Here is a 51,761-nt window from a genome sequence, read left to right as displayed (position 1 = left end):
CACCACCATTATCAAATCGTCAGTCCCAGCTGACCCGCCATTTTCTCCCCCAGCCCCGGTAGCTCAGCTGGATAGAGCAGTCCCCTCCTAAGGGACAGGTCGTACGTTCAAATCGTATCCGGGGCGCCAAACTGTCGGCGCCGTAGTCTTCAGGTGTTCCTGTGTCGACTATTTGACGCACACCCTTTCTCCCCCCACGAAAATTGCCGAACCCACGCCGGTGCCCGGCAATTTCTTGCCGTTTTTCCCTAACCCCCCCCGTCTGAAGTATTTCAACTAATTGAATATAAAAGAATAAAATCTGTGGCACGGATGTTGCTGTGGTAGGGCAGGAATGGAATTGCGGAGATATGCCCCATGCCAGCCAACATCGACAACTTTCTAGGCGTTCACGAAGCGGCGCTGCGCCTGCGCTCGGCGCGGTCGGAACTGATCGCGTCCAATCTGGCCAATGCCGACACGCCCAACTACCAGGCCCGTGACATCGACTTCAAGGCGGTGCTGAGCGAATACCAGGGCACGGCGGGCGGTGCCGCCTTGCAGACCACCCACGCCCGTCACCTGAGCAGCAGCGGCGGCATTACCGATCCGGAATATCTGTACCGCACGCCGACCCAGCCGGCCGTGGACGGCAATACCGTCGACTCGCAGGTGGAGAAGGCCGCCTTCATGGAAAACGCCCTGCAATACCAGGCCACATTGCGCTTCATCGACGGCAGCATCAAGACGCTGCGCACGGCCATCCGAGGAGACTAATCATGTCCATGTTCAAGGTATTCGATATCGCCGGTTCGGCCATGAGCGCACAAAGCCTGCGTCTCAACGTCACCGCCAGCAACCTGGCCAATGCCAACAGCGTCAGCAGCAGCATCGACCAGACCTACCGCGCGCGCCAGCCGGTATTCGCCGCCATGCTGAACGAGGCGGGGCAGGCCGGTACGCAGGATGCGGTGGGCGTACAGGTGCGCGGTATCGTGGAGAGTCAGGCGCCGCTGCAGCAGCAGTATGCCCCCGACCACCCCATGGCCGACGAGAACGGCAACATCTTTCTGCCCAATGTGAATGTGGTGGAGGAGATGGCCAACATGATTTCGGCCTCGCGCTCGTATCAGACCAACGTGGAGGTGGTGAATACCGCCAAGCAGTTGATGATGCGCACGCTGACCATGGGTCAGTAAGTCTGAGGAATCGTGATCATGACCACCGTAAATAACAATGCGGCCTTGCTCGACAGTCTTGGCTTGCTGCGTCAGGAGCAGAGCGCCACCGCCAGGAATGAATTGGGGGCGGATGACTTCATGAAGTTGATGATTGCGCAGATGCAGAACCAGAATCCCATGGACCCCATGGATAACGGTGACTTCATTGCGCAACTGGCGCAGTTCAGCGCGACCTCCGGTATTCAGGATTTGAATACCTCGTTTGCTTCTCTATCGACCTCTCTGCAGTCCTATCAGGCCTTGCAGGCGTCCAGTCTGGTCGGGCGCAGCGTGCTGATTTCGTCCGACAACGGCCAGATCAATGCCGGTGGCAGTATCGACGGACTCATCAATCTGGACTCGACCACGCCGCAGCTCACGCTCGGTATCTATGACCAGAGTGGTGCGCTGGTGCGGCGCGTACAGATGGGAATGCAGTCGGCCGGTACCGTGCCGTTCAAGTGGGATGGCATTGGCGACAACGGTGCTGCTATGCCGGCAGGAGTATATGAGGTGCGTGCCGAGGCGCTGGTGGGCGGTAAGGCAACAGCGATGGAAACTTTGATTTATAACGACGTTGAAAGTGTAAGTCTTTCGGCGCGCGGCGGTGTTCTGCTCAACCTCGCAGGGGTGGGCACAGTGGATCTTTCCAAGGTTTATCAGATCAAGTAAGCGGCGACAGGAGACATATCATGGCATTCCAGACAGCACTGAGTGGTTTGAACGCAGCATCCGGCAACTTGAACGTGACCGGACACAATATCGCTAACGCTAGCACCACCGGCTTCAAGCGGTCGCGCGCCGACTTTGCCGACGTGTATGCGGTTAGCTTTGGCGGCGTGAGCAAGACAGCGACCGGCAGTGGCGTACGCCTGGCCAGTGTGACGCAGCAGTTTACCCAAGGCAACATTGATTTTACTGACAACAACCTGGATCTGGCCATCAGCGGCGAGGGTTTCTTCATCCTCAACGACAACGGCACCTTCCTGTACACACGTGCCGGTAATTTCTCAGTGGACCGTGACGGCTACGTGGTCAATGCCCATGGTCAGCGTGTGCAGCAATATGCAGTGGATCCCAATACTGGCATCGTCAGCAACTTCACACCCATGGACCTGCAGCTCAATCTAGGCGCCAACCCCGCCTCGGCCACTACGCGCATCGACATCAATGTTAATCTTGATGCCGGTGTGACGCCCATTGACTCGGTGGCCTATCCGGCCCTGGTCGCTGCGCCGGTACCGGACCCGAACACCTATAACTTCTCCACCACCACCACCATTTACGATTCGCTGGGCGTGACCCATGAGGCCACGCTGTACTTCCGCAAGGACGACACCATGCCGGCCAACCAGTGGGAAGCCACGCTGGCGCTCACCGACACCGACGGCACGATCAGTGTTGCTGACACCATACCCGTGCAGTTCAGCACCAACGGTACCTTGCTCACCACCGGCGATCAGAATTTTCTGGCGGGATTTGGCCCGTGGACGCCTTCCACTGGCGCCACGCCTTTTGCGGCCTTCGATATCAACTTCGCCGGCAGTACTCAATTTGGCGCTAACTCTGCTGTCAATGCGCTAAACCAGGATGGCTACACCACCGGCCGCCTGGCCGGCATTTCGGTCGATTCCACCGGCGTGTTGTTTGCCCGTTACACCAATGGTCAATCCGCCACTGTCGGCGCCATTGCCATGGCCCGCTTCAGCAACCCGAACGGTCTGCAGCAGGTGGGTGATACCAACTGGGCGGCCAGCTTTGAGTCCGGTGATGTGCTGCCGGGTCAGGCCGGTACCGGCACCTTCGGTCAGATCCAGTCCGGCGCGCTGGAGTCTTCCAATGTGGATATCTCCAAGCAGTTGGTGAACATGATCATCGCGCAGCGTGATTTCCAGGCCAACGCCAAGATGATCACCACCGAGGATCAGGTTACCCAGACCATCATCAATATTCGTTAATCAGGGGCCAGGGGCTAGGTAGCGAGTCTCGAACTCACAGCCCCGTACCCGAAGAGGTATAGATCATGGACCGTATGCTCTATCTGTCGATGACCGGCGCGAGCCAGATCATGCAGGCACAGGCGATCACCACCAACAATCTGGCGAACGTCTCGACCACCGGCTTCAAGGCCGATCTGGCACAGTTCCGCAGTATGCCGGTTTTCGGGGATGGCATGCCGTCGCGGGTCTATGCCATGACCGAGCGGCCCGGCACCGATCTGTCCGCCGGCGCGCACAACCATACCGGCCGCGAGCTGGACATGGCAGTGCGCGGCGAGGGGTGGATCGCGGTACAGGCGCCGGACGGCAGCGAGGCCTATACCCGTGCCGGCGATCTGCACATCTCCAGTGCCGGCCTGCTGGTAAATGGCGCCGGGCATTCGGTCATCGGCGACAACGGCGGCCCCATCGCCATTCCGCCTTACGAAAAGATCGAGATTGGTACCGACGGCACCATCACCATCCGCCCGCTGGGGCAGCAGGCCAACGTACTGGCCCAGGTGGAACGTATCAAGCTGGTGTTGCCCGAGCCCGGGCAGTTTACCAAGGGCGAGGACGGCCTGATGCGTGTGAAAGACGGCGGCGTGTTGCCCCCCAACGCCACAGTACAACTGGTGTCCGGCGCACTGGAGACCAGTAACGTCAGCGTGGTGGATTCGATGGTGCGCATCATCGAGTTGTCCCGCCAGTATGAAACCCAGATCAAGATGATGAATACGGCCAAGGAAAACGACGCTGCATCCGACCGTCTGATGCAGTTGGCATAGCTCTTGCTGTGCGTTAGGTAAACGTCAAAGATCGGTCGCAAATTGAATTGAGAGGTAAGGCATCATGAACCCGGCACTGTGGATTGCAAAAACCGGTCTGGAGGCGCAGCAGACGCGCATGGGCGTGGTCTCCAATAACCTCGCCAACGTTAGCACGACCGGCTTTAAGCGTGATCGTGCTGTTTTTGAAGACCTGCTGTATCAGACTGTACGCCAGCCCGGTGCCCAGTCCAGCCAGGACACCACGCTGCCTTCCGGTCTGATGCGCGGTACCGGTGTACGTACCGTGGCTACGGAAAAGCTGCACACGCAAGGCAACATTGTGCAGACCAACAACTCGCTTGATGTCGCTGTGCAGGGCCGCGGTATGTTCCAGATTCTGCGTCCGGATGGCACGCTGGCCTATACCCGTGACGGCACCTTTCAGATGGATGCCCAGGGACAGTTGGTGAACTCGGGTGGCTATCTGGTTCAGCCCGGCATCACCATCCCCAATAATGCCCAGACCATCAACATCGGCAGTGATGGAGTTGTGACGGTGCAGATTGCCGGTCAGCCGGCGCCGACGCAGGTTGGTAATATTCAGCTCGCTGATTTTATCAATCCCGCCGGCCTGCAGCCCATCGGTGAAAACCTGTTTGTAGAGACCGCGTCCAGTGGTGCGCCGCAGCTGGGCACGCCTGGCCTGAACGGACTGGGTACGGTGATCCAGGGATCTCTGGAAAGCTCCAACGTGAATGTGGTGGAGGAGATGGTGAACATGATCGAGACCCAGCGCGCCTACGAGATCAACTCCAAAGCGATATCCACTGCCGATCAGATGTTGCAGTACCTGAACAACAACGTGTAGTCACACTGAATACGTGGAGCACACCATGAAACGCCTGACTGCCATCATCGTCTCTTGCGCCATCCTCACTCTGCAAGGCTGCGCCACGCTGGAAGAGCCGAAACGCAATGTGAATTACGCTCCGACCATGCCGGCCGCACCCTTGCCAGCGCAGGAGAACAACGGCGCCATATTCCAAGCGGTGAATGGCATCGCCCTGTTCGAGGATGTTCGCGCCCACCGTGTCGGTGACATCCTCACCGTGCAACTCGTTGAAAAGACCGCTGCCAGCAAGCAGGCGGCAACCAGCACCAAGAAAGAGCAGGACATCAACCTAGGCGTAAATACTTTGTTGGGTGGGCCGGTGTCTTATAACGGCGTCGACCCGCTGAGCGCGTCGGTCAGCGCCAAACGCGATTTTTCCGGTGATGGCGCCAGCAGCCAGAGTAATACCCTGACCGGCAACATCACCGTCACCATTGCCCAGGTGTTGCCCAACGGCAACATGATCGTGCGTGGCGAGAAGGTGCTCACCATCAACCAGGGCGACGAATTCATCCGTATCTCCGGCATCGTGCGTCCGGTGGATGTAAGCCCGGACAATACCGTGCTGTCCACCAAGATTGCCGATGCCGAGATCATCTACGGTGGCCGCGGCACCCTGGCCGACTCGAACCGGAAAGGCTGGTTGGCCCGCTTCTTCGACGGCCCGCTGTGGCCGTTCTGAGGGAGAACATCATGAAACTCCAACGCGTAGTTCTCCTGGTCCTGACCCTGGCACTGCCGCTGGCCGCACAGGCCGAGCGCATCAAGGACCTGGCCGCGGTGGCGGGCGTGCGCAGCAATCAGCTCATCGGCTATGGCCTGGTGGTCGGCCTCGACGGTACCGGCGATCAGACCAGCCAGACACCGTTTACCGTGCAGAGCCTCAAGAGCATGCTGGCACAGTTGGGTATTACCCTGCCGGCCAACGTCAATCCCCAGTTGAAGAACGTGGCGGCGGCGATGGTCAGTGCCGAGCTGCCGGCGTTCGCCAAGCCGGGCCAAACCATAGACATTACCGTCTCGTCCATCGGCAATGCCAAGAGCCTGCGTGGCGGCACGCTGCTGATGACACCCCTCAAGGGCGCCGATGGTCAGGTCTATGCCATCGCCCAGGGCAACCTCATCGTCGGCGGTTTCGGCGCCCAGGCGCGTGATGGCTCCAAGATCACCGTGAATGTGCCCAGCGTAGGGCGTATCCCCAACGGCGCCTCGGTGGAACGGGCCGTGAACAATCCGTTTGCGTCGGGTAACAGTCTGTATCTCAATCTGCACAGCGCCGACTTCACCACCTCGACCCGTCTGGCCCAGGCCATCAACGACGTCATCGGCCCGGGTACTGCTGAGCCGGCCGACGCCACTTCGGTGCGTGTCAATGCACCGCGTGATCCGGCCCAGCGCGTGTCGTTCGTGTCGCTGCTGGAGAACATCGAACTGCAGCCGGGCGAGGCCGCTGCCAAGGTGGTGGTCAACTCGCGCACCGGCACGGTGGTCATCGGCCAGAACGTGCGTGTCAGTTCCGCTGCGGTGGCCCATGGCAGTCTGACGGTGACCATTACCGAAGGCGCTACGGTCAGTCAGCCAGCGCCCTTTGCCGGTGGCCAGACCGCCGTGGTTCCACGGTCGGATATCGCCATTGAAGAACAGAGCGACCGCATGTTTCTGTTCAACCCCGGCGTGACCCTGGACGAAATCGTCCGTGCCGTGAATCAGGTCGGCGCCGCCCCGGGTGATCTGGTCGCCATTCTGGAAGCGCTCAAGCAGGCGGGCGCGTTGCGCGCAGAACTGCTGGTGATCTAGGCCGCCGTCATGAGCGCAGAACTTGCATCCGGCGCCTTCTACACCGACTTTCAGGGCCTCACCGCCCTGAAGGCCGGGGCACGTGAGCAGTCGCCCGAGGCGCTCAAGGCCGTCGCCAAGCAGTTCGAGGCCCTGTTTCTGCAGATGATGCTGAAGAGCATGCGCGAGGCCAGCGAGGGTGACCCGCTGTTCGACGGCGAGCACACCGCGCTGTATCGCGACATGTACGACAAACAGTTGTCGCTGGATCTGAGCGAGAAGGGCATCGGCCTGGCCGAAGTACTGGTAAGGCAGTTGCAGGTGCAGGCGGGGCAGCCCAAGGCCGAAACAGAACTGGCCTTGCCCCAGCGGCTGGGGAGCACCTTTGCGCGCGTCGAGGCACAGATCAAGAGTGTCGCTCCGTTGGAGAACAAGCACGAGGTAGTGAGCGCCGAGGCGGTGACCGAATCACCGCAGGCGTTCATCCATCGGCTGTGGCCGCTGGCGGAAAAGGCGGCAGCGAAGATCGGTGCCTCGCCCGAGGCGCTGCTGGCGCAGGCCGCGCTGGAAACCGGCTGGGGCAAGGCGGTCATTCGCCATCCTGACGGCAGCAGCAGCCACAACCTGTTCAATATCAAGGCGGATCGGCGCTGGGACGGAGAGAGCGTGGCCAAGCAGACGCTGGAGTATCGCGACGGCGTCGCCGCCAAGGAAGTGGCCCGTTTCCGTGCCTACGACTCTTTCGAGGCCAGTTTTGACGACTATGTGAATTTCCTGCAATCCAACCCGCGCTACAGCGAGGCGCTGCGCCGGGCCGATGACCCCAGGCAGTTCGTGCGCTCGTTGCAGGACGCAGGCTATGCCACTGACCCGGCCTACGCCCGCAAGATTGGCAATATCCTCGACCGCGGCGTGGTCGCCGATGCGGCGGCCGCCCTAAAGAGTCCGGCGCAGGGGACGCTATCATGACCGGAGCATGGAACATGGCACATAACGACGCGAATCTATTCGATAATCTGACCGCGGGCCGGGAGGTGTGTCATGCCTGATATTCTCAGCACCGGCGTCTCCGGCCTGCTGGCCTTCCAGCGCGCGCTGGCCACCACCAGCCACAATATTTCCAACGTGAATACCGAGGGTTACAGCCGCCAGCGCACCAACCTGGCGACCCGTATCCCGGAGCCCACCGGCGCCGGCTTCATCGGCACCGGCGTGAAGGTAAGCAGTGTGGAGCGCCTGTACGACCAGTTCCTGTCGGAGCAGTTGCGTACCTACACCTCCAACCTGACCAAGCTGGACGCCTTCCACAAGCTGTCGTCCCAGGTGGACAACCTGCTGGCCGATGCCAATGCCGGTCTGGCCCCGTCGCTGCAGCAGTTCTTCAACGCCCTGCAGGGCGTGGCCGACAATCCTTCGTCCATTCCGGCGCGCGAAGTGTTGCTCAGCCAAGCCGAGTCACTGGCCCATCGTTTTCAGGCCATCGACCAGCGTATGGCGGCCCTGCGTGACGTGGTCAACACCTCCGTCAGCAACACCGTAAACGACATCAACACCCTGAGCCAGTCCATCGCCCAGATCAATCAGAGCATCGTACTGGCCCAGGCCCAGGCCGGCGGCCAGCAGCCCAACGACCTGCTGGACCAGCGCGACCTGCTGATCCGCCAGCTGGCGGAGCGGGTACCGGTGACCACCGTGATGCAGGACAACGGCGCCACGAACGTGTTCATCGGCAACGGCCAGGTGATGGTGCTGGGTCTGGACTACAACCAGCTCAGCGTCATTCCCAGCGACTATGACTCCTTTACCCTGCGTGTGGCACTGACGACCAGTGCCGGGCCGGGGCCGGATGTGACCGACTTTCTCAATGGCGGCACCATCGGCGGCCTGTTGTCCTTCCGTAAGGAAATGCTGGAGCCGGCGCAGAACGCCCTGGGGCGCATCGCCATCGGTCTGGCCGAAACCATCAACGCCCAGCATCGCCAGGGCCTGGATTTGAATAACGAGCTGGGGCTGGATTTCTTCGGCTTCGGTGGCGTGACGGCGCTGGCCACCGCGGCGGCCAGCAGCCGCAACACCGGCACGGCTGAGGTCACCTATAACATCACCAACGTCAGCGCGCTGACCGCCAGCGACTACCGCATCAGCACCGCCGATGGAATCACCTACGCCCTGACGCGGCTCAGCGATAACAGCGTTGTCGGCACCTACACGCCCGGCGCCTACCCCGACACCATCGATGTGCCGAGTGAGGGGTTCTCCTTTACCCTGGATGTCGCCGCCAACGCCGGCGACAGTTTCGAGCTGCGGCCGACCCGCTCCGCGGCGCGCGACATCACCCTGCTCATCGACGACACCAAGCGCATCGCTGCCGGCGCACCGTTGCGGGCCACCGAGTCCATCACCAATCTCGGCAGTGCCCAGCTGAACAAGCTGGATAGCACCGTCGGCGCCACGACCGATCTGGCGGCGGTACTGGCAGCGGGTGCGGTGACCATGACCTACGACAGCACCGTCCCGGGCTACACCCTGGGCGGTGCCCTGGCCGGCACCCTGGCCTACAACCCTGCCACGGAAAGCGCGGGCAAGACCTTTGATCTCGGCGTTATTGATCCCAATTACGCCGGTATCACCTTCCGCCTGTCCGGCAAGCCGCTGGATGGCGACAGCTTCACCATCAGCCCCAATTACGACGGCGTCGGCGACAATGGCAACGCCCTCAAGCTGGCGGCCATCGACGGCATCCCCATCATCGCTGGCGGCACCACCACCTTCCAGAACGCCTATGGTCAGATGGTGTCCCAAGTGGGTGCGCGCACCCATCAGGCCAGCATTGACGTGGGGGCGCAAAAGGCCATGGTGACCCAGGCCGAGATGGCGCTGGAGTCCGTGTCCGGTGTGAATCTGGACGAGGAGGCCGCCAACATGCTGCGCTTCCAGCAGGCCTATCAGGCCAACGCCCAGCTCATCAACATCGCCCAGTCTCTGTTCGACACCCTGCTCAATGCGGTAAGGAGATAGTCATGCGTATTTCCAGCCGTTTCTTCCAGACCATGGGGGTCAACTCGATCCTTGACCAGCAGGTCAAGTTGAGTAAGACGCAGAATCAGCTTGCCAGCGGCAAGCGCATTCTGTCGCCGTCGGATGATCCGGTCGCCACCAGCCAGCTGATGCAGTTGCGGCAGACAAAAAATACGGTAGGCCAGTTCCAGGCCAACGCCGATGCGGCGGTGAACCGCCTGTCGACGGAGGAGGGCGTGCTGACCGGTGTGACCACCCTGCTGCAACGTGTGCGTGAGCTGTCGATCCAGGCCGCCAATGCCACGCAGACCAACGACACCCGCAAATTCATCGCCTCCGAGGTGCGCCAGCGCCTGGAGGAGCTGGTGGGCCTGGCCAATACCCGTGACGGCAACGGCGAATACCTCTTCTCCGGCAGCAAGGGCTTCACCGAACCGTTCGTCCCCAATGCCTCGGGCGGTTACGACTACTTCGGCGACGACAGCCAGCGTTTCCTGCAAATAGGCGCCGGACGCCAGGTGGCCGATGGCAATCCGGGTTCCGAGGTGTTTGGCTTGGTGCGCAACGGCAACGGCACCTTCGTCACCAGTCTCGGGGGCGGTGGTACCGCCACGGCTGACCCGACCAATACCGGGGTTGGCGTGGTCGATGGCGTCGCCGTTTCCGCCCAGTTCATTCCTGCGGTGAACGGTTACCGCATCGTCTTTACCAGCGGTGCCGGTGACTATGAAGTGCAGGATGCGGCGGGCAACCCGCTGGCGCCGCCCGTGACGGGAACCTACACCGATCCGGGCAGCATCGACATTCCGATCGGTGGTGTGACGGCGGCGACCGTTGCGCTGAGCGGCATGCCGGATAACGGCGATATCTTTACGTTGAGTGTGGGCACCAATGCGGGTACCGGTGTCATCTCCGGTGGCAGCGTGCAGGGCCAGTTCCAGCCTGCGCTGGTCAACGGCGTCAATGGCTATACCCTGCGCTTCATCCAGGCAGCGCCCACCGATCCGATTACCTACGAGGTGTTGACGACCGGCGATCTGCAGCCCTTGACGCCCCCTGTCACGGGCACCTACGTTGACGGTCAGCCCATCGCCTTCCAGGGCGCACTGGTGACGGTGACCGGTACGCCCGCCAATGGCGATACCTTCTCCATACGTTCCAGCGAATACCAGAACATCTTCCAGACCCTGAATGACTTTGTCACCACGCTGGAAACCGGCGTGACCTCGGCGGCGGAACAGGCCCAGTTGAACAACAACATCAACCGCTTTCTGGCCGACGTCGACCAAAGCATGAACAGCATCCTCACCGTACGCGCCAGCGTCGGCGCGCGCCTCAATGCCGTCGATGGCCAGCGCTACATCAACGAAGATCAGCTGATCCAGAGCACCCAGATCATCTCGTCCATCGAGGATCTGGACTACGCCGAGGCGATCAGCCGCCTCAACCTGCAGATGGCCGGCCTGGAGGCTGCCCAGCAGACCTACCTCAAGGTGCAGGGGCTGTCACTGTTCAACTTCCTGCGCTGATTGACGGCGCCCGAGGCCGGGACCGTACCCGTCGCCTTTATCCCAATCCTGTTTGATACCCGCATCGCCCCGGTCACGGGGTGAGCGCTCAAGGTATTTGTCTGCCTCCCCTAAAGTAATTCCCCCTTTTGCCGATTTCTTGACAGCTAGTAAAAGAATCGTGCGGGTTCGCGCGGGGAACAATGGTTGTCGTCAACGAGGATCTGTCCCTGCAATGGGATAGGCAAGGCGGGTGTAATGCCGCAAATTATCAACACCAATATCATGTCGCTGAACTCGCAGCGCAACCTGAACACCTCGCAGACCGATCTGCAGGTGTCACTGCAACGCCTGTCCTCCGGCCTGCGTATCAACAGCGCCAAGGACGATGCTGCCGGCCTCGCCATTTCCGAGCGCTTTACCACCCAGATCCGTGGCCTGAACCAGGCCGTGCGCAACGCCAACGATGGCATCTCCCTGGCGCAGACCGCGGAGGGTGCCCTGGCTGAGCTGAACAACAACCTGCAGCGTATCCGCGAACTGGCCGTGCAGTCCGCCAACGCCACCAACTCCCCCGCCGACCGTGCCGCCCTGGACCAGGAAGTGCAGCAGCGCATTGCGGAAATTGACCGTATCGCCGCGCAGACCTCGTTCAACGGCCAGAAAATTCTGGACGGCACCTTCGGCAACGCCGCCTTTCAGGTAGGCGCCAACGTCGGCGAGACCATCACTCTGGATCTGAACGCCAGCATGCGCCAGACCAATATCGGTGCCGTGGCCACCGCCACTTCCGTGGACCTGAGTACCTTAATGACGGAGCCAAGTGCTGTAGTGGCGAACTCGTCGACACCTTCCGGCCCTGTCGGGCTGATTCTTTCCGCCTTGGCCGGTCAGGGCTTTTTGTTCGAGGTTGCGGGTGTCGAAATAATGAACGTGACGTCGCCCGGCTTTGACACCATCACCGCTGGGGAGTTGGACGCTGCTCTTACTGCGAAGAGATCGGAACTGGCCGGGGTGGGGATCACTTATTCCGGATCGTTCGCCACGGGGAATGTGATCTTTTCCGATACCTCCGGCAACCCCTTCGATATAACCATTCATAGTACTTACGGTATTTATACCGAATTTACCGGGGCGGACTTTGTACGAGGAACCAACACAGTCGACAATGGCGTTCCCGCCAATCCACTCGTACTTGGTGTCAATGAACTGAGTATCCAGATAGGTAATGCTGATGCGGTGGCCGTTGCGGCAGGAACCTATCACACCATGCAGTCTCTGGTGGATGCGGTCAATGTTGCTCTAGGAGGCAATGCCACCGCAATTCTTGATACTTCCACCAGTACAGTGAGCGTTGTGTCTGCTGAGAATGTTGTCATAGCGGCTGATGCGCAGTCAGTGTTCAGTGCCGCCAGCTTTACTGTGAGCGGCAGTCTCGCATCGGTGAACGTATTGAGCGTTGCCAATGCCAATGATGCCATCTTTCGCATCGATTCGGCGCTGACCGCCGTCAGTTCACTGCGCAGCACCTTCGGCGCCATCCAGAATCGTTTCGAATCCACCATCGCCAATCTGAGCACCACGGTGGAGAACCTGACCGCGTCCCGCAGCCGTATCCAGGATACGGATTTCGCAGCGGAGACGGCGAATCTGACCCGTGCCCAGATCCTGCAGCAGGCCGGTGTGGCGATGCTGGCCCAGGCGAACCAGCTGCCGCAGGGCGTTTTGTCCTTGCTGCGCTAGGGCCGGTCTGAATAGGTTACATTCTGTAACTTGTTCAGAGCCTTTCCCGTCGCGTACGCCACCGTACTCCAAGTTATGATAAAAAGCGTCATGGCAGGGCCAGAATGGTGCCCTGCTGTGGGTGCTCCCGCGGAGCTGTGCATGGCAGCTACCCTCTACCGTGGTCGTAACAGGGAATATTCATGACAGATGTTTCGCCAGAGTTGAGCAATACCCTTGCCGGGGCAGTGAACCTGGCCATTGAGAGACAACAGGCGGGGGACGTTGCCGGTGCCGAGGCACTGTATCTCAAGGTATTGAGTGTCGATGGCGCCAACCCGGTGGCGTTGCACAATCTTGGCCTGATACGGTTGCAGGGTGGCGACAGCACGGTCGCGCTTGAACTGTTGATGGCCGCGGTGCGACTGCGCCCTCAAGAACCCGTGTTTCACTTTAATCTCGCCATTGCCTATCAACAGACCAATCGTCTGTCGGATGCGCAGAACTCCTATCAGACCGCTGTCCGGCTCAATCCGGCTTACCGGGTGGCGTGGGAAAATCTCGGTGTGGTATTGCAGGACTCGGGCTCCTACGATGAGGCGGCGGCAGCTTACCGTAGGGCGCTGACGCTGGATCCCTGTTCGTTGGTGGCGCACAAGAATCTCATTGCCGTGCTGCGTGCCCAGGGGCGCCCGGAGCAGGCGAGGCAACAGTGTATTGTTGCCCTGGACTGCGAGCCGGTCAGCAGTTTAATCGGGTGCCAGCTGGGGGCGATTCTGCTGTCTGTTGGTGATTACGCCTCAGGATGGAAGTTCCATGAGTGGCGCTATTGGGAGCCGGAGGCGCTGGAGTCGGCGCCGCCGCACCGTGTGCCATTGCCGAAGTGGGACGGATGCAGTCTTGTCGGCAAAAAGATTGTGGCCTGCGGCGAGGAGGGTATCGGCGACGAAATCATGTTTGCCTCCTGCGTACCTGATTTGGCTGAGCAGGCCGATGCCGTGTTGCTGGTATGCGCCCCGCGTCTGGTGCCGTTGTTTGCCCGCTCATTTCCCGGCGTGGAGGTGCGTGCGGCTCAGGATAAGGTGACGGTGCTGGAACGGGAGGACTCTTTTGATTTCCGTATCGCCCTGCCCAGCCTGCCGCAGCATCTTCGCACTGCGGCCGACTCATTCGATGGGCGTTTCTACCTGAAGGCGGATCCAGAATCCATTACGCGATGGCGCGAGCGTCTTGACGCGCTGGGAACACAGCCAAAAATCGGTATTTCCTGGCGCGGCGGCCTCAATCCACGCGACCGTGTCGCCCGCTCGCTGGACTTGCAGCAACTGCAGGCCATGCTCTGCTGCGCTGATGTCACGTTCATTGATGTCCAGTATGGTGACCATGCCGATGAGGTTTCCCGTCTGGTCGATGCCGGGGGGCGGGTGCCGCTGAGTCTGCCCGATGTCGACCCGCTGCGGGATATGGATGATTTTGCTGCCCTGCTCAGCGCACTTGATCTGGTGATCTCCGTCGATAATTCCACCGTTCATCTGGCGGGCGCCTTGGGTGTTCCTACCTGGCTGCTGCTGCCGTCGCTGGCGGATTGGCGCTGGGGTGTGTCCGGAGAACGCAGTGTCTGGTACGAATCTGTGCGGGTATGGCGCCAAGAGGGGTGTGGAGCCGAGGCCTGGACCTCGTTGCTGGCGGACGTTGTCCGGCAGATTGAAGCGGGTATTCATGTGCGGTCGTCGGATTCCGCCGTATCCTCGCCCATACCGGCGAAGACAGGGACGGCGACGGCGCCAGGCGCCAGGCGTGCGGTACTGCTCAATGACACGTCTTATTGGTATCACTGGGGTTGCACCTGTACCAGCCTGGCCCTGCACCAGGGATTGCGCGCAGCGGGCTATGTGGTGGAGGGCGTTCCCATCATGGCCATCAACAGGTTGCAACCGTTACCCGAACGTCTCGACGATTTTGACAGTGACACGTTTTTTGAAAGGTTTTGTTCGGCCAATTCCGCACTGATCGACCAGTTGCGCCGCTGCGATGTCGTTGCTGTCAACGGGGAGGGAACGCTGCATGGCCTGGGAGCCTCGGCGTTGGCGCTGTTGTATCTCAGTTATGTTGCCAAGTGCCGGCTGGGGAAGAATACGCAGGTGATAAACCACTCCTGTTACCCGGTGGACGGTACGGTCGGCGACGGTGCGTTGGCGGAGGATCTGTACCGGAAGGTTTACGCGGCGCTGGATCGGGTGGTTGTGCGTGAGCCGGAGAGTGCTGCCGTTTTGGCACGGCTCGGAGTCCGGGTGGTCGACGGGTTTGACTGCCTGCCTCTCTTTGCCAGGGCGCACCTTCCCGCCGTTGCGGCAAGAACCAGGCGGGTGGTGCTATGCGGTACGGTGGCTCTGAGCCAGGACTTTATATCCATGATGGTCGGGCTCGCGCAACAGGCCCTCGCCGCGGGTTATGAACTGGATATCCTGGTGGGCGCGAATGCCTATATGGCCCATGACGACGTGTTGTTCGTCAATGCCTTGCACCGGCACCTGCGTGGCCGCTACCGTCTGGTGGCCGCCACCAGCGAGACGCAGTGGCTGGAGACGATCCGTGATGCGGCGCTGCTTATTTCCGGACGGTTTCACCACACCATTGCCGCCGCGTGGCTGGGCACCCCCTTCCTGGTCAGCGCCAGCAATACCGCCAAAATAGACGGTTTGCTGGCGCGCCTAGATATAACCACTTCATCCGTGTGGATATCTCCTTCCCGTGCCGATGATGCGCGGGTGCGACTGGACGCACTGCTACAGGCCCCGGGGGATGCACTGATTTCCACGGCGACCCGCACGCGGCTCATTGCATTGGCCGAACAGAACTTCCGTGGATTTCAGGGTTTATTTAACTGATTGAATAAAAACGATTATTTTTATGCCTATAGTGGCAAGAAATTTTTTCTGAGATGGCTAAAGGTTTTCTCTCCCGGGTCGATAAATTAACCGGAAGCGGTGAATGCCCAGGCAACATCGAACGGCATATCCGCTAATGACAACCCCGCCCGCCCCTGCCAAGCAGGGTAGACCGGGCGACCAGAGGAGACGCAATCATGCCTCAGATTATCAATACCAACATGATGTCGCTGAATTCCCAGCGCAACTTGAACAGCTCGCAGAATGCCCTGCAGATTTCTCTGGAGCGTCTGTCTTCCGGACTGCGCATCAACAGCGCCAAGGACGACGCCGCCGGTCTGGCCATTTCCGAGCGTTTCACCACCCAGATCCGCGGCCTGAATCAGGCCATCCGCAACGCCAACGACGGCATCTCCTTCGCGCAGACCGCCGAAGGCGCCCTGTCCACCGTCGGCAGCGCCCTGCAGCGTATTCGTGAGCTGGCGGTGCAGTCGGCCAACGATACCAACTCCGCCTCCGACCGTCAGGCGCTGCAGAACGAAGTCGGCCAGCTGATCGCGGAGGTCAACCGTGTCGCCAGCGCCACCGAGTTCAACGGCCAGAAGATCCTCGACGGTTCGCTCAGTGAGCTGGTGTTCCAGGTGGGCGCCAACCGCAACCAGACCATTGCGGTGACGGGCGTCGATACCCGCGGTTCCCAATTGGGTGCCGAGGTATATGCAGGAGCCTCTATCGTTAACAGCGACGTGTCGTTGAGTGGCTTGACCGTCAACGGTGTAGCCATCGACCTGAGCAGCGGGACCAGTGTGGACGATGCCGTCGGCCTGATCAATGGCAAGTACGGTGATACCGGTGTGCAGGCCGTTCGTGCCTCCACGGTGACCACTACTGCCCTGGCCTATGTTGCTCCTGACTCCACCGATGGTGTGGTCGAGATCAACGGCGTGCAAATCGCCTTGGCCAATGGTGATACCGCGGCCCAAGCGGCTGTCAAGATCAACGCCCTGTCGGGGCAGACCGGCGTGACGGTCACGGAAAGTGGCGGTGCCCTGACCCTGTCGTCCAATTCCGACATCACCATGAAGGTGTCGGGCTCTGCTCTGAGCATCGGCGGCATTACCGGTGGTGTCAGCGAGAGCTATCTGCGTGGTATCGAACTGACCACCGAGGTTGGCAAGACGGTGACCGTCGGCGGTGCCGATCAGGCGGAACTCGGTCTGTCGAGCCCGGTGCACAACACCTACACGCTGAATGCGGTCAACGTGTCGACGCGTTCTGGGGCGAATGATGCGATTCGTACCCTGGACCTGGCTCTGCAGCAGGTCAGTGGTCTGCGCTCCGAGTTGGGTGCTGTGCAGATTCGCTTCGAGTCCACTATCTCCAATCTGAGCGTGTCGGCGGAAAACATGACGGCTGCCCGCAGCCGCATCCAGGACGCCGACTTCGCGGCGGAGACGGCGAACCTGACCCGTGCCCAGATCCTGCAGCAGGCGGGTGTGGCGATGCTGGCTCAGGCGAACCAGCTGCCGCAGAATGTCCTGTCGCTGCTGCGCTAAGGTTGGAGTCGTAAGTGAATAGAGGGGGCGGGGACAGTCTGATGATTGTTCCCGCGCCTTCATAAGGAGAGGTGAATATCATGCCTACGGACATTTCATTCCAGGCAAATAATTCGCCGAGCAGCCCTGCCCGGTCGGCTCCGGTTGTCGTCAAGACGGCCGGGGCTGCTGGTGTTGATGCCGCGCAGCAACAGGCAGCAACGGTTGTAAATACTCCCGCTTCTGATACCGCCAGCAAGGAGCAGCTCAGGGAGGCCATGAACAAGGTCTCCAGCTACATGCAGAACGTGCAGCGCAACCTCAACTTTTCCATCGACGACAGCACCGGGCAAACGGTGGTCAAGGTGATCGATGCGGAGAGCGAGGAGGTCATCCGGCAGTTCCCCTCCGAGGAGATGCTGGCCCTGGCGCGACATCTGAGCGAGCTGAACGGCGAGTCGGTGAGCGGGCTGTTGATGCAGTCCAAGGCTTGATTGGCATAAATGTTGCCTGACTCAAGTGCATAAACACGGAAAGTCTGATTCTTGACGGCGGCCGCTCGTGGCCGCCACCTTTCCGTGCCAGAGTTGCTTGACACTGAGAGGTAGGGTTCATGGCTTCCATCACTTCCCCCGGCATTGGTTCCGGTCTGGACGTGGCCGGCTTGGTCAACAAGCTGGTGACGGCTGAGGGGCAGCCGGCGGCCAATCGGCTGAATACGCGCGAAGCCAAGCTGCAGGCGCAGCTTTCGGCCCTGGGCAGCGTCAAGTCGGCCCTGTCCACCTTCAAGGGGGCATTGGGCAATCTCACCAATATCTCTTCCTTCCAGAAGCGCACCGCAACCTCCAGCAATACCGATCTGTTTACTGTAGCCATCGCCGGCAAGCCGGTGGCGGGTTCCTATGAGGTTGAGGTCAGAACCCTGGCGCAGGCCCACAAGCTGGCCTCGGTGGCCTTCGACGAGGCCAGTTCCGCGGTGGGGACGGGGACGCTGACCTTCCAGTTCGGCGACCCGACCAAGCCGGCGCAGACCGTCACCATTACCGACGAAAACAACTCCCTCACCGGTGTGCGCGATGCGGTGAACGCCGCCAACATCGGCGTGCGCGCCAGCATCGTCAATGGCGACGATGGTTATCAGCTGGTGTTCAGTGCGGAAAACAGCGGTACCGACAACAGCCTGCGCATTTCCGTCGAGGAAAGCCCGGCTGACGGCAGCAATACCGATATGAATGGCCTGTCGCGTCTGGCCTACAACGCCGACGCCTACAACATGACGCAGACCGCCGAGGCCAAGAATGCCGAGATCTACATCGACGGCATCAAGGTCAGCAGTGCCACCAATACTGTCAGTGACGCCATTGCCGGCGTGACTCTGAGCCTGAAGAAGGCGGACGTGGGCGCCAAGGCCACCCTGAACGTCAACCTCGACAAGAATTCGGCCACCACGGCGGTGGAGGGCTTCGTCAATGCCTTCAACAGCCTGGTCGGCACCTTCAGCCAGTTGAGCGGCTACAACGCCGAGACCAAGCAGGCCGGCATCCTGATTGGCGACTCCAGTCTGCGCGGTGTGCTCAGCCAGCTCCGTAATGTGCTGGGCAGCCCGGTGAGCGGACTGGACGGCACCTACCGCGCCCTGGCCGACCTGGGTATCAAGACCAAGGCCGACGGCACTCTGGAGCTGGACAAGGCCAAGCTCACCGCGGCGCTGGACAGCAATTTCGACGATATCGGCCAGCTGTTTGCAGCGACCGCCACCGCCACCGATTCGCTGGTGAGCTATACCAGCTCCACCGCGGCGACGAAGGTGGGCAACTATGCGGTGAATATCACGCAGGCGGCCACGCGCGGCAGCTATGTGGATAGCGCCTCGTCGGTATCGAGCCTGGTGGTCGATGGCAGCAATAACACCTTCAAGATTTCAGTGGATGGCGTCAGTTCCGGCACCCTCTCCCTGACCCAGAAGACCTACGGCTCCGAGGCGGAACTGGCGGCGGAACTGCAGAGCCGCATCAACGGCGACAGCGCCTTGCGCGGCGCCGGCGTGTCCGTGCTGGTCAGCTTCGACGGTACCCGATTCACCTTCACCTCCGAGCGCTACGGCAGCGCCTCCAAGGTGGCGATCACCGAGGTGGCCGACGCGACGGCCAGCGGCGCCATTGGCCTGTCCACGGCGGGCACCGGCACGGATGGCGAGGACGTGGCCGGCACCATCGGTGGTGTCGCAGCCACCGGTGCGGGCCAGTACCTCACGGGTACCGGTGCGGCGGAGGGGCTGAAGATACTGGTGCAGGGCGACGCCACCGGTAGCCGCGGCAGTGTTTCCTTCGCCCGCGGTGTCGCGGATCGTCTCAGCAGCCTGTTGGATGGCTGGCTCTCCAACGACAGTTTCCTGAGCGCGCGTACCAGTGGTGTCCAGTCGCAGATCAATGACATCGCCAAACAGCGCGAGGCGCTGGCCACGCGGCTGGAGGCATTGGAGGCGCGCTACATGAAGCAGTTCACCGCGCTCGATGCATTGATGGCACAGATGCAGTCCACCAGCAATTATCTGGCGGGCCAGTTGGCTGGTTTGCCGGGGGCGTATTCCGGTTCGAGTCGGTAGGGGATGCCGTCTGCGGGAACGATAAGGCGCTTTGTGTGGGAACGATACGACAGGAAATGAATTTCTGAGAGCTGCTAAATTTTCCCTCACCATGGCCGATAAACCAGACAGTGCAGCAGGTAACGAAACCACCAGCCCCGAGGTGAATGAAATGACGTATGCAGAAGGACGCAGAGCAGCCCAGGCCTACGGTTCCATGGCAGTGCAGACCGGTGTCGAGGCCGCTACGCCCCACCGTCTGGTGCAGATGCTGATGGAAGGTGCGCTGGAGAAGATGGCTGCGGCGCGCGGTCACATGCAGCGCGGCAACATCGCGGAGAAGGGCGCCAATATCAGTTGGGCCATCTCCATTATCGAAGGCATGCGCGCCAGCCTGGACCTCGATGCCGGCGGCGAGATCGCCCGCAACCTGAATGACCTGTATGACTACATGGGCCGCCGCCTGCTGGAGGCCAATATGCGCAACGACGCCAAGGCGCTGGATGAGGTCATGGTTCTGCTGCGCGAAATCAAGACCGGTTGGGATGCCATCCCGGGCCTGCTCGGTCAGCCGTAATGCCGAAACGCACCCGCCAGCAGCACTGGGAGAATATCGTGGCGCAGAGCCGCCGCATGCAGGCGCTGGCGCGGGAAGGGCAGTGGGACGAGGTGTCGGCGCTGGAGTTGCAGCGGCGGGGAGACATGGAGGCGTTCTTCAATCACCAGGTGTCGGCCGACGAGGCCGCCTTTGTGGCCGAAGGTATCCGCGAGGTGATGGAGCTGGATCGCGAGACCATGGTGCGCTGCGCCGCCGCCCGCGAGGAAGCCGGCAAGCAGGCCGGGGTCATGCACCAGGGACGGCGCGCCGAGGCGGCGTATAACAGCAACCGTTGAGTGCCACATCGATTTTCTCCAGCAAAGGCCCGCTTCTGCGGGCCTTTGCTTTTTCGTGCCTATCGTCTGGCGCTCCCACGCGGAACGTGGGAACGATAAAAGTCCGACAGGCTGCTAGTGGGCGAGGTTATTTCTTCGCCAAAAAATTGACATCAGATCCGGCAGTATTTATCTTCCCAAAACAATACGTTCTAAATCCCGGGGGAGCGATGGTGGGCGAAGCGGTGTGGTTGATGGAGCCGGACGCGGCGCGACGCGCCCAGCTGCGCCTGTTGCTGGAGTTTCTCGGCCTGGGGCCGGTGGTGGAGGCCGAGGCCGGTCAGTGGCGCAAGGCCGAGCCGGCCCAGGTGCGCATGCTGCTGCTGGGTTACACGCCGCAGGCCGCCGTCGAGATCGCCGCCCTGCGTGAGTGGTCGGCGACCACGCCCATCGTGCTCAGCGCCGCCCCGGCCGAATTTGCCGCCGAGGTGCAGGGCCGCCTCGATTTCCCTCTCGCCTATGAGCAGTTGTTCACCGAGTTGTACCGCGCCGATGCCTGGCGTCGCGCAGCACTGAGTGGTGCCGTGCCGCGCGTGCCGGAACTGTCCCGTGCCCTGGTCGGCAATACCCCCGCCATCCATCAGGTACGCCGCCTCATCGAGCAGGTGGCGGAGACCGATGCCAATGTGTTGATCCTGGGTGAGTCCGGTACTGGCAAGGAGGTGGTGGCGCGCAGTCTGCACATGCTGTCGCAGCGGCGCGAGCGGGCCTTCGTGCCGGTGAACTGCGGTGCCATCCCCGGTGACCTGCTGGAAAGCGAACTGTTTGGCCATGAGAAGGGCGCTTTTACCGGCGCCATCAATACCCGCCAGGGCCGCTTCGAGCTGGCCGAGGGCGGCACCCTGTTTCTCGATGAAATCGGTGACATGCCGCTGCCCATGCAGGTGAAGCTGCTGCGCGTGATCCAGGAGCGCACCTTCGAGCGTGTGGGCAGTAACCGCAGCATTTCCGCCGACGTGCGTCTGGTGGCGGCGACCCATCGCAACCTCGATTCCAACATCCAGGACGGTCGCTTCCGCGAGGACCTCTATTACCGCCTCAATGTGTTTCCCATCGAACTGCCGCCGCTGCGCGAGCGGCGCGACGATATCCCGCTGCTCATCAACGAATTCATCATCCGCCTGGAAAAGATGGGCCGCGGCGCGGTACGCCTGACCCCCGGTGCGATGGGCTCGCTGACGGACTACCCCTGGCCGGGCAATGTGCGCGAGCTGGCCAACCTGATGGAGCGGCTGGTGATCATGTTCCCCAACGGCCTGGTGGACGTGCGCGACCTGCCGCCCAAGTTCCAGATGGAGGGCGCGCGGCCCATCGAGGTGGTGCTGCCCGAGCCGGTGGCCATGCCCGCCGCGACGGCCGTACCCGCGACGGCACCGGCCACGGCTCGCCTGCCGGCCGACGGCATCGACCTCAAGGAATACCTGGCCGATCTGGAGCTGTCCTTCATCAATCAGGCGCTGGACGATGCGGACGGGGTCGTTGCCCGCGCCGCCGAACGCCTCGGCATGCGCCGCACCACCCTGGTGGAGAAGATGAAGAAGTACGGCATGCAGCGCGGGGAGTAACCCCCGCGGACAGGGCAGGCCAGCTGCGTTTCTCGTTCCCACGCAGAGCGTGGGAGCGATAATATCTTGGGTTCCCACGCCGAGCGTGGGGACGATGAATTCGATCTGCCGCTAGAATGGTTGTTCAGGAGGCTGCGTCATGGCACATCCCGCAGAACGTAGCGCCACTTACGAAGACTTACTCCAGGTACCAGAAAACCTGGTGGCCGAGATCATCAACGGCCGTCTCATAACCCATCCGCGCCTAGCGCCGAAGCATGCGCGGGCCAGCTCCCGTGTCGGCGGTGAATTGGATGGTCCCTTCGATCAGGGGCGCGGAGGCCCCGGTGGCTGGTGGATACTGGATGAGCCGGAACTGCACCTGAACGCTCAAGTTCTGGTTCCCGACCTGGCGGGTTGGCGTCGGGAGCACATGCCCAGCCTGCCCACCACCGCCTGGTTCGAGCAGGCGCCGGACTGGGTGTGTGAAGTTCTCTCTCCTTCTACGGCCCGTATCGACCGGGTGGAAAAGCTGCCGCTTTACGCGGCTGCCGGCGTGGCCCATGCCTGGCTCATCGACCCTGATCTGCGCACCCTGGAGGTGCTGGAGAACCGCGACGGCCATTGGCTGCTGTTGGCCGCCTATGAGAGCGATAACCGTGTTCGTGCCGCGCCCTTCGATGCGGTCGAAATCGCCCTGGCCGGGCTGTGGGTGGACTGATTTTTTTCTCGTTCCCACGTTCTGCGTGGGAACGTTAATGGTAGGTTTGGTTCCCTCGCGCTGATCCGCGCCATCCTGGCTGATGTTTTTTTGACGCTTGCTGTTTTTCTTCATTAATCCACTGAAATAAAAGAATAATTATTTAAGGCACGATGTTTGCTTTGATGCTGGTGACATTGACCGGCAACGGAGCGGCAGATGGCCTCACCCCATCCCTCAAGCACAGAAATGGCACTGCATGGCCAGTGGGCGGACACCTATCGCCTGCTGGAGCAGCGCGTGGCCGGCCTGACGGCGGAGCTGCACGAGTTGCGTGGCGAGCGCCTGGCCCAGCTGGCCGAGAAGGAGGCGCTGGCGCAGCGTTTGCAGAACGTGCTCGACGCCCTGCCCGGGGCGGTGGTGGTGCTGGACGGCAGCGGCCGGGTGGGCAGTCACAATCAGGCGGCAGTGCAGTTGTTCGGCACGCCGCTGGCCGGCGCTCCCTGGCGCGAGGTGATTGCGCGCTGTTTCGTGCCGCAGACCGCGCCGACCACCGATCTCGCCCTGCACGATGGCCGCATCGTCACCCTGTCCACTTGTCCGCTCGGTGCCGAACCGGGGCAGATCCTGCTGTTTCAGGATGTCACCGAGAATCGCCGTCTGCAGGCCCACCTGCAACGTCAGCAGCGCCTGCTCGACATGGGGCGCATGGCCGCCAGTCTGGCGCATCAGATCCGTACCCCGCTGGCGGCGGCGCTGCTGTATGCCTCGCAGCTCAAGCATCCCTCCCTGAGTGACGACAAGCGCCAGCGCTTTGCCGAGCGCACCGTCGCCAGTCTGCAACAGTTGGAGTCCCTCATCGCCAACATGCTGCACTTCGCCCGCGGTGGGGTGAGTGGCAGTGAGGTTGTGGCGGCGGAAGAATTGTTGCAGGAGCTGCGCACTGCGCTAGAGACGCAGGCCACCGGCCGGGCAGTGTCGTGGCACTGCGAGGCCGCTGGTCTGAACGTGCGCGGCAACCGCACCCTGCTGCTCAGCGCCTGGCAGAACCTGATCAACAACGCCGTGCAGGCGGCGGGCGAGGGTGGGGCGATCGAGGTGTTTTGCCGCCCGGCGCCGGGCGACGGTATTGATTTCGGGGTACACGACAACGGTCCCGGTGTGGCGCCGGAGATGCAGGCGCATCTGTTCGAGCCGTTCAGCAGCACGCGGCCGCGCGGCACCGGCCTGGGTCTGGCCATCGTGCGGACGGTGGCCCAGGCCCATCATGGCGAGGCCTGGTGCCGCTCAGCACCGGGCGATACCACCTTTGCCATGCGCCTGCCGGCCGTGCCGGCGGCGAGCACGGTGATCGAGGAGCCGCGCCGCGCGGCTGCGCAGTGAGTTGAGGTAACGACGATGGAACAACGCATATTGGTAGTGGAAGACGACGCGTCCCTGGCCGAGGCGCTGACCGATGCCCTGGAACTGGCAGGCTGGCAGGTATCGCACGCGGTGGATGGCGTGGCGGCACTGGAGCGGCTGGCGCGCGAGGACATCGCGCTGGTGCTGAGCGACGTGCACATGGAGCGCATGGATGGCCACACCCTGTTGCAACGTATCCGCACCGTGCGGCCTGATCTGCCGGTGATCCTGATGACGGCCTATGCCACGGTGCAGAAGGCGGTGAGTGCCATGCAGCAGGGCGCCGCTGACTATCTGGTCAAGCCCTTCGAGGCGGAGGCCCTGGTGCAGACTGTGGCGCGCCATCTCGGCGCGGTTTCGAGCGTTACCGGCGACGAGCCGGTGGCCGAAGATCCGGCCAGCCGGCGCCTGCTGCACCTGGCGCAGCGGGTGGCCGATTCGGAGGTGACGGTGATGCTCACCGGTGAGAGCGGCACCGGCAAGGAGGTGGTGGCGCGCTATATCCATCGCCATTCGCCGCGTGCGGCACAGCCCTTCGTCGCCATCAACTGCGCGGCCATCCCCGAGAACATGCTGGAGGCCACCCTGTTCGGCTACGAAAAGGGCGCCTTCACCGGCGCCCACAAGAGCATGCCGGGCAAGTTCGAGCAGGCCCAGGGCGGTACCCTGTTGCTGGACGAGATTTCGGAAATGGAACTGGGCCTGCAGGCCAAGCTGCTGCGTGTGTTGCAGGAGCGCGAGGTGGAGCGCCTCGGCGGCGGCAAGCCCATTGCACTCGATGTGCGCATCCTCGCCACCTCCAACCGCGACATGCGCGCCGAGGTGCAGGCCGGGCGCTTCCGCGAGGACCTGTACTATCGCCTCAATGTCTTTCCGCTGCATCTGCCGCCGCTGCGCGAGCGCCGCGCCGACATCGTGCCGCTGGCCCGCACGCTGCTGGCACAGCTGGCCCGCAAGATGGGACGCCCGCTGCCGCGCCTGACGACCGGGGTGGAGCAGGCCTTGCAGCGCTACGACTGGCCAGGCAATGTGCGCGAGATGGACAACCTGTTGCAGCGCGCCCTGATTTTGCAGGACGGGCGCGAGATCCAGCCGGCCGACCTGATGTTCGAGAGCGCACTTCCCGAGCCGGCGACGGACACGGTGCTGGAAGAGGAGGCCGACTTCAGCGCAGGGATGCAGCAGCATGAGCACCAGATGATCGTCGAGGCTCTGCGCCAGGGCAGCCGCCAGGCGGCGGCCGAGCGCCTCGGCATGAGCCCGCGCACCCTGCGTTACAAGCTGGCGCGGTTGCGCGAGGCGGGTTACGCCGTTTAGACCCAGATACAAGGTACTTTCCACCCTCATCATTATCGTTCCCACGCTCTGCGTGGGAATGTCGTTAAGGACACTCCGCGTCCAGCCGTGACGCGACGCAGAGCGTCGCACACCTCCGCCCACGCAGAGCGTGGGAGCGATAAGTCAGGGGGCTACGCATTCCCATACCTTCCGATAAATTGGCCCGCAATATGCATTAAGTACTCATGTGACGATATCGCGGCGTAGGCCCGAGGTACAAAAACATGAATACTATCGATACCAGTCAATTACTTACGCAACTGCGCGCGGCGGCCGCTGCGGCCCGCAGCGCCCCTGCCGAGAACACGGCGGCGGCCTCCGGTGTCAATTTCTCGTCGTTCCTGCGCGAGTCCATCGGCCAGGTGAACGCGCTGCAGCAGAATTCGGCAGAAATGAAGAATGCCGTCAGCATGGGGGATACCTCGGTGTCGCTGGCGGATACGATGATTGCCTCCAGCAAGGCCGAACTCGGTTTCCAGGCCATGGTCCAGACCCGCAACAAGCTGGTCGAGGCCTACCAGGAAATCATGCGCATGCAGGTCTGACCCTAACCCTGAGTGATGGCGGATACGAAAATGGATATGGTGAAAGCTGACAATGTGACCGCGCCGTTCGATGGCTTCGTCAACCTGCCCGCGGTGCGGCAGGTGGGCCTGATGTTCGGCCTGGCGGCCAGCGTTGCCCTGGGTGTGGCGGTGGTGCTGTGGTCGCAGGAGCCGAGCTACAGTGTGCTCTATGCCAATCTCGGCAGCAAAGACGCCTCCCAGGTGATGGACGCCCTGCAGAAGCAGGGCGTCAAGTACAGGCTGGATGAGAAGACCGGCGCCCTGATGGTGCCGTCCAGCGCGGTGCATGAACTGCGCCTCAAGCTGGCCGACGAGGGACTGCCGCGCAGCAGCGGCACCGGCCTCGACATCCTGCAGCAGAAGCAGGAGTTCGGCACCAGCCAGTTCATGGAAACCGCGCGTTATCAGCATGCCCTGGAGGGCGAACTGGCCCGTTCCATCACAACTATCAACAGCGTGGAAAATGCCCGCGTCCATCTGGCCCTGCCCAAGCAGACCGCCTTCATCCGCGAGCGCCAGCAGCCCAGCGCCTCGGTGCTGGTGACCCTGTATCCTGGCCGTACCCTGGAAGAGGCGCAGGTGGCGGCCATTGCCCATATGGTCGCTGCCGGTATCCCCAATCTGGAACCAGGCCGCGTCACCGTGGTGGACCAGAGCGGCCGCTTGCTGAGCAGCAAGCAGCAGGCCAATGCGGTGGTCAACCAGGAACAGTTCGAATACACCCGCAAGCTGGAAGACAGCTACATCGCGCGTATCGAAAACATCGTGGCGCCCATCGTCGGCATGCAGGGTGTGCGCGCGCAGGTATCGGCGGAGGTGGACTTTACGGTCACCGAGCAGACGCAGGAAACCTATAATCCTGATCTGCCGGCGCTGCGCAGCGAACAGTTGTATGAAGAGCGCTCGGCCAGTGAGGGCGCGCAAGGTATTCCCGGGGCGTTGACCAACACGCCGCCGGCCCCTGCCACCGTGCCGGAGCGCGCAGCCGGACAGCCCGGCGCGGCCGGTGCCGTGCAGAGCGGCAAGAGCCTGAACCGTGCCACCAAGAATTACGAGCTGGATCGCACCATCAGTCACAGCAAGCTGGCTACCGGCCAGGTGCGCCGCCTGTCGGTGGCGGTGGTAATCGATGATCGTCAGGTGGTGGGTCCGAACGGTGAAATGGTGCGCGAGGCGCGCAGCGCCGAAGAGATCGAGCGCATCGCCGCACTGGTGCGTGAGGCCGTGGGTTACAACGCGCAGCGCGGCGATACCGTCAATGTACTCAATGCTTCGTTCCAGACCGCCCAGGCCGTGGAGCCGTTGCCGGAGCCGCCGCTGTGGAAGCAGCCGTGGGTGATGGACGTGAGCAAGCAGTTGCTCGGCGCGCTGGTGGTGATCCTGCTGTTGTTCGGTGTGCTGCGCCCCTTGCTGCGCAGCCTGGCGACGGTCAAGCCGCAGCCGGTGCCGGTGGCGGCGGCGGAGGGTGGCATGTCGGAAGATCGTCTGACCCTGGGTGGTCCGGGGGGGGTGATGCACCTGCCACAGCACAGCACCTACGAAGGCAACCTCGGCATGATCCGTGATATGGCGCGCCAGGATCCCAAGCACGTGGCACAGGTGGTCAAGACCTGGGTAGCGGGTGAATAAAAGTAACTGGGTGCGTACATCATGGCTGAGAAGAAAACCAAGCTGACCGGTCCCGAGCGCGCCGCTATCCTGATGATGGCGGTGGGTGAGGAGGTGGCTACCTCCATCATGAAGCACATGGGGCCGAAAGAGGTGCAGCGCATCGGTGAGGCGATGGCCTCCACCTCCAATGTGTCGCGCGAGCAGGTGGAAGACGTGGTGTCGAGCTTTGCCGAGACCTTTGGCGATCAGACCGCCCTCGGTGTCGGTTCCGAGGAATACCTGCGCAAGATCCTGGTCAACTCCCTGGGCGAGGACAAGGCCTCCGGTCTTATCGACCGTATCCTGCTCGGCCGCTCCTCCAAGGGGCTGGAGGCGCTCAAGTGGATGGAGCCGCGCGCCATCGCCGAAGTGGTGCGACTGGAACACCCGCAGATCATCGCCATCGTGCTGTCCTATCTGGATTCGGATCAGGCCGCCGAGGTGTTGAGTCTGTTGCCGGAAAACATGCGTGCCGACATCCTGATGCGTATCGCCAGTCTGGACGGCATCCAGCCCAGCGCCCTGCAGGAGCTGGATGAAATTCTCGACAAGCAGTTCTCCGGCGCCACCGGCAACCTCAAGTCGTCCAGCGTCGGCGGCACCAAGACCGCCGCCAATATCCTCAATTTCATGGATACCTCCATCGAGGGGGCTATCCTTGATCGTGTGAAGGAAGTCGACGGCGAACTGGGCCAGAAGATTCAGGACCTCATGTTCGTGTTCGACAACCTGGCCGAGGTGGACGACCGCAGCATCCAGGCGCTGTTGCGCGAGGTGTCGTCCGATACCCTGATCATCGCCCTGAAGGGGGCTGATGCCGCAGTGACCGAGAAGGTGCTGAAGAACATGTCCAAGCGTGCCGCCGAAATGCTGCGTGATGATCTCGAGGCGCGTGGCCCGGTACGCCTGTCCGAGGTGGAGGCGGCGCAGAAGGAAATCCTGGCCATCGCCCGCCGCATGGCCGAGAGCGGCGACATCTCCCTGGGAGGCGGTGGTGATGAGTTCGTCTAAGGTCATCAGTTCTGAAAATCTCACGGCCTATGAACGCTGGGAGTTGCCGGATGTGCAAGGGCCGGGAACCCGACGCAGCCGGGTGGATGAGGTGGACCCTTCTGCCGTAAAACCGTTGACCGCCGAACAGCTGGAGCAGATCCGGCGTGATGCACAGCGCGAAGGTTTCGAGACCGGGCGCAAGGAGGGGCTGGCTGCTGGCCAGAAGGAGGTGCGTGCCACGGTGCAGCGTCTTACCCAGATCATCACTGCCTTCACTGCTCCTCTGGAAGAGGTGGACGCCACGGTGGAGCAGGAGCTGGTGACTCTGGCCATTGCCATTGCGCGCCAAATCATCCGCCGTGAACTGAAGACCGATCCAGGACAGGTGGTGGGTGTGGTGCGTGAGGCGCTGGCGGCACTTCCGGCGGCAACCCGTCGTGTGACCATCCACTTGCACCCTGACGATGCCGCGCTGGTACGTGAGGCCTTGGCCGCCGGCATGGAGGACACGGGGTGGCGCATAGCCGAAGATGCGTTGCTGACCCGTGGTGGTTGCCGTATCCATGCCGAGCACTCCCACATCGACGCCACGGTGGAAAAGCGTATCGCTGCCATCGTGGCCCAGTTGCTGGGCGGCGAGCGCCACAGCGATGCCGCCACGGAGCCGAATTTAAATGATGCGCAGTGAGCGTTGGGCCACCGCCCTGCAACGCGCCGGGCGTCAGCTGGCCGAGGTGCAGACCCTGGTGGTGGAGGGGCGCCTGACGCGCATGATCGGCCTGACCCTGGAGGCGGTGGGTGTACGCGCCAATGTGGGTGCGCGCTGCGTGGTGGAAAATGCCGACGGCGAGTCCATCGAGGCTGAGGTGGTGGGTTTTGCCGGCGAGAAACTGTATCTGATGCCCACCGGCCCGATTCGTGGCATCGGCCCCAATGCGCGCGTGATCCCCACCGGCCGCAGCTATGAGGCGGCGGTGGGGGACGGCCTGCTGGGCCGCGTCATCGACGGCGCCGGCGTGCCGCTGGACGGCAAGGGGCCCATCGAGACCACGGCGCGCATTCCGCTTTCCGGCCGCCCCATCAATCCCATGGCTCGGCGTCCGATCCGCGAACCGCTGGACGTGGGGGTGCGAGCCATCAATACGCTGCTTACGGTGGGTCGCGGCCAGCGCATGGGTCTGTTCGCCGGCAGCGGCGTGGGCAAGAGTGTGCTGCTCGGTATGATGACGCGTTTTACGACGGCCGAGGTCATTGTCGTGGGTCTCATCGGCGAGCGTGGCCGCGAGGTGAAGGAATTCATCGAGAACATTCTGGGCGAGGAGGGCATGGCGCGCGCCGTGGTGGTGGCGGCGCCGGCCGACGCCACGCCGGTAATGCGCCTGCACGGCGCGTCCCTGGCCACCAGTGTCGCCGAGTATTTTCGTGATCAGGGCCGTGACGTGCTGCTGTTGATGGATTCCCTGACCCGCTATGCCCAGGCGCAGCGCGAGCTGGCCCTGGCGATCGGTGAGCCGCCGGCGACCAAGGGTTATCCTGCATCGGTGTTCGCCAAGCTGCCGCAACTGGTGGAACGCGCCGGCAACGGCGACGTGGGTGGCGGTTCGATTACTGCGTTTTATACCGTGCTGACCGAAGGTGACGATCAACAGGATCCGATTGCCGACTCGGCTCGCGCCATCCTCGACGGCCATGTGGTGTTGTCACGCCGTCTGGCGGAGGCGGGTCACTATCCGGCCATCGATATCGAAGCCTCCATCAGCCGCGCCATGACCGAGATCACCAAACCTGAACATCAGCAGACGGCACGCAGCTTCAAGCGCATCTACTCCACCTATCAGCAGAATCGCGATCTGATCAGCGTGGGTGCCTATGTGAAAGGCTCCAATCCACAGATCGACGAGGCGATCCGGCTGTATCCGAGTCTCACGCAATTCCTGCAACAGGGGATCAATGAGCCGGTGGATTTTGCGCAGAGCATGCATGACCTGACGGCGGTGATGGAAAACGCTGCAGGTGGCACCCTGGCACGACGGTAGTACGGCACATCCATGCGCGGCGTGGATGTCATGAAGAAAGGTGGTGGTGGCGATGACCCGTTCAAAACGCATGCAACCGGTGCTGCGCATCGCCGAGATGCGCGAGCAGGATGCGGCCAAGGAACTGGGCAATGCGCAGCGCCTGCTGCAGGAGCAGGAGGGGCGGTTGGCCGAGTTGCGCGCCTATCAGGCCGAATATGTCCGCAATTTTCAGGTGCAGGGTAGCGCCGGGATCAGTGCGGCACGGTTTCAGGAGTTCCACCGCTTCATGGCCAGCCTGAATCAGGCCATCGAGCAGCAGCAGCAGGTGGTGCAGAGCGCTGCCCGTGTGTGTGTCCAGAAGCAGCAGTTGTGGCAGCAGGCCTACGGCAAGAGCAAGAGTCTGGACAAGGTGGTCGAACGCTACAGTGAGCAGGAACAGTACGAGCAGGGGCAGCGCGAACAGAAGGCGGTGGATGAGATGGCCCAGCACGGCGTGCGCGCCCGTTTGGGTAAGGACGAAGAGTAAATCGCGCGGTTTGAGTATCGCCTCTGCCCCGTCGGGAGGTGGAGGAAAGTGCAAGCAATGAACTGTGGCACGTGATTTGCTGTGTAAATGCCAGAGCACAGGCAAACGATTCGGAGAGACGTCATGTTGAATGCCAAAAGCGGAATAGCGGATCTGTTGCAACCCGTGGGGGGCGCTGGTAGCACCCGGCGTCAGGACGCCGGCGGCCAGGATTCCTCCGGGCTGTTCGGCGATGCCCTGAAGGGGCAGATGAACCAGGCGGCCGAAGGAAGGAAGCCGGTGGTGCGGGAGGCGGTAAAGCCGTCCGGCACGGAAAAACGCGCTGATTCCGCCACGCAGGAGCGTGCTGCGGCAAAAACTGCGCGCTCCGACAAGGCGCCAACGGACTCGGTGAAAACTACCCCTGCCACGGCGGCGGAGACCTCAGCCGACGAGGCGGCGCCCAGCGAAAACGCCGCACCGGTCATTTTGTTGTTCCCGCAGGATACGGTGATGGAGTCGCCGTCCGTTCTGGCCGATGACGTGGCGTTGCCGGCCGAGACCGCGGAGAGCGGCAATTTCTTGCCGCCCGCCGTGCCGGTGATTGCCGCCGATACGGCCGAGGTCGTGGCAACCGAGGTGGTGGAGGAGGCTGACACCGCCGAGCTGCCGCGCTGGATGCATGCGCTGGCGGCGGCAGGTCGCGGTCGTGAACAGGCGGTCGTAAGCCGCGCGGCGCAGCAAGAGCCGGGGGCTGTCACGGAGGGAGATTCCCAAAGCCCGGCCTTTCTCAAGAGCTTGCAGGCGGTGACGGCGCAGTTGGACGGTCAGCGTAGCGACGGCGGTAGCCGTCAGGGCCAGAGTCAAGGTCAGGGCGCCGAGGCGTTGTTCAAGCTGGCCGGTCTGACCGTATCGAAGGAGATGCCAGCGCCGCCGATGAATATGGCGGCCTCGACGGTGAGCACCGTTGCGGCCGCAGGGCCGACAGCAGCGCCTGCCGCGCCGCCGGTGCAGACGCTGGCCCTGGATGTACCGTTGCGCCAGGCGGGTTGGGATCAGGCCATGGCCGAGCGTGTGGTGTGGATGGCCAAGCAGGGCTTGCAGGAGGCGCAGATCCACCTCAACCCGCGCAATATGGGGCCCATCGAGGTGCATGTGTCGGTGCAGAAGGATCAGGCCTCGGTGGCCTTCGTGGCGCACCATGCGGTGACACGCGAGGCGCTGGAGGCGGCCATGCCGCGCCTGCGTGACATGTTGCAGGATGGCGGTCTCAATCTGGCGCAGTCGGAGGTGTCCCAGCATGACCGGCAGCGTGAGCAGGCGGCCGGTTTCGGCAATGGGCACGAACGTGGCCAGCAGGGCCAGGGAGGAGCCGCAGGCAACGATGAGGTCGTCGTCGCGGAAACGCCGTTGCGTGGGGGCGCCGGCCTGGGCGAGGTGGATTACTACGCCTGAGGTGGTTTGGTACGCTGACAAGGCCCGGGACGGCGGCGCTGTCCCGGGCCTTTTTGTTTCTCTCCTGTGCCATAATCGCAGGCACCTTCCAGATGCCCAGACGCCTGCATGTACACAGCCCAGGGAATACGCCGTGATGACGAATTGGTGACGCGTTATGCGCCGCTGGTGAAGCGTATTGCCTATCACCTCATCGGCCGCCTGCCCGCCAGCGTGATGGTCGACGACCTGATCCAGGCCGGCATGATCGGCCTGCTGGATGCGGCGCGCCACTACGACGAGGCGCAGGGCGCCAGCTTCGAGACCTATGCCTCCATCCGCGTGCGCGGCGCCATGCTGGATGAACTGCGCCGCAACGATTGGGCGCCCAAGTCGGTGCATCGCAAGGCGCGCGACGTGGCCGAGGCGGTGCAGCGGGTAGAGGCGGACACCGGACGTGATGCCACCGACAAGGAGGTGGCGCGCGAGATGGGGATATCCCTCGACGAGTACCACCAGATCCTGCTCGACGCCAGCACCTGCAAGGTGGCCAATTTCGAAGACCTGGGTCTGGATGAATCGGCCATGGGCGATGGACAGCCGGACGCCGAACCGGCGCCATTGCGCGCGATTCAGAATGAGCGCTTCGCCACCAGTCTGGCCGGCGCCATCGAAACTTTGCCGGAGCGCGAGCGACTGGTGCTCAGTCTGTATTACGACAAGGAACTCAATCTGAAGGAGATCGGCGCCGTGCTCAATGTCAGCGAGTCGCGCGTCAGTCAGTTGCTCGGTCAGGCTCATGTGCGTCTGCGCGCGCGACTGGGCGACTGGTTGGGCAAATAAACGTTACTCTTTGCCCATGAACCGCAGCCCTCTTTCCCGCCGCAAACCCCAGCCGCACCCGTTATGGTTGTTCGAGGAGAACTATCTGTTGCTGCGTCGTTTGCTGCCGCGGCTGCGGCCCGGTGCCTGTTTTGTTTTGGGCTCCCATAGCGGCGCGCTGCGCGTGGTGGTGGAGGAGGATACCGGCCCGTATACCACCCATCTCACCCTGACCACGCCCTTTGGTGGCGACGGTCAGTTGCCGCCGCCGCTGCGGCTCAAGGTCCGTATCTATCACGATGCGCGCCTGGCCGAGGTGACCGGTTACCAGGACTGTGCCCACATCCCGCCGCCCTATGCCGCACGCATGGCGGAGGGGTTTCAGCGCGACGAGCGCCACCAGGTGAACCGCCTGTTGCATGATATGTTGCAGCAGTGCCGCCGCCACGGGCATGTGGCCGTCGAGCAGTCCTGAGTCTTACCCCTTCGTTCCCTCTTTCGACTTCATCGCCGCCAGCTTGTAGGTCGCGCCGGCGCCGGCGCATATCACCCCCGCCAGCATCACCGTGGTGACCACGCCCAGGTGCGTGGCTGTGTAGCCTGCCAGCAGGTTGCCCAGCGAGGTGATGCCGATGAACAGCACGGCAAACAGCGCCATGATGCGCCCGCGCAACTGGTTGGGCACCTGCATCTGAATCAGGGTGTTGATGGAAGTGGCCATGGTGGTGATGGCGAAGCCCAGCAGCAGCAGTAGGGGCAGGGCAAGCGGCAGCGTCGTGGTATTGGCGAACAGCAGCATGCCGGCGCCGGCGGTGAGGGCGGCGAGGGCGATGTTGTTGCTCAGGTGCTGCTGCCCGCCCAGCCAGGCCAGGCGCATGGCGGCGAGCAGGGCGCCGGCACCGGCGGTACCGAGCAGCAGGCCCAGTTGTCCGGCGCCGCCACCGAATACCTGATGGGCGAACACCGGCATCAGCACGGTATAGGTCGGCGCGGTGAGGCTGCCGACGGTGAGCAGGATCAGCGCGGCACGGATCGGCCGGTTATCCCAGGCATAGTCCAGCCCCTCGCGCAGACGGCGCCATTGGCTTTGCGCCGCCTCGCTGGCGGCACTGCGCCCCGCGCTGAGGTGCAGCAACCCCCACAGCACCGCCAGGAAACTGAGCGCATTCAGCAGGAACACCGGTCCTTCGCCATAGGCGGCCACCAGGGCGCCGGCGATGGCCGGGCCGGCGAAGCGCGCCAGGTTGAAGATCGAGGAGTTGAGCGCGATGGCGTTGGGCAGGTCCTGCGCCGGCACCAGTTCGGCAAGAAAGGAATGCCGGCTGGGCATTTCCACCGCATGCACCAGGCCCAGCACGAAGGCCAGCACCACCACATGCCAGGTTTCCACCCAGCCGGCGAAGACCAGCAGGGCCAGCAGCAAAGCCTGCACCATGGCCACCAACTGGGCGGCGATGAGCAGCGAGCGGCGTGGCAGGCGGTCCGCCAGCATGCCGCCGGCCAGGCCGAACAGCAGCACCGGCAGCATGGCGGCGAAGGCGACCACACCGAGCAGCAGGGTGGAATGACTGAGGCGGTAGACCAGCCAGGCCTGGGCCATGTTCTGCATCCAGGTGCCGGTGATCGAAATCAGTTGCCCGAAGTAGAACAGGCGGAACTGCGGGTGGCGGAGGGAGCGGAACAGATGCGACAGCATGGGGTTGCGGCAGGCGGAAGGTGAGACGCGATTATACCGCCGCTTGACGGGTAACGTCGTGGCGGCTAATCTTGACTAAAACACTTAGTTATTAACCCTGCCTTGGGCAGGGGTGCGTATTCAAGCCAATTTGAGGTGCGACATGGCATACAGCGACAAGGTCATCGATCACTACGAAAATCCGCGCAACGTCGGCGCCCTAGACAAGGAAGCGCCGGATGTGGGCACCGGCATGGTCGGCGCGCCGGCCTGCGGCGACGTGATGCGCCTGCAGATCAAGGTGCGCGCCGACGGTGTCATCGAGGATGCCAAGTTCAAGACCTATGGCTGTGGCTCGGCCATTGCTTCCAGTTCTCTGGTGACCGAATGGATGAAGGGCAAGACCCTGGATGAGGCGGCGCAGATCAAGAACAGCCAGATTGCCGAGGAACTGGCCCTGCCGCCGGTGAAGATTCATTGCTCGGTGCTGGCCGAGGACGCCATCAAGGCGGCCATTGCCGACTACCGCAGCAAGCAGTAAGTCGTCTCTCCCCCCTCTTGGACGACAGCGCGGCGATGCCGCGCTTTTTTTTACTTTTCGCATTTCTGCCATACTACGTGCGGTTATCATCGGTGGAGCCCCCATGAATCTGCCCTATGTCCTCCTGCCCGCCTGGCTGCATTGGATCGCCACGGCACTGTTTGTCCTGCTGCTGTTCAAGGCGGTGCGCCGCGCACCGTGGCCGCGCTTTCGTAACAAGGAACTGCTCCACGTACTGCTCGGCAGCTGTGTCCTGCTGCTGCTCATCTGGAGCCTCAAGGCCGGCATCAAGCCGGGACTCACCTTCCACCTGCTCGGCGGCACCCTGTTCATGCTCATGTATGGCTGGGAGGTCGCTCTGGTTGCCATCAGCCTGGTGCTGGCCGGCAGCGTGCTGAACGGCGTCATACCCTGGCAGTCCTTCGCCATCAACGCCCTGGTGATGGGCGCGTTGCCGGTCCTGTTCAGCCATGCCGTCTATCGTCTGGCCGTCTGGTATCTGCCGCATCATTTCTTTGTCTATACCCTGGTGAATGCATTCTTCTGCGCCGGCCTGGCCATGGCGCTCACGGTAACGGCTGGCTCGCTGCTGTTGGTGGGGTTTGGGCCGTATAGTCTGGACGTCGTGATGCGCAACTACCTGCCCTATGTGCCACTGATGATGTTCGGTGAAGGATTCATGACCGGCATGTTGATTACCGGCATGGCCTTGATGAAACCGCACTGGCTGATCACCTTCGATGATCGGCGCTACATCGCGGGCAAGTGAGAGCGGCAGGGGAGACTGCGCAGGCTCATCTGCTTTCGGGGTCGGTTCAGTTCCTGAACCCGGAATCCAACCTGCGTCTGTTGCCACAACCAGTAACACACCCATTTCTCCCCATTCCCGGGGCAAGGCGACTCACTACGCGGCGAATGGCGCCATATTCACCGCATATAATGCGGCGAATAACTTGCTCATGCGGAGATCGCGGCCCATAATCTCCGCATGAATAGCGGTGATTACCAATACATCTGGCAGTCCAAAGACTGGCCGAACTGGCACTTCGACCTGGCAGCACTGGCTGGGCCTATGGCTGAGGTCAGCCGCGCCCAAGGACTGTTGATGGGTCGCCTGGCCGACGTGGGCATGGCCCTGCGCGATCAGGCGAGCCTGGCGGCACTGACCGAAGACGTGGTCAAGACCAGCGAGATCGAGGGCGAGCAGCTCAACGTCGAATCCGTGCGCTCGTCCATCGCCCGCAGGCTGGGCGTGGACATCGGCGCGCTTGCGCCGGTCGATCGGCACGTCGAGGGCGTGGTCGAGATGGTGCTGGATGCCACGGCCAACTGCCAGGCACCGGTAACGCGGGAGCGTCTGTTCGGCTGGCATGCCGCGCTGTTTCCTACCGGCTACTCCGGTCTTGCCAAGATCAAGGTCGGCAGCTGGCGCGATGACGCCAGTGGCCCCATGCAAGTGGTGTCCGGCCCCATCGGCCGCCAGCGGGTGCATTTCGAAGCGCCGCCCGCTGATCGCCTCGAGGCCGAAACCGGCCGCTTCCTCGACTGGCTGAACGGTGCATCCAACGAGCCGCCGCTGATCAAAGCTGGCCTGGGCCACCTGTGGTTCGTCACCTTGCACCCGTTCGACGACGGCAATGGCCGTATCGCCCGAGCCATCGGTGATCTGTTGCTGGCCCGTGCCGATGGCAGTCCGCAACGCTTCTACAGTTTGTCGGCGCAGATCCAACACGAACGCAAGGCTTACTACGACATCCTGGAGCAGACGCAGAAAAATTTGCCGGGAGCAAATTTTCGCGCCAGCCCCGAAGGGGGCAGGCACAGGGATGTGCCTGACAACCGGTCGATGGACGTCACCGAGTGGCTTGCCTGGTTCCTCGACACGCTCCATCGCGCCGTCGATCAGGCGCAGCACACACTCGATGCCGTGCTGACCAAGACCCGGTTTTGGCAGCGCTGGGCGACCACACCTCTGAACGAGCGGCAGGTGAAGTTACTGAACAAGCTGCTCGACGGTTTCGAAGGCAAGCTCACCAGCAGCAAGTGGGCGGCCATCGCCAAGTGCTCGCCGGACACGGCGCTGCGTGACATCAACGACTTGCTTGCGCGGGGCGTGCTGCGCAAATCGGATGCAGGTGGGCGCAGCACCAGCTACGAGCTGAACGACCTGCCGGAGTAGTCGTGGCTGGAATTGACTTGGCTCGCGGGCGAAGACGCTATTCGATCTTGCGGTCGATCCGCCAGCGCTGTGGGATGAGCAGCGGGAGAGAGTCGGGCTCTGAGGTGGAGACACCACCTCAGCTCAACATGCCCTTGAGATACTTGAGCATCAGGAACAGATGGTACGGATCAGTCGGGCTGGGCTCGAATTCCCACGATTCGTACCACTGCCGTGCTGCGTCGTCCTTGGCATGGACCAACAGGCAGCGAATGCCGGCGATGTCGGCGGCCTGCGCGGTACGCAGCAGCGCATCCTTGAGCAAGGCCTGGCCCAGACCTTTACGCTGATGTTCCTTGTCCACGGCGAGCCGGGCCAGGATCATGACCGGCACCGGGTGGCGCGCCAGCCCCTTCATCACTCTCGACAACGCGGCTTCTGGATCGACGCTACCAACGGCCAGGCTGTAGAAGCCGACCACCACTTCACCCTGGCAGCAGACATAGGTCTGCGCGCTGTTGGCCTTCTGGTTGACGAGCGCGTGGCGCTGCAGGAACTGGTTCAGCGCGGCCTGGCCGCAGTCGAAAGCATCGACCTGATCCGTCGCCGCCAGCTTGCGAACAGAAGAGTAAGCACTGCTCAATCCAGAACCCCGGGTTCACGCAGCAACTTCTTCAGACGCGGCTTGCTTTGCACAGGCCGATCCAGTGCTTCTTGGAACGCCTGCCACTGTGTGTCGTCGAGCACGAACTGGCGACGATCCGCCAGCGTCTGCGCGGCCGCCGTCACCCCCGCGTCGAGCAGGAACTCGCTGACGTTCTTGTGGCAGGCGCGCGCGGCTTCCTGCAGCAGTTGCTTGACCGGCGTGCTGACACGAACGTCAATGCGTTCGGTCTTGGAACGATTCAGGGTGCTCATGGTGCCCCTCCGGACGGATCTTGGATGCCTCTATTGTAGGTGTCCGGACATTGTCCTGATAAGACGTTTCTTGTTTTGGCCACCATCCAAACACGTACTTCCGCGTTGCAATGTGTCGGTAGTGCTCGATAACTACCGATGAAACGCAACCGCAGCGTTTCCTTCGCCACCCGATGCTGCACAAATTCACTGGGAGCGAATTTGGACGACGAAGTCGGCCCCGCAGGGGCGAACCCCAGGGATGGGGTGAGCAATCCAACCGCTTGATTCGTCCGCGCGTAACCCTTTGATCCATATGAGGCTGCATTGCGGCCTTTATTCGCACCATCCTTGGCGCTCACCCTAACGGGCCGGCCTATGGCCGTTCGGCACCGCTCCTGCGGTGCTCGTGCGGACTTTGGGCCAGTTCCAGGGAGAGAGGCCGGAGCGAGGAATGGCCAGGAGAGAGTGGAATGCGGCGCGAAACTGGCTGACGGGCTGACCGGCGAAGTCCGCAGGCTTCCGCAGGAACCCCCAACAACACGCGGGAACCGGCGCGATCAGGCAAGACGTGCGCCGCAGGAGCGGCGCCGAACGTCGCGAAGCGACGGCCCGAAGGGTGAGCGCCAGGGATGGCGCGAATAAAAAACCCCAACCGAGAACGGTTGGGGTTTTGTTATTGGTGGTGGGTGGCTGACCATCTGCCGACCGGCCTCCCGAGCTTATGAGCACTGGCGCGGGTTGCTGCAGGCACTGGCGAATTCACACCTCACTTCAAATCTTCACTGCTGATGCGATACCCCATCGCCCGGTAGCCACGCTGCCGCTTGTCCCACATCCGCAGCAGCGCCGGGTGGCCGGTGTCCACGAAGTCGATGATCCGCACGTCGGTCTTGCTTGCGTGTTCCCGGTGCAGACGCCCGGCGTACTGCTGAAGCGTGCCCTTCCAGGACACCGGCATGGCGAGCACCAGCGTATCCAGCGGCGGATGGTCGAAGCCCTCGCCGACCAGCCTGCCGGTGGCCAGGAGGACTCGGGGCGCGTCAGGCGGCAGCGCGTCCAGCCGGGCGATGAGGTCAGCGCGCTGCTTCTTCGACATCCGGCCATGCAGCACGAAAGGCGCCGGTTCCAGGCTGCCGAGGGCCGCCTCGATGGCGTCGAGATGCTCCGTGCGCTCGGTCAGGACCAGCACCTTCCGCCGCTGCGTCAAGGCATCGCGCACCTCGGCGGCGATGGCCTCGGTCCTGGCCTGATCGTTGGCGAGATGTCGGAAGACGTCCTGGATCCCGGCATCTGGCGGGAGATCGATCCGCGCATGGCGCGAGCGCGGCACCACCTCCAGGTCGTGCGGTGCCCCGGCCGGGGTAGCCGCCGTGTGGCGGATCGGCCCGCACTGCATGAAGATGATTGGCTGCTGCCCGTCGCGGCGAATCGGGGTCGCCGTCAGGCCCAGCACGTATTTCGCCTTGGTCCGCTTGAGGATCGCGTCGAAGGAGACTGCGCCGACGTGGTGGCACTCGTCGACGATCACCTGCCCATAGTCCTCGACCAGCGGGTTCACCTCGCCCTGGCGAGACAAGGACTGCATCACGGCGATGTCGATCCTGCCGGTGGGCTTGGCCTTGCCGCCGCCAATGGTGCCGACCATACCCTTGCCGACGCCCAGAAACGCCTGCAGCCGCTCCTGCCACTGCTTGAGCAGTTCGGTTCGATGAACCAGCACCAAGGTATTGACGCCCCGGCGCGCGATCATCGCGGCGGCCGTCACCGTCTTGCCGAAGGCGGTCGGTGCGCACAGCACCCCGGCATCAAAGGGCAGCATCGCCGCGACGGCGGCTTCCTGGTCGGGACGCAGACTGCCGACGAAAGACACGTCCAGCGGCTGGCCGGCAACGCGTTCGTCTCTCAGGTCGCAGACGATGCCGTTTTCACGCAGCAGTGACAGGGCGGCATCCAGACACCCTCGGGGTAGCGCGATGTGCTGGGGGTAGTTCTCGGCGCAGCCGATGACACGCGGTTTGTCCCACACCGACATCCGCATCGCCTGCGCCTTGTAGAACTCGGGGTTCTGGAACGCTGCCAGCCGGATCAGGCGGTTGGCCAGCGCCTGCGGCAGTTTGGCCTTCTCGAAATAGATCAGGTTGGCCAGCGTCACGCTTAGTGACTTTGGCATCGGCCCGGGCAGCTTCTTGGTCGAAGTGCTCTCGCGTTTCCACGGCGTGGCCAGGTCTTCGTCGTCGATGAAGGTGACGTCCAGCGGATGGACGCCACCCGTGGCACGCAGGATGGTCGGCTCGATGTCGTGCGCGGCCATCGGCTGGATGGAGGCCAGGAATGCCCATTGGTCCGGGTATGGGCGCAGCTCGGCGTCGACGAACACGCTGAAGCCCCTTTCCCTCGGACCCTTCTGCAAGGGCAAGGCGATCAGATTGCCGAACCCACCTTTGGGCATCGTGTCCTGGTTCGGGAACAGCCGGTCGTAAGACGTGAGGCGGAGCTGCCGCGTGCGCGCGCAGGTATGACTGACGATGGCCGTGCCCAGGCGGCGGGCATCGCGCGCCGCCACCCGGTCGGCAAAGAACACCCAGACGTGAGCCCCCTGACCGGAGCGCGAAATCTCCAGCGCCGCCGGCACACCAAGCTCTGCGCACGACTGCATGAATGCCTGTGCATCATCCCGCCATTCGGCCTCGTCAAAGTCGACAGCCAGGAAGTAGCAGCTGTCGTCCTCCAACAGGGGATACACCCCGACCGTGTGATCGCCGGCCAGGTGCTTGTAGATCACGGCGTCCGACAGCGGGATGAGCATGCGATTGGCGCAATCGCCGCATTTGATGCGTGGCTTCTCGCACACGCCGGCGCGCCACTCATTCGCGCAGGCTGGCGCGTAGCCCGACTTGCCGGTGGTCTTGCTTTCCCATCGAACGGGGAACACGTCGGTGCGGCCGCGGAACAGGCGCCGGAAGAGCGCGACCTTTTCGTCGGTGGACAGTCTCGATGACTCCACAGGCGGCGGAGTGGGCTGCTGACGCGCACGCCACTCGATGCCGTGCGACTCGAGCAGTGCGATCAGACGGGAGTTCTCGGCGCGCAACGCCGAAAGTTCATCGCTGTCGGCCATCGTGCCGGCGCTCATGAATTGCGGCGTCTACCGGATCGATGCAAAACATGTCATGCCACTTGAAGTTGCGCCTCGGATGGTCCATCCGTCCGGGCAATCGCCAGCTTTTAATGTCCCGCCGAAAACCAGACATCGAGACTGCCATCGGTCGGAAGGACCAGCACGCGCTCGCGCAAGCAGAACGGCAGCACCCATAGCCGCAGGCTCTTGGACTTCGGGAAATTGAACACGGGCAGCGCCCGGTCGAAGGCATCCGTCCTCGGAAAGATCAGCACCACGTCTCCCTGACCATCGAGGTAGCTCTGACCATAGGCGTGCAGCTGATAGAAGTCACCCTGATCCAGTCCGTACTTGTCGGCACCCGTCGCCTTGCTGTCGTCGAGCAGCTTCCATTTCGTGTCGAGCACCAGGCGGTTCTTGCCCGCTTCCTGGACGAGCAGATCCGGCTTCAGGCGAAACCAGTCCTGCTCCTGATGCCGAACCAAGGAGAAGCTGCGTGCCTGCGTTCGCAGCGTGAACGGGGGCGCCAGCTGTCGAGCAAGATGCTTGGCGACATAGGCCTCGAACACCGCCTCCATCGGGAACAGCAGTGACGGCGCCCGATGACCACCCGCCCCGGTGAGTGGCGATTCATCTCCCAGGATCAGCCTTGCCCATGCCAGGGCATCGGCGTAGTGCCCCATACCGCGATCCAGACGAACCCTGGAGAAGTCCACGGCCGGTCGTTCCGACTGCGGCACCTCGGCGAACACAAAGCACAGCTCACGAGCGAGTTGCTGATGCGCCTGCGCCGCCGTCCACGACAGGGCGCGCCGAAGCGCTGCGTGCAGCAAGCGGTTCTCGGGCCGGTTGGTCGAGAACTCGTCGAACTCCGCAAAGAAGCGATCCCGTCGGCACAGGTTCTGCCGCAGGTGCATGGCCATCTGCAGTTTGCCGCGCAGCGCGATGACGTTGTCCTGACGCAAGCGATAGTCGTTGCGCAGGCCTCGCTTGACGATGTGCTCCACGGCGCGCAGGAACTCGCCAATGAACACCTCCAGCAAAGGCATGCGCGTGGCCACGAGCTTGGCGCTGTCGGTCTGGACGTGGCGGAAACCGCCTAGGCAGCGCAGCATCTCGACCAGCAGCCGGCGAGCCTGCGCATCACCACCGCCGATCGACTTGCCGACCTTCGGCAGTACCTCGATCTGGAAGCCATCCGGGGCGCGGATCACGCCGACAAAGCTGGTGACCTGAACGGCCCTGCGGCCGCGCCGCTGCGTGACACGAACCCAGGCCGATTCGCTCGCCTCGGCAGCACGCAGCGCCTGCGATTCCAGCCAGGTGAAGACGCTGGGCGGCACCGGGTGGAATCCACCGGTATCGGGCGCGCCGGGCGCCATCGCCACCAGCGCCTCGAACTCGTAGATCGTGATGCCGGCCATTCGCCCGCCTCGACCCTCAGGCGGTCGCCTGGTAGATCGCCATGTACGCCAGCGGCTGCGAGAACGCCGATTCCTGCAGGCTGTACCGCCGCTTGGTGGCGTAGCTGTCGAGCCCGTGGTCATTGCCGAACAGGGTGGACAGGTCCTGCTCGTGGTCAACGCTCTCGCGGATGAACTGGATCGCCGGGTCGCCCTTCTGGTTGTCCGCCAGCACCAGACGAATCTTGCGCCAGTCCTCGAAGAAGTACTCCTCCAGCAGCGGGACGATGCGGTGGCGGAATGTGGCGGCCAGGGCCTCGAACCGCGGCGGCCCGTCTTCGGAGTCTGCGAGGCCTGTGAAGTAGGCATGGCCGATGCAGTGGTCGCGGTCGTACAGCGCCTCGATGCGCTCGTTCATCCGCTGCAGCAGCAAGCGGATATCGATCACCCCCGCATCCGTCGTAACCACCAGCGCAGCCAGCGGCGCACTGTCTGGGTCAGCAGGATCCTTCTCGGCGCGCGTGTCGGGCATCAGCGGCACGAACTCGAAACGACGACGCAGGGCAGTATCCAGCAAGGCCAGCGATCGATCCGCCGTGTTCATCGTGCCGATGATGTCCACGTTGGCGGGCACGGAGAACTTCTCACCCGAATAGGCCAAGGTCACTTCCGCGGGCGGACTACTGCCATCGAGCGGGTCGCGCTTGTCGGCCTCAACCAGCGTGATCAACTCGCCAAAGATCTTGCTGATGTTGCCCCGGTTGATTTCGTCGATCACCATCGCGAACCGCTGATCGGGCGACTGACGCGCCTTGCGGCACAGCTCCTTGAACACGCCCGGGCGAATCTCGTAGGCCACTTCGCCTGCCTCCGCCTCGCCGGCCAGCACCGGCCGCAGGCCCTCGACGAAATCCTCATAGCCGTAGGACTGGTGGAAGGTGACGAAGCTGTAGCGCTGCACGGCGCCGGCGTCTTGCTGCCCCTGCTTGAGTTGTTCGACGAGCGCGATCAGATCCGCGCAGGCCTCTTGCCAGTCACCGGCAAACTGCCATACCGAGTCCACCGTCTTGTCGAACACAGCCGGGCTCAGGCGCTTCTTCATCTTGACCGTCGTGGACTCGTCCACGGTGTGGTTCTGCAAGGTACGCCAGAGCGTCTGTCGCACATTGCGGTTTGACCCATTGGCCGCGGTGATGGCCTGGATGAATCGGTGCGCCGCGATGTCCGCCACCTTGGCTTTGCCGCCGAGGTCATACAGTGCGGCGGCTGCGCCCTCCCACCACTTGAGTACGGCGATCTTCTCGGCGATGAGCTGGCTTTGCCAGGCCTCGGTGGAGATCGATTTCGCCGGCTGCTCGTAGTCGCGCTTGAGCAACCGGGTCAGCGTGTACGTCTTGCCGGTTCCCGGTGGGCCGTAATAGATGCGGTTCACGCAGGTCGCGACGGGCTTGCTGGCCGTGATCGGCGTCGGCGCGTGCGCTGGTGCGGGCGTGTGTGTAGCGGCGGTTCCGAGACTGGCTGCCTCGATGGGTTCACCGGCCAACGCGGCCAATTCCGCCAAGTCCGTGCCGAAGTAAGGCTTGAGCAAGGTGGACTCGAACTCGGGCAGGTCGTGCGCACCCACCTGCCAGAAGGTCGAATTGCCCTGCGGCGACCATCCCTTGGAGTTGGCGGTGTAGCGATCCGTGCGCTGGGCGGGCTTGAGGACACGGTAGCTGCGCTGTAACCAGCCATCTCCCTTGTCGCAGGGCATGGCCTCCGAAGTGAACTGCCCGATGCGCTGCGGGCTGTTGCCGTGGCAGAGGAAGAACAGCGTGCCAACCGGCGCCTCGGCAAACTTCTTGCCTTGCTCCTTGCCGGTATCGCGATGCATCACCGCCCACTGACCCTCCAGGTATTGCTGGCGTTCGGCCTCGGTGAAATTGGGCGGGTTGCCGTGCGAGAGCTTCCAGATCGCCAGATTCTTCACGCTCCACGCCTCCCATACCTGACGGCCAAACTCCAGAATGCCGACATCGGGGGGCCGTCTCGCCAGCGCCGACTTTTGCAAGGTGGCCATGCTCTGGCTCGCGGTGCCGCCGACGAATACGGCCAACGGAGCCCGCTTGAAGATGTCCACGATCACCGGTGCCTGCCGGTCCTGGTAGTGGAAGGCAATCTTCCACTTGATGGCCTCACCCAGGTGATCGAAGGCCTGAATGCCATCGAGATCACCTTGGGCGGCGAGGTCCGCTACCTGCACGACGTGACCGCGCACCTTCTGAAAGGCCTCTTCAGCCGTCGCACCGAGCGATGAATACCAGCCGTGGGTGTCCGAGTAGCTCAGCTTGGTATCCGACTTCTTATCGTCGGTGTTGCCGCGCGAGAACACGCCGAACTTGAATGCCGACCCGCCCCAGATACTTCCCATCTCATCGAGGCGAGATTCGATCCAGTACGTGAAGCTGTCCTTCGAACCGGCCTGGGTGTACTCGTCCAGCGTCATCGTGGCCAGGCGGGTGCGCGGCCACGTTGCGAGGAACTCGTCCCACAGGGCGTACTGCCGCTGGAAGTCGCTCATCACAGCTTCTCCTCGATCCAATCCCACCGCTTGTCCTTGACCATCACGAAGCGGCAGCGCCCTTCGGACAGGTTCGCCCACAGGCCGCCGATCAACCGGTCATCTTCCGCGCCAGCCCAACGATCCGCGCCCTTGTACTCGACGGCGAGGATCGGGCCGGGCTGGTCTGCGCTGCCCGGCAGCTGACACAGGAAGTCAGGGTAGAAGCGCCCGTCGGCCTTCTGCAGGAAGAACGAACTGCCTTCGCGTCGAACGAGGTTGCGCACCCAGAACTGGATGCGTCCCTGCTGCGCTTGAATGTCCAGCCAGCAGGCGCACTCGAACTCCTCCTTGCTGTCGAAGTCGCCGATGCGGCCGTAGAAGTGCTTGCGGAAGTCGAAGTGCCCGAAACGGCCGTCATAGTCACGGCTGGGCGCGTAGGCCTGCGCGTGGAACTCAAAGGCGTACTGATCCGTCACCGCGACGCGCGATGCCGCATCGTCGCCAAACAGTGCCTGCTGGAACGCCTTGCCGACAGCCAGCCTGCGCAGCTCACGAATGCGTGCTTCCAACAGGTTGCGCAGCATGAACTTCTGCAGATTCGCACGGGCCAGCGTGAAGCCCTCACGGCGCAACAGTTCGGTCAGCCACTTGGCCACGAAGGCTTGCTTGCTCGCGTGGGTGAGTGACGGCTCCGGCAGATTCCGGCACAGCCACGTCGCGAGACGTACCTCGTCCCAGTGCTCGGGCTGATAGACCAGCCCCAGGTCACGCTGCAAATCGGGTAGGAATCGCGAGACGACTTTGCCGCTCTCGCCATCGACATCGATCTCGCCGCCTTCGGAGACCTTGAGGCCCGCGCCCAGCGCGGTGATGTCGTCACCTGTCGGCGCGGCGTCATACGTCGACAAGTCCCACGGGTAGTCGAGAACCTCCGGGTCGTCGAACAGTTGCAGCTCACCCTGCACGCGCAAGGCCAGCTGTGGCACGCGGAAGCGCTCCCCCAACTCGGCCGGCGTCTGGAAGAACTCGATGGCCGTTGTCCGGCTGATCTCGGCCGCCTCGACGATGGCCGCCGCCGCCGAATCGCTGGTTACCGAGGCCTTGAGCACTTCGGTCTCGTCCTCGGTAAGCGGCGTGGTGATGGTCAACGTGTTGAGCTTGCCGTCCCAGCTCACCTTGTCGCGCACCGGCTTGGGCACTCTCTTGAGATCGGGCTTTTCCGTCAACGTGATCGCCACTGGCCGAACCACAACGCGCCCGGCGTGGCCTTCCAAGTCCAGCCGCGCCTGCTCAGCCTTGGCTGCGGTGACGAACTCGGTCACCTCCCGTCGTTCGAAGCCCGCGCCCGCCACCAGACGGTCTCTCAGCGCACCTGCCGTCTCGGCAAAGTTGCGTGAGACCACGAAGGCGTAGGACTGATTCAACGCCTTGGCCTGCCGATGGCTGGCGCCGGGTTGACGCAACACGCGCCCGAGCAACTGCTCCACTGCCGTGGCCGATGACAGCGAGGCCATGCTGACCAGGATGTAGGCAAACGGGCAGTCCCAACCCTCGGCCAACGCCTTCTGGGTGATGACGAACTTCACCGGGCAGGCCGGGTCGGCAATGCCCAGCTTGTAGTCGGCGTCGATCTGCTCCAGCCCCTTTTCCTCGCCGGTGGCCACGACGATCTCGCTGGCCGGAATGCCGTGGTTGGAGATCAGCTCGTTCTTCACGCGCTCAACGTCCAGCGTCTCCACCCCCGCGCGTCGTGGCTCCGCCTGAATCAACACCAGCGGCCGCAGGTAGGGGCTGCCCGCGCGGCGTTCCTCATCGGCCAGCTTGTGCAGGGCATCGCGCCGGCCGATGGCATCGGCCAGGCACTGTTGCCAGTTCGGCTCGGTTTCCAGGACCACGGGCAGCTTGATCATTTCCTCCGCCTTCAACTCGGCGGCGGAGACGCTGTGCAGCACGTTGCTGGGCGTGCGCTCCAGGTCGGGCGTGGCGGTCAGCTCCATCACGCCGCTGGGGCGGAAGCGCGCCAGCATGTCGAAGGCCAGTTCGGTGCGGCTGTTGTGTGCCTCGTCCACCACCACGAAGGGCCGGCGCAGCCGCAGCACGTTGGCCAGCGAGCACGGCGTCGTGCGTTCGGCACCTTCGCCGTCGCTCAATAGGCCGTCGCGCTGCGTGGGCGACAGGTTGTCGAAGTGGTGCATCAGCGCGCCGCTGCTCTGGTACACCTTGCGGGACTCTTCGTCCTCCACCTGAAACGCCTGCCGGGTGGCGACGATGATCGTGGTCGAGGTGTCCAGCGTCGCACGGGTCACGCTCTTGGCCTCGTCGAGATCCATCACCGTGATGGGCCCGGCCTCTCGCAGCGCCGCGTGGTACGGATGCAGGCGGTCGCGCAGGGCCCGCAAGGTCTGCTCGCGGATGGGCTTGCTCGGCACCAGCCACAGGATCACGCTGTGCTCGCAGCGCAGCAGATGCGTATTGACCAACGCCACGCTCTTGGCCGCCAGCCAGGTCTTGCCGCCGCCGGTGGGCACGCGCAGGCAGAAGTACGGCATGTCGGGCGGAAAGCCCGAAAGCGGGTTGTACGCATTACCACGCCCCCACAGCCGCTCCGTGGTGGCGGTGAAGGCGATCGACGGCGACGGCAGTTCGTGGCAGGCCTTGAAATAGGCCTCGACGCTGTCGAGCACCTGCTGCTGGTAGGTCTTGGGCGCGAACGTGCTCATGCTTTACACCTCCAGCGCGTAAGGGGTTTGCTTGAAGGTGATGCCCTCGCGTGCTGTGCGGGCCCCCATGCGGTTGGCAGCGGCGTAGATCACTTTGGGGCCGGGGAACTTAGGCAGCACATCGAACACCGGGCCGGTCAGCACGTTGCCGCCAGCGACAGAGCGGTCTTTGAGGATGCCGTTGTAGAGCAGGTAGATGGCGCGGCCCTCGTGCACGCCGAGCAGTGGCGAATCGGCGGTGCCGGTGAAGCCTGTGCCGGTTTCGGCAAACCAGACGAACTCGGCCAGTTGAGCAAAGGTCACGTCGCGGCGAATCTGGCCGTCGGCATCGAACAGCGGTTCGGCGGACAGACGACAGAACTGGAAGCCGCTGCCAAGGCCAGTCACCGCTTGCCCTTTGGCATTGGTGTAGCCCAGCGCGGCGCGCCGCACGCGTTCGGCGGTGACATTGCGGGCGATGTTTTCATCCATTTCGACCAGGATGAAGCGACGCTTGCCGCCGTCCTCGGCGTTTTGCTTGAGCACGGCATGGGCCGTGGTGCCGGAGCCGGCGAAGGAGTCGAGGATGAGGGAATCCTTGTCGGTGGCGATTTGCAGGATGCGCTGAATGAGCCGGGTGGGTTTCGGCGTGATGAAAACGTCGTCAGACGTGTTGAAGTCGACCAGTTCGAGCAGTTCTTTTTTCGCTTCCTGAGTGTGCCCGACATCTTTGTAAAACCACATTGTCTGTGGCACCACGCCATCCTTTACATCGGAGAGATAGCGCTTGAGGCGAGGCATATTGTTCCCAGACTCGCCCCACCAGATACGCCCCTCTTGATTCAGGCGGTCGAAGTTGGCTTTTGATACTCGCCAGTACATTCCTTTTCCTGGACCGGATATGACTCGACCAGATGGGCAGGTGACCGGGTAGGTTCCTTCAGAGTAGTAGTTGCGTGCTTGCAAGTCGCCCGATGTCCATGGGCCACGTGGGTCATTATCCGGATTCTTATATCTCGCGCTCGCGCCTTCGTCACGAGGAATCAGGTTAGGGCGCCAACTGTCCGCGTTTAAAGCGTAAATGACAATGTAATCGTGATCCTCAGAAAAATGGCGAGCAGAGTTCTTCGGCGCAAAAACCTTCTGCCACAGGACGGTCGCCACAAAATTTTTCGCCCCAAAAATCTCGTCCATCACCAACCGTAGCGCGGCCACTTCGTTGTCATCGATGGATACGAAAATCGCGCCGTCCTCGCGCAGGAACTGCCGCAACAGCACCAGGCGCGGGTACATCATGCACAGCCAGCGGTCGTGCCGGTCCAGCGTCTCGCCTTCCTTGCCAACCACCTCACCCAGCCACTTGCGGATCTCCGGGCTGTTGACGTTGTCGTTGTAGACCCAGCCCTCGTTGCCGGTGTTGTAGGGGGGGTCGATGTAGATGCACTTCACCTGGCCGGCGTAGCGCGGCAGCAGGGCCTTGAGCGCATGCAGGTTGTCGCCCTGCACGATGAGGTTGCCGCTGCCGCTGTCGCCGCAGGAGAGCTCGGGCACCGGCTCCAGGAGACGGAAGGGCACTTCCTTGTGATGCTTGACGACAGCTTCCTTGCCGATCCAGTTCAGTGTGGGCATGGCGCATCAAAACCTTCAGTTCTTGCGGGCGTTGTTGCCGCCCGCGCTTTGTTCTTCATCCGCGCCTCCGGCGCGCACCCAGTCGTCCACTTCGGACAGCTTGAACTTCCACAGGCGCCCAACGCGGTGCGCCGGCAGCCCGCGGTGCTCGCGCCAGCGGTACACGGTGTCCTTGGCCACGCCCAGGTGTTGGGCGACCTGCTCGACGGAAACCCACGGTTCTGTGGTCATGGTGTCCGCGCTTGCCAACTGGAAGCGCCTCAGGTGGATTAAACCGGATGAAAGTCTATCAGCCGAAACGTGATCGCCCAAGCTTGGCTTCGGGGCGGAACAGCGCGTGAATCAGGGCGTCGCGATCAACCCGGAGACACCGATGCGCCACAACGACCCTCGCGCGGCCTACGCCGCGCGCACCGTGCAGATCCACGCCAAGCTGGCGCGGCTGCAGCAGCTGGCCGACGACCACTTCGGCCACGACCCCGACGCCGTCCACTGGGGCCACGTCGGCGACCTGGGGCGGGTGGAGCAGGCGCTCGACGACCTGCTCGCCATCTTCGACGGTCGGTCCGAGTGACGGAGGCCGCGATGGAAACCCTGCCCAAGCTCACCCCGACCCAGGCCCTGCTACTGCGTGCCGCCGCCCGCCGCGCCGATGGGCGTGTGATTCCGCCCGCCAACCTGCGCGGCGGCGCGCGGGCCAAGGCGATGACGGCGCTGATGCGGCGCGAGTGGATCGAGGCCAGTGACGGGGGCTTCGTGGTGACCGACGCCGGCTACGCCGTGGCCGGGCGCAAGCGGCCCGCCCCGCCGACGGCAGAGGGCCTCCAAGAAGTGGACACCCCTGACGACCTCCAACTTCTGGAGGGCATCCCGGTCCGCCCCGGCACCAAGATCGCCGCCCTCGTGTTGGCGCTGCGCCGCCCGCAGGGGGCGACCAACCTGCAGCTCATGCTGGCCACCGGCTGGCAGCCGCATTCCGTGCGCGGCGCGATCTCGGGCCTGCTGCGCAAGCGCCTGGGCCTGAACGTGGTGCTGACGCACAACGCAGCCGGCGAGCGGGTGTACCGCATCGGCTGACGGTCAGCCGCGCCGCAAGGGGTCGGAGTTCAGGTCCGACCCTTGGGGTACGCACGAGCTGCGTACCCTGGCCGTCCTTCCTGTCGCTGGCCGTGTCGGCGGCGCCGGCCTGCAAACCGCAAACCCTGCAAACCTTGTTTTCTGGTCGGACGGTAGCGAAATGCTGCGCTCGCGCCCCCCGCATGGCTTTTCGGCCAGGAAGGACCCGTGTCGTCTGGCTGGGGCGTCGTTTCCGTGCCCG

At 63.1% G+C, this 51,761-nt stretch carries 45 protein-coding genes and 1 tRNA gene; 37 read left to right on the top strand and 9 right to left on the bottom strand.

Features of this window, described 5'->3' with window-relative positions; translation table 11 throughout:
- Nucleotides 1-52 precede the first annotated feature (52 nt).
- The 32 genes from ACMV8A_RS13465 (at nt 53) to ACMV8A_RS13310 (ending at nt 34,253) form a co-directional block, all read left to right on the top strand.
- Nucleotides 53-129 (top strand) — tRNA-Arg (locus tag ACMV8A_RS13465).
- 228 nt (nt 130-357) lie between these two features.
- Entirely contained in the window at nt 358-756 is a 399-nt protein-coding gene (gene flgB / locus ACMV8A_RS13460) for a flagellar basal body rod protein FlgB (RefSeq protein WP_495326389.1), read from the top strand.
- A gap of 2 nt (nt 757-758) precedes the next feature.
- Entirely contained in the window at nt 759-1,178 is a 420-nt protein-coding gene (gene flgC / locus ACMV8A_RS13455; RefSeq protein ID WP_495326388.1) for a flagellar basal body rod protein FlgC, read from the top strand.
- 18 nt (nt 1,179-1,196) lie between these two features.
- Entirely contained in the window at nt 1,197-1,871 is a 675-nt protein-coding gene (locus tag ACMV8A_RS13450; protein ID WP_495326387.1) for a flagellar hook assembly protein FlgD, read from the top strand.
- Between the two features lie 20 nt (nt 1,872-1,891).
- Complete coding sequence (gene flgE / locus ACMV8A_RS13445; RefSeq protein ID WP_495326386.1) at nt 1,892-3,157, top strand: flagellar hook protein FlgE; 1,266 nt, start codon at nt 1,892-1,894, stop codon at nt 3,155-3,157.
- A gap of 65 nt (nt 3,158-3,222) precedes the next feature.
- Entirely contained in the window at nt 3,223-3,966 is a 744-nt protein-coding gene (gene flgF, locus ACMV8A_RS13440; RefSeq protein WP_495326385.1) for a flagellar basal-body rod protein FlgF, read from the top strand.
- 64 nt (nt 3,967-4,030) lie between these two features.
- Entirely contained in the window at nt 4,031-4,816 is a 786-nt protein-coding gene (flgG, locus tag ACMV8A_RS13435; RefSeq protein WP_495326384.1) for a flagellar basal-body rod protein FlgG, read from the top strand.
- Nucleotides 4,817-4,841: 25 nt separating this feature from the next.
- Nucleotides 4,842-5,522, top strand: coding sequence for a flagellar basal body L-ring protein FlgH (flgH, locus tag ACMV8A_RS13430; protein WP_495326383.1), 681 nt, complete (start codon nt 4,842-4,844; stop codon nt 5,520-5,522).
- An 11-nt stretch (nt 5,523-5,533) separates the two neighbouring features.
- Nucleotides 5,534-6,637, top strand: coding sequence for a flagellar basal body P-ring protein FlgI (locus ACMV8A_RS13425; RefSeq protein ID WP_495326382.1), 1,104 nt, complete (start codon nt 5,534-5,536; stop codon nt 6,635-6,637).
- Nucleotides 6,638-6,646: 9 nt separating this feature from the next.
- A complete protein-coding gene (flgJ, locus tag ACMV8A_RS13420) occupies nt 6,647-7,585 on the top strand; it encodes a flagellar assembly peptidoglycan hydrolase FlgJ (protein WP_495326381.1) in 939 nt (312 codons plus the stop codon).
- A gap of 72 nt (nt 7,586-7,657) precedes the next feature.
- Complete coding sequence (gene flgK, locus ACMV8A_RS13415) at nt 7,658-9,634, top strand: flagellar hook-associated protein FlgK (RefSeq protein ID WP_495326380.1); 1,977 nt, start codon at nt 7,658-7,660, stop codon at nt 9,632-9,634.
- 2 nt (nt 9,635-9,636) lie between these two features.
- The gene (gene flgL, locus ACMV8A_RS13410) at nt 9,637-11,163 is read left to right on the top strand and encodes a flagellar hook-associated protein FlgL (RefSeq protein WP_495326379.1); all 1,527 of its coding nucleotides are present in this window, start codon (nt 9,637-9,639) and stop codon (nt 11,161-11,163) included.
- A 237-nt stretch (nt 11,164-11,400) separates the two neighbouring features.
- Nucleotides 11,401-12,885, top strand: a complete 1,485-nt coding sequence (locus tag ACMV8A_RS13405; RefSeq protein WP_495326378.1) for a flagellin — start codon at nt 11,401-11,403, stop codon at nt 12,883-12,885.
- A gap of 182 nt (nt 12,886-13,067) precedes the next feature.
- Nucleotides 13,068-15,752, top strand: coding sequence for a tetratricopeptide repeat protein (locus ACMV8A_RS13400; RefSeq protein WP_495326377.1), 2,685 nt, complete (start codon nt 13,068-13,070; stop codon nt 15,750-15,752).
- Between the two features lie 197 nt (nt 15,753-15,949).
- On the top strand, nt 15,950-17,308 hold the full coding sequence (locus tag ACMV8A_RS13395; protein ID WP_495326376.1) for a flagellin: 1,359 nt from the start codon (nt 15,950-15,952) through the stop codon (nt 17,306-17,308).
- 80 nt (nt 17,309-17,388) lie between these two features.
- Nucleotides 17,389-17,781 (top strand): flagellar protein FlaG, encoded by a 393-nt coding sequence (locus ACMV8A_RS13390; RefSeq protein WP_495326375.1) that lies wholly within the window; start codon nt 17,389-17,391, stop codon nt 17,779-17,781.
- 119 nt (nt 17,782-17,900) lie between these two features.
- Nucleotides 17,901-19,892: a flagellar filament capping protein FliD gene (gene fliD, locus ACMV8A_RS13385; RefSeq protein WP_495326374.1), complete on the top strand. Its 1,992-nt coding sequence runs from the start codon at nt 17,901-17,903 to the stop codon at nt 19,890-19,892.
- Between the two features lie 151 nt (nt 19,893-20,043).
- Complete coding sequence (fliS, locus tag ACMV8A_RS13380; protein ID WP_495326373.1) at nt 20,044-20,448, top strand: flagellar export chaperone FliS; 405 nt, start codon at nt 20,044-20,046, stop codon at nt 20,446-20,448.
- Nucleotides 20,448-20,765, top strand: coding sequence for a flagellar protein FliT (locus ACMV8A_RS13375; RefSeq protein ID WP_495326372.1), 318 nt, complete (start codon nt 20,448-20,450; stop codon nt 20,763-20,765). The genes fliS and ACMV8A_RS13375 overlap by 1 nt, the downstream gene beginning before the upstream one ends.
- A 209-nt stretch (nt 20,766-20,974) precedes the next feature.
- Nucleotides 20,975-22,369 (top strand): sigma-54 interaction domain-containing protein, encoded by a 1,395-nt coding sequence (locus tag ACMV8A_RS13370; protein WP_495326371.1) that lies wholly within the window; start codon nt 20,975-20,977, stop codon nt 22,367-22,369.
- 139 nt (nt 22,370-22,508) lie between these two features.
- Nucleotides 22,509-23,069 (top strand): Uma2 family endonuclease, encoded by a 561-nt coding sequence (locus ACMV8A_RS13365; protein ID WP_495326370.1) that lies wholly within the window; start codon nt 22,509-22,511, stop codon nt 23,067-23,069.
- Nucleotides 23,070-23,297: 228 nt separating this feature from the next.
- On the top strand, nt 23,298-24,431 hold the full coding sequence (locus ACMV8A_RS13360) for a two-component system sensor histidine kinase NtrB (protein ID WP_495326369.1): 1,134 nt from the start codon (nt 23,298-23,300) through the stop codon (nt 24,429-24,431).
- Between the two features lie 15 nt (nt 24,432-24,446).
- Nucleotides 24,447-25,769 carry a sigma-54-dependent transcriptional regulator gene (locus ACMV8A_RS13355; protein ID WP_495326368.1) on the top strand — a complete coding sequence of 441 codons (1,323 nt, stop codon included), beginning with the start codon at nt 24,447-24,449 and terminating at the stop codon, nt 25,767-25,769.
- 245 nt (nt 25,770-26,014) lie between these two features.
- Nucleotides 26,015-26,335 (top strand): flagellar hook-basal body complex protein FliE, encoded by a 321-nt coding sequence (gene fliE, locus ACMV8A_RS13350; protein WP_495326367.1) that lies wholly within the window; start codon nt 26,015-26,017, stop codon nt 26,333-26,335.
- Between the two features lie 30 nt (nt 26,336-26,365).
- Nucleotides 26,366-27,985 carry a flagellar basal-body MS-ring/collar protein FliF gene (gene fliF, locus ACMV8A_RS13345; RefSeq protein WP_495326366.1) on the top strand — a complete coding sequence of 540 codons (1,620 nt, stop codon included), beginning with the start codon at nt 26,366-26,368 and terminating at the stop codon, nt 27,983-27,985.
- A 21-nt stretch (nt 27,986-28,006) separates the two neighbouring features.
- A complete protein-coding gene (gene fliG, locus ACMV8A_RS13340; protein ID WP_495326365.1) occupies nt 28,007-29,017 on the top strand; it encodes a flagellar motor switch protein FliG in 1,011 nt (336 codons plus the stop codon).
- Nucleotides 29,004-29,687: a flagellar assembly protein FliH gene (locus ACMV8A_RS13335; RefSeq protein WP_495326364.1), complete on the top strand. Its 684-nt coding sequence runs from the start codon at nt 29,004-29,006 to the stop codon at nt 29,685-29,687. The genes fliG and ACMV8A_RS13335 overlap by 14 nt, the downstream gene beginning before the upstream one ends.
- On the top strand, nt 29,677-31,035 hold the full coding sequence (gene fliI / locus ACMV8A_RS13330; RefSeq protein ID WP_495326390.1) for a flagellar protein export ATPase FliI: 1,359 nt from the start codon (nt 29,677-29,679) through the stop codon (nt 31,033-31,035). The genes ACMV8A_RS13335 and fliI overlap by 11 nt, the downstream gene beginning before the upstream one ends.
- A 52-nt stretch (nt 31,036-31,087) precedes the next feature.
- A complete protein-coding gene (gene fliJ, locus ACMV8A_RS13325) occupies nt 31,088-31,543 on the top strand; it encodes a flagellar export protein FliJ (RefSeq protein ID WP_495326363.1) in 456 nt (151 codons plus the stop codon).
- A gap of 123 nt (nt 31,544-31,666) precedes the next feature.
- Nucleotides 31,667-32,977 carry a flagellar hook-length control protein FliK gene (locus ACMV8A_RS13320; protein ID WP_495326362.1) on the top strand — a complete coding sequence of 437 codons (1,311 nt, stop codon included), beginning with the start codon at nt 31,667-31,669 and terminating at the stop codon, nt 32,975-32,977.
- A 108-nt stretch (nt 32,978-33,085) separates the two neighbouring features.
- Nucleotides 33,086-33,799, top strand: coding sequence for an RNA polymerase sigma factor FliA (locus ACMV8A_RS13315; RefSeq protein ID WP_495326361.1), 714 nt, complete (start codon nt 33,086-33,088; stop codon nt 33,797-33,799).
- A gap of 16 nt (nt 33,800-33,815) precedes the next feature.
- Nucleotides 33,816-34,253 (top strand): DUF1249 domain-containing protein, encoded by a 438-nt coding sequence (locus tag ACMV8A_RS13310; protein ID WP_495326360.1) that lies wholly within the window; start codon nt 33,816-33,818, stop codon nt 34,251-34,253.
- A 3-nt stretch (nt 34,254-34,256) separates the two neighbouring features.
- Here ACMV8A_RS13310 and ACMV8A_RS13305 read toward each other — a convergent pair whose 3' ends face one another.
- Nucleotides 34,257-35,474, bottom strand: coding sequence for an MFS transporter (locus ACMV8A_RS13305; RefSeq protein ID WP_495326359.1), 1,218 nt, complete (start codon nt 35,472-35,474; stop codon nt 34,257-34,259).
- A gap of 142 nt (nt 35,475-35,616) precedes the next feature.
- Here ACMV8A_RS13305 and iscU point away from each other — a divergent pair, with 142 nt between their 5' ends.
- The 3 genes from iscU (at nt 35,617) to ACMV8A_RS13290 (ending at nt 38,173) form a co-directional block, all read left to right on the top strand.
- Nucleotides 35,617-35,994: a Fe-S cluster assembly scaffold IscU gene (iscU, locus tag ACMV8A_RS13300; protein ID WP_495326358.1), complete on the top strand. Its 378-nt coding sequence runs from the start codon at nt 35,617-35,619 to the stop codon at nt 35,992-35,994.
- A 103-nt stretch (nt 35,995-36,097) separates the two neighbouring features.
- Nucleotides 36,098-36,763 carry an energy-coupling factor ABC transporter permease gene (locus tag ACMV8A_RS13295; RefSeq protein WP_495326357.1) on the top strand — a complete coding sequence of 222 codons (666 nt, stop codon included), beginning with the start codon at nt 36,098-36,100 and terminating at the stop codon, nt 36,761-36,763.
- A gap of 219 nt (nt 36,764-36,982) precedes the next feature.
- Nucleotides 36,983-38,173, top strand: coding sequence for a Fic family protein (locus ACMV8A_RS13290; RefSeq protein WP_495326356.1), 1,191 nt, complete (start codon nt 36,983-36,985; stop codon nt 38,171-38,173).
- 118 nt (nt 38,174-38,291) lie between these two features.
- Here ACMV8A_RS13290 and ACMV8A_RS13285 read toward each other — a convergent pair whose 3' ends face one another.
- The 8 genes from ACMV8A_RS13285 to ACMV8A_RS13250 all read right to left on the bottom strand — a co-directional run bounded on the left by ACMV8A_RS13285 (nt 38,292) and on the right by ACMV8A_RS13250 (nt 50,674).
- Nucleotides 38,292-38,795 (bottom strand): GNAT family N-acetyltransferase, encoded by a 504-nt coding sequence (locus ACMV8A_RS13285; RefSeq protein WP_495326355.1) that lies wholly within the window; start codon nt 38,793-38,795, stop codon nt 38,292-38,294.
- Nucleotides 38,792-39,070: a type II toxin-antitoxin system TacA family antitoxin gene (locus tag ACMV8A_RS13280; RefSeq protein WP_495326354.1), complete on the bottom strand. Its 279-nt coding sequence runs from the start codon at nt 39,068-39,070 to the stop codon at nt 38,792-38,794. Before ACMV8A_RS13280 ends, ACMV8A_RS13285 begins: the two co-directional genes overlap by 4 nt.
- A gap of 748 nt (nt 39,071-39,818) precedes the next feature.
- Nucleotides 39,819-42,170, bottom strand: a complete 2,352-nt coding sequence (locus tag ACMV8A_RS13275) for a TOTE conflict system archaeo-eukaryotic primase domain-containing protein (RefSeq protein ID WP_495326353.1) — start codon at nt 42,168-42,170, stop codon at nt 39,819-39,821.
- A gap of 107 nt (nt 42,171-42,277) precedes the next feature.
- Nucleotides 42,278-43,594, bottom strand: coding sequence for an McrC family protein (locus ACMV8A_RS13270; RefSeq protein WP_495326352.1), 1,317 nt, complete (start codon nt 43,592-43,594; stop codon nt 42,278-42,280).
- Nucleotides 43,595-43,610: 16 nt separating this feature from the next.
- Entirely contained in the window at nt 43,611-46,133 is a 2,523-nt protein-coding gene (locus tag ACMV8A_RS13265; RefSeq protein ID WP_495326351.1) for an McrB family protein, read from the bottom strand.
- A complete protein-coding gene (locus tag ACMV8A_RS13260; RefSeq protein ID WP_495326350.1) occupies nt 46,133-48,835 on the bottom strand; it encodes a DEAD/DEAH box helicase in 2,703 nt (900 codons plus the stop codon). The genes ACMV8A_RS13265 and ACMV8A_RS13260 overlap by 1 nt, the downstream gene beginning before the upstream one ends.
- 3 nt (nt 48,836-48,838) lie before the next feature.
- Complete coding sequence (locus tag ACMV8A_RS13255) at nt 48,839-50,443, bottom strand: site-specific DNA-methyltransferase (protein WP_495326349.1); 1,605 nt, start codon at nt 50,441-50,443, stop codon at nt 48,839-48,841.
- A 15-nt stretch (nt 50,444-50,458) separates the two neighbouring features.
- Nucleotides 50,459-50,674: a helix-turn-helix domain-containing protein gene (locus tag ACMV8A_RS13250; protein WP_226151836.1), complete on the bottom strand. Its 216-nt coding sequence runs from the start codon at nt 50,672-50,674 to the stop codon at nt 50,459-50,461.
- 106 nt (nt 50,675-50,780) lie between these two features.
- Between ACMV8A_RS13250 and ACMV8A_RS13245 the strand changes: the two genes are divergently transcribed.
- Together ACMV8A_RS13245 and ACMV8A_RS13240 are read left to right on the top strand one after the other, a co-directional pair.
- Nucleotides 50,781-51,017, top strand: a complete 237-nt coding sequence (locus ACMV8A_RS13245) for a hypothetical protein (protein ID WP_495326348.1) — start codon at nt 50,781-50,783, stop codon at nt 51,015-51,017.
- Between the two features lie 11 nt (nt 51,018-51,028).
- The gene (locus tag ACMV8A_RS13240; RefSeq protein WP_495326347.1) at nt 51,029-51,520 is read left to right on the top strand and encodes a DUF3489 domain-containing protein; all 492 of its coding nucleotides are present in this window, start codon (nt 51,029-51,031) and stop codon (nt 51,518-51,520) included.
- Nucleotides 51,521-51,761 lie beyond the last annotated feature (241 nt).

Source organism: Sulfurivermis sp. (genome assembly GCF_059410345.1).
The sequence above is the reverse complement of the archived record's forward strand: the minus strand, read 5'-3'. Positions and strand labels throughout refer to the sequence as shown.

Excerpts from the sequence above, each read along its gene's own strand:
- flgB (WP_495326389.1), top strand. The coding sequence starts at position 358 with ATGCCAGCCAACATCGACAACTTTCTAGGCGTTCACGAAGCGGCGCTG.
- flgC (WP_495326388.1), top strand. The coding sequence starts at position 759 with ATGTCCATGTTCAAGGTATTCGATATCGCCGGTTCGGCCATGAGCGCA.
- ACMV8A_RS13450 (WP_495326387.1), top strand. The coding sequence starts at position 1,197 with ATGACCACCGTAAATAACAATGCGGCCTTGCTCGACAGTCTTGGCTTG.
- flgE (WP_495326386.1), top strand. The coding sequence starts at position 1,892 with ATGGCATTCCAGACAGCACTGAGTGGTTTGAACGCAGCATCCGGCAAC.
- flgF (WP_495326385.1), top strand. The coding sequence starts at position 3,223 with ATGGACCGTATGCTCTATCTGTCGATGACCGGCGCGAGCCAGATCATG.
- flgG (WP_495326384.1), top strand. The coding sequence starts at position 4,031 with ATGAACCCGGCACTGTGGATTGCAAAAACCGGTCTGGAGGCGCAGCAG.
- flgH (WP_495326383.1), top strand. The coding sequence starts at position 4,842 with ATGAAACGCCTGACTGCCATCATCGTCTCTTGCGCCATCCTCACTCTG.
- ACMV8A_RS13425 (WP_495326382.1), top strand. The coding sequence starts at position 5,534 with ATGAAACTCCAACGCGTAGTTCTCCTGGTCCTGACCCTGGCACTGCCG.
- flgJ (WP_495326381.1), top strand. The coding sequence starts at position 6,647 with ATGAGCGCAGAACTTGCATCCGGCGCCTTCTACACCGACTTTCAGGGC.
- flgK (WP_495326380.1), top strand. The coding sequence starts at position 7,658 with ATGCCTGATATTCTCAGCACCGGCGTCTCCGGCCTGCTGGCCTTCCAG.
- flgL (WP_495326379.1), top strand. The coding sequence starts at position 9,637 with ATGCGTATTTCCAGCCGTTTCTTCCAGACCATGGGGGTCAACTCGATC.
- ACMV8A_RS13405 (WP_495326378.1), top strand. The coding sequence starts at position 11,401 with ATGCCGCAAATTATCAACACCAATATCATGTCGCTGAACTCGCAGCGC.
- ACMV8A_RS13400 (WP_495326377.1), top strand. The coding sequence starts at position 13,068 with ATGACAGATGTTTCGCCAGAGTTGAGCAATACCCTTGCCGGGGCAGTG.
- ACMV8A_RS13395 (WP_495326376.1), top strand. The coding sequence starts at position 15,950 with ATGCCTCAGATTATCAATACCAACATGATGTCGCTGAATTCCCAGCGC.
- ACMV8A_RS13390 (WP_495326375.1), top strand. The coding sequence starts at position 17,389 with ATGCCTACGGACATTTCATTCCAGGCAAATAATTCGCCGAGCAGCCCT.
- fliD (WP_495326374.1), top strand. The coding sequence starts at position 17,901 with ATGGCTTCCATCACTTCCCCCGGCATTGGTTCCGGTCTGGACGTGGCC.
- fliS (WP_495326373.1), top strand. The coding sequence starts at position 20,044 with ATGACGTATGCAGAAGGACGCAGAGCAGCCCAGGCCTACGGTTCCATG.
- ACMV8A_RS13375 (WP_495326372.1), top strand. The coding sequence starts at position 20,448 with ATGCCGAAACGCACCCGCCAGCAGCACTGGGAGAATATCGTGGCGCAG.
- ACMV8A_RS13370 (WP_495326371.1), top strand. The coding sequence starts at position 20,975 with ATGGTGGGCGAAGCGGTGTGGTTGATGGAGCCGGACGCGGCGCGACGC.
- ACMV8A_RS13365 (WP_495326370.1), top strand. The coding sequence starts at position 22,509 with ATGGCACATCCCGCAGAACGTAGCGCCACTTACGAAGACTTACTCCAG.
- ACMV8A_RS13360 (WP_495326369.1), top strand. The coding sequence starts at position 23,298 with ATGGCACTGCATGGCCAGTGGGCGGACACCTATCGCCTGCTGGAGCAG.
- ACMV8A_RS13355 (WP_495326368.1), top strand. The coding sequence starts at position 24,447 with ATGGAACAACGCATATTGGTAGTGGAAGACGACGCGTCCCTGGCCGAG.
- fliE (WP_495326367.1), top strand. The coding sequence starts at position 26,015 with ATGAATACTATCGATACCAGTCAATTACTTACGCAACTGCGCGCGGCG.
- fliF (WP_495326366.1), top strand. The coding sequence starts at position 26,366 with ATGGATATGGTGAAAGCTGACAATGTGACCGCGCCGTTCGATGGCTTC.
- fliG (WP_495326365.1), top strand. The coding sequence starts at position 28,007 with ATGGCTGAGAAGAAAACCAAGCTGACCGGTCCCGAGCGCGCCGCTATC.
- ACMV8A_RS13335 (WP_495326364.1), top strand. The coding sequence starts at position 29,004 with ATGAGTTCGTCTAAGGTCATCAGTTCTGAAAATCTCACGGCCTATGAA.
- fliI (WP_495326390.1), top strand. The coding sequence starts at position 29,677 with ATGCGCAGTGAGCGTTGGGCCACCGCCCTGCAACGCGCCGGGCGTCAG.
- fliJ (WP_495326363.1), top strand. The coding sequence starts at position 31,088 with ATGACCCGTTCAAAACGCATGCAACCGGTGCTGCGCATCGCCGAGATG.
- ACMV8A_RS13320 (WP_495326362.1), top strand. The coding sequence starts at position 31,667 with ATGTTGAATGCCAAAAGCGGAATAGCGGATCTGTTGCAACCCGTGGGG.
- ACMV8A_RS13315 (WP_495326361.1), top strand. The coding sequence starts at position 33,086 with ATGTACACAGCCCAGGGAATACGCCGTGATGACGAATTGGTGACGCGT.
- ACMV8A_RS13310 (WP_495326360.1), top strand. The coding sequence starts at position 33,816 with ATGAACCGCAGCCCTCTTTCCCGCCGCAAACCCCAGCCGCACCCGTTA.
- ACMV8A_RS13305 (WP_495326359.1), bottom strand. The coding sequence starts at position 35,474 with ATGCTGTCGCATCTGTTCCGCTCCCTCCGCCACCCGCAGTTCCGCCTG.
- iscU (WP_495326358.1), top strand. The coding sequence starts at position 35,617 with ATGGCATACAGCGACAAGGTCATCGATCACTACGAAAATCCGCGCAAC.
- ACMV8A_RS13295 (WP_495326357.1), top strand. The coding sequence starts at position 36,098 with ATGAATCTGCCCTATGTCCTCCTGCCCGCCTGGCTGCATTGGATCGCC.
- ACMV8A_RS13290 (WP_495326356.1), top strand. The coding sequence starts at position 36,983 with ATGAATAGCGGTGATTACCAATACATCTGGCAGTCCAAAGACTGGCCG.
- ACMV8A_RS13280 (WP_495326354.1), bottom strand. The coding sequence starts at position 39,070 with ATGAGCACCCTGAATCGTTCCAAGACCGAACGCATTGACGTTCGTGTC.
- ACMV8A_RS13275 (WP_495326353.1), bottom strand. The coding sequence starts at position 42,170 with ATGGCCGACAGCGATGAACTTTCGGCGTTGCGCGCCGAGAACTCCCGT.
- ACMV8A_RS13270 (WP_495326352.1), bottom strand. The coding sequence starts at position 43,594 with ATGGCCGGCATCACGATCTACGAGTTCGAGGCGCTGGTGGCGATGGCG.
- ACMV8A_RS13265 (WP_495326351.1), bottom strand. The coding sequence starts at position 46,133 with ATGAGCGACTTCCAGCGGCAGTACGCCCTGTGGGACGAGTTCCTCGCA.
- ACMV8A_RS13260 (WP_495326350.1), bottom strand. The coding sequence starts at position 48,835 with ATGAGCACGTTCGCGCCCAAGACCTACCAGCAGCAGGTGCTCGACAGC.
- ACMV8A_RS13255 (WP_495326349.1), bottom strand. The coding sequence starts at position 50,443 with ATGCCCACACTGAACTGGATCGGCAAGGAAGCTGTCGTCAAGCATCAC.
- ACMV8A_RS13250 (WP_226151836.1), bottom strand. The coding sequence starts at position 50,674 with ATGACCACAGAACCGTGGGTTTCCGTCGAGCAGGTCGCCCAACACCTG.
- ACMV8A_RS13240 (WP_495326347.1), top strand. The coding sequence starts at position 51,029 with ATGGAAACCCTGCCCAAGCTCACCCCGACCCAGGCCCTGCTACTGCGT.